The 57,671-nt window shown below is 37.1% G+C and carries 58 protein-coding genes (1 of these 58 only partly in view); 3 read left to right on the forward strand and 55 right to left on the reverse strand.

Annotated elements, in window-relative coordinates:
* The 32 genes from RT761_RS03060 to RT761_RS03215 form a co-directional block, all read right to left on the reverse strand.
* Positions 1-137, reverse strand: the 5' portion of a protein-coding gene (locus RT761_RS03060; protein ID WP_218112616.1) for a galactitol-1-phosphate 5-dehydrogenase. 925 nt of this gene lie to the left of the window's left edge; 137 of the gene's 1,062 nt are visible here — the first part of the coding sequence; its start codon is at positions 135-137; its stop codon lies off the left edge, out of view.
* A gap of 24 nt (positions 138-161) precedes the next feature.
* Positions 162-836, reverse strand: a complete 675-nt coding sequence (locus RT761_RS03065; RefSeq protein ID WP_218112617.1) for a phosphate propanoyltransferase — start codon at positions 834-836, stop codon at positions 162-164.
* A gap of 15 nt (positions 837-851) precedes the next feature.
* Complete coding sequence (gene deoC, locus RT761_RS03070) at positions 852-1,496, reverse strand: deoxyribose-phosphate aldolase (protein WP_218113391.1); 645 nt, start codon at positions 1,494-1,496, stop codon at positions 852-854.
* A 175-nt stretch (positions 1,497-1,671) separates the two neighbouring features.
* The gene (rpiB, locus tag RT761_RS03075) at positions 1,672-2,238 is read right to left on the reverse strand and encodes a ribose 5-phosphate isomerase B (protein WP_218112618.1); all 567 of its coding nucleotides are present in this window, start codon (positions 2,236-2,238) and stop codon (positions 1,672-1,674) included.
* A complete protein-coding gene (locus RT761_RS03080) occupies positions 2,235-2,519 on the reverse strand; it encodes a EutN/CcmL family microcompartment protein (protein ID WP_218112619.1) in 285 nt (94 codons plus the stop codon). Before RT761_RS03080 ends, rpiB (RT761_RS03075) begins: the two co-directional genes overlap by 4 nt.
* Positions 2,516-2,794: a EutN/CcmL family microcompartment protein gene (locus RT761_RS03085; protein ID WP_218112620.1), complete on the reverse strand. Its 279-nt coding sequence runs from the start codon at positions 2,792-2,794 to the stop codon at positions 2,516-2,518. Before RT761_RS03085 ends, RT761_RS03080 begins: the two co-directional genes overlap by 4 nt.
* A 21-nt stretch (positions 2,795-2,815) precedes the next feature.
* Positions 2,816-4,246, reverse strand: a complete 1,431-nt coding sequence (locus RT761_RS03090; RefSeq protein ID WP_218112621.1) for an aldehyde dehydrogenase family protein — start codon at positions 4,244-4,246, stop codon at positions 2,816-2,818.
* Between the two features lie 48 nt (positions 4,247-4,294).
* Positions 4,295-5,080, reverse strand: a complete 786-nt coding sequence (tpiA, locus tag RT761_RS03095; RefSeq protein WP_218112622.1) for a triose-phosphate isomerase — start codon at positions 5,078-5,080, stop codon at positions 4,295-4,297.
* 17 nt (positions 5,081-5,097) lie between these two features.
* Positions 5,098-5,652 (reverse strand): BMC domain-containing protein, encoded by a 555-nt coding sequence (locus RT761_RS03100; RefSeq protein WP_218112623.1) that lies wholly within the window; start codon positions 5,650-5,652, stop codon positions 5,098-5,100.
* 15 nt (positions 5,653-5,667) lie between these two features.
* Positions 5,668-6,990 (reverse strand): 4Fe-4S dicluster domain-containing protein, encoded by a 1,323-nt coding sequence (locus RT761_RS03105; RefSeq protein WP_218112624.1) that lies wholly within the window; start codon positions 6,988-6,990, stop codon positions 5,668-5,670.
* Between the two features lie 17 nt (positions 6,991-7,007).
* Positions 7,008-7,301, reverse strand: coding sequence for a EutN/CcmL family microcompartment protein (locus RT761_RS03110; RefSeq protein WP_218112625.1), 294 nt, complete (start codon positions 7,299-7,301; stop codon positions 7,008-7,010).
* 14 nt (positions 7,302-7,315) lie between these two features.
* Entirely contained in the window at positions 7,316-7,618 is a 303-nt protein-coding gene (locus RT761_RS03115; protein ID WP_218112626.1) for a EutN/CcmL family microcompartment protein, read from the reverse strand.
* An 11-nt stretch (positions 7,619-7,629) separates the two neighbouring features.
* Positions 7,630-7,947: a BMC domain-containing protein gene (locus tag RT761_RS03120; RefSeq protein WP_281388029.1), complete on the reverse strand. Its 318-nt coding sequence runs from the start codon at positions 7,945-7,947 to the stop codon at positions 7,630-7,632.
* Positions 7,948-8,001: 54 nt separating this feature from the next.
* A complete protein-coding gene (locus RT761_RS03125; RefSeq protein ID WP_281388030.1) occupies positions 8,002-8,310 on the reverse strand; it encodes a BMC domain-containing protein in 309 nt (102 codons plus the stop codon).
* A 301-nt stretch (positions 8,311-8,611) separates the two neighbouring features.
* Positions 8,612-9,790, reverse strand: coding sequence for a TIM barrel protein (locus tag RT761_RS03130; protein ID WP_218112627.1), 1,179 nt, complete (start codon positions 9,788-9,790; stop codon positions 8,612-8,614).
* A 79-nt stretch (positions 9,791-9,869) separates the two neighbouring features.
* Positions 9,870-11,363 carry a rhamnulokinase gene (locus tag RT761_RS03135; protein ID WP_218112628.1) on the reverse strand — a complete coding sequence of 498 codons (1,494 nt, stop codon included), beginning with the start codon at positions 11,361-11,363 and terminating at the stop codon, positions 9,870-9,872.
* A 127-nt stretch (positions 11,364-11,490) separates the two neighbouring features.
* On the reverse strand, positions 11,491-12,936 hold the full coding sequence (locus RT761_RS03140; protein ID WP_218112629.1) for an L-fucose/L-arabinose isomerase family protein: 1,446 nt from the start codon (positions 12,934-12,936) through the stop codon (positions 11,491-11,493).
* Between the two features lie 50 nt (positions 12,937-12,986).
* Positions 12,987-14,147: a sugar ABC transporter permease gene (locus RT761_RS03145; RefSeq protein ID WP_218112630.1), complete on the reverse strand. Its 1,161-nt coding sequence runs from the start codon at positions 14,145-14,147 to the stop codon at positions 12,987-12,989.
* Positions 14,144-15,691, reverse strand: a complete 1,548-nt coding sequence (locus RT761_RS03150; RefSeq protein WP_218112631.1) for a sugar ABC transporter ATP-binding protein — start codon at positions 15,689-15,691, stop codon at positions 14,144-14,146. Before RT761_RS03150 ends, RT761_RS03145 begins: the two co-directional genes overlap by 4 nt.
* Positions 15,692-15,846: 155 nt before the next feature.
* Positions 15,847-16,908 (reverse strand): D-xylose ABC transporter substrate-binding protein, encoded by a 1,062-nt coding sequence (gene xylF, locus RT761_RS03155; protein WP_218112632.1) that lies wholly within the window; start codon positions 16,906-16,908, stop codon positions 15,847-15,849.
* 626 nt (positions 16,909-17,534) lie between these two features.
* Complete coding sequence (locus RT761_RS03160) at positions 17,535-18,263, reverse strand: putative quinol monooxygenase (RefSeq protein WP_218112633.1); 729 nt, start codon at positions 18,261-18,263, stop codon at positions 17,535-17,537.
* 390 nt (positions 18,264-18,653) lie between these two features.
* Positions 18,654-19,394, reverse strand: coding sequence for an SDR family NAD(P)-dependent oxidoreductase (locus tag RT761_RS03165; RefSeq protein ID WP_218112634.1), 741 nt, complete (start codon positions 19,392-19,394; stop codon positions 18,654-18,656).
* Positions 19,395-19,922: 528 nt separating this feature from the next.
* Complete coding sequence (locus tag RT761_RS03170; RefSeq protein WP_218112635.1) at positions 19,923-20,756, reverse strand: branched-chain amino acid ABC transporter permease; 834 nt, start codon at positions 20,754-20,756, stop codon at positions 19,923-19,925.
* On the reverse strand, positions 20,753-21,796 hold the full coding sequence (locus RT761_RS03175; protein WP_218112636.1) for a branched-chain amino acid ABC transporter permease: 1,044 nt from the start codon (positions 21,794-21,796) through the stop codon (positions 20,753-20,755). The genes RT761_RS03170 and RT761_RS03175 overlap by 4 nt, the downstream gene beginning before the upstream one ends.
* 34 nt (positions 21,797-21,830) lie before the next feature.
* Complete coding sequence (locus RT761_RS03180; protein ID WP_218112637.1) at positions 21,831-22,520, reverse strand: ABC transporter ATP-binding protein; 690 nt, start codon at positions 22,518-22,520, stop codon at positions 21,831-21,833.
* Positions 22,521-22,536: 16 nt separating this feature from the next.
* Complete coding sequence (locus RT761_RS03185) at positions 22,537-23,343, reverse strand: ABC transporter ATP-binding protein (RefSeq protein WP_218112638.1); 807 nt, start codon at positions 23,341-23,343, stop codon at positions 22,537-22,539.
* Between the two features lie 86 nt (positions 23,344-23,429).
* Positions 23,430-24,677, reverse strand: a complete 1,248-nt coding sequence (locus tag RT761_RS03190; protein ID WP_218112639.1) for an ABC transporter substrate-binding protein — start codon at positions 24,675-24,677, stop codon at positions 23,430-23,432.
* Between the two features lie 505 nt (positions 24,678-25,182).
* Positions 25,183-26,424: a metal-dependent hydrolase family protein gene (locus tag RT761_RS03195; RefSeq protein WP_218112640.1), complete on the reverse strand. Its 1,242-nt coding sequence runs from the start codon at positions 26,422-26,424 to the stop codon at positions 25,183-25,185.
* Positions 26,425-26,486: 62 nt separating this feature from the next.
* On the reverse strand, positions 26,487-27,512 hold the full coding sequence (locus RT761_RS03200; protein WP_218112641.1) for an ABC transporter permease: 1,026 nt from the start codon (positions 27,510-27,512) through the stop codon (positions 26,487-26,489).
* 25 nt (positions 27,513-27,537) lie between these two features.
* Positions 27,538-28,557 (reverse strand): ABC transporter permease, encoded by a 1,020-nt coding sequence (locus RT761_RS03205; RefSeq protein WP_218112642.1) that lies wholly within the window; start codon positions 28,555-28,557, stop codon positions 27,538-27,540.
* 15 nt (positions 28,558-28,572) lie between these two features.
* Entirely contained in the window at positions 28,573-30,120 is a 1,548-nt protein-coding gene (locus RT761_RS03210; protein ID WP_218112643.1) for a sugar ABC transporter ATP-binding protein, read from the reverse strand.
* Positions 30,121-30,201: 81 nt separating this feature from the next.
* Positions 30,202-31,206 carry a substrate-binding domain-containing protein gene (locus tag RT761_RS03215; protein WP_218112644.1) on the reverse strand — a complete coding sequence of 335 codons (1,005 nt, stop codon included), beginning with the start codon at positions 31,204-31,206 and terminating at the stop codon, positions 30,202-30,204.
* A gap of 1,428 nt (positions 31,207-32,634) precedes the next feature.
* Here RT761_RS03215 and RT761_RS03220 point away from each other — a divergent pair.
* A complete protein-coding gene (locus RT761_RS03220) occupies positions 32,635-33,414 on the forward strand; it encodes a DeoR/GlpR family DNA-binding transcription regulator (RefSeq protein WP_218112645.1) in 780 nt (259 codons plus the stop codon).
* 34 nt (positions 33,415-33,448) lie between these two features.
* Here the strand turns inward: RT761_RS03220 and hxlB are convergent, their stop codons facing one another.
* The 18 genes from hxlB to RT761_RS03305 all read right to left on the reverse strand — a co-directional run bounded on the left by hxlB (position 33,449) and on the right by RT761_RS03305 (position 51,822).
* The gene (gene hxlB / locus RT761_RS03225; RefSeq protein ID WP_218112646.1) at positions 33,449-34,018 is read right to left on the reverse strand and encodes a 6-phospho-3-hexuloisomerase; all 570 of its coding nucleotides are present in this window, start codon (positions 34,016-34,018) and stop codon (positions 33,449-33,451) included.
* Positions 33,999-34,670, reverse strand: a complete 672-nt coding sequence (locus tag RT761_RS03230; protein WP_218112647.1) for an orotidine 5'-phosphate decarboxylase / HUMPS family protein — start codon at positions 34,668-34,670, stop codon at positions 33,999-34,001. The genes hxlB and RT761_RS03230 overlap by 20 nt, the downstream gene beginning before the upstream one ends.
* Positions 34,671-34,681: 11 nt before the next feature.
* A complete protein-coding gene (locus RT761_RS03235) occupies positions 34,682-35,974 on the reverse strand; it encodes a DUF1015 domain-containing protein (RefSeq protein WP_218112648.1) in 1,293 nt (430 codons plus the stop codon).
* A 113-nt stretch (positions 35,975-36,087) separates the two neighbouring features.
* A complete protein-coding gene (locus RT761_RS03240; RefSeq protein ID WP_218112649.1) occupies positions 36,088-37,878 on the reverse strand; it encodes an ASKHA domain-containing protein in 1,791 nt (596 codons plus the stop codon).
* Positions 37,879-37,987: 109 nt separating this feature from the next.
* A complete protein-coding gene (locus RT761_RS14165) occupies positions 37,988-38,119 on the reverse strand; it encodes a hypothetical protein (protein ID WP_281388031.1) in 132 nt (43 codons plus the stop codon).
* Positions 38,120-38,641: 522 nt separating this feature from the next.
* Complete coding sequence (rpiB, locus tag RT761_RS03245; RefSeq protein WP_218112650.1) at positions 38,642-39,094, reverse strand: ribose 5-phosphate isomerase B; 453 nt, start codon at positions 39,092-39,094, stop codon at positions 38,642-38,644.
* An 814-nt stretch (positions 39,095-39,908) separates the two neighbouring features.
* Entirely contained in the window at positions 39,909-40,556 is a 648-nt protein-coding gene (gene dhaL / locus RT761_RS03250) for a dihydroxyacetone kinase subunit DhaL (protein WP_218112651.1), read from the reverse strand.
* Between the two features lie 15 nt (positions 40,557-40,571).
* Positions 40,572-41,570 carry a dihydroxyacetone kinase subunit DhaK gene (locus tag RT761_RS03255; RefSeq protein ID WP_218112652.1) on the reverse strand — a complete coding sequence of 333 codons (999 nt, stop codon included), beginning with the start codon at positions 41,568-41,570 and terminating at the stop codon, positions 40,572-40,574.
* Positions 41,571-41,654: 84 nt separating this feature from the next.
* Positions 41,655-43,163 (reverse strand): xylulokinase, encoded by a 1,509-nt coding sequence (gene xylB, locus RT761_RS03260; RefSeq protein WP_218112653.1) that lies wholly within the window; start codon positions 43,161-43,163, stop codon positions 41,655-41,657.
* A 68-nt stretch (positions 43,164-43,231) separates the two neighbouring features.
* Positions 43,232-43,984: an SDR family NAD(P)-dependent oxidoreductase gene (locus RT761_RS03265; protein WP_218112654.1), complete on the reverse strand. Its 753-nt coding sequence runs from the start codon at positions 43,982-43,984 to the stop codon at positions 43,232-43,234.
* A 177-nt stretch (positions 43,985-44,161) separates the two neighbouring features.
* Positions 44,162-45,271 carry an ABC transporter ATP-binding protein gene (locus tag RT761_RS03270; protein ID WP_218112655.1) on the reverse strand — a complete coding sequence of 370 codons (1,110 nt, stop codon included), beginning with the start codon at positions 45,269-45,271 and terminating at the stop codon, positions 44,162-44,164.
* A gap of 46 nt (positions 45,272-45,317) precedes the next feature.
* Positions 45,318-46,424 carry an ABC transporter ATP-binding protein gene (locus tag RT761_RS03275; RefSeq protein ID WP_218112656.1) on the reverse strand — a complete coding sequence of 369 codons (1,107 nt, stop codon included), beginning with the start codon at positions 46,422-46,424 and terminating at the stop codon, positions 45,318-45,320.
* Complete coding sequence (locus RT761_RS03280) at positions 46,425-46,664, reverse strand: hypothetical protein (RefSeq protein WP_218112657.1); 240 nt, start codon at positions 46,662-46,664, stop codon at positions 46,425-46,427.
* Between the two features lie 46 nt (positions 46,665-46,710).
* Entirely contained in the window at positions 46,711-47,535 is an 825-nt protein-coding gene (locus RT761_RS03285; RefSeq protein ID WP_218112658.1) for a carbohydrate ABC transporter permease, read from the reverse strand.
* Positions 47,536-47,587: 52 nt separating this feature from the next.
* Positions 47,588-48,520, reverse strand: a complete 933-nt coding sequence (locus RT761_RS03290) for a carbohydrate ABC transporter permease (protein WP_218112659.1) — start codon at positions 48,518-48,520, stop codon at positions 47,588-47,590.
* 74 nt (positions 48,521-48,594) lie between these two features.
* Positions 48,595-49,887 carry an ABC transporter substrate-binding protein gene (locus tag RT761_RS03295; RefSeq protein WP_218112660.1) on the reverse strand — a complete coding sequence of 431 codons (1,293 nt, stop codon included), beginning with the start codon at positions 49,885-49,887 and terminating at the stop codon, positions 48,595-48,597.
* Between the two features lie 114 nt (positions 49,888-50,001).
* Positions 50,002-50,772, reverse strand: coding sequence for a GolD/DthD family dehydrogenase (locus RT761_RS03300; RefSeq protein ID WP_218112661.1), 771 nt, complete (start codon positions 50,770-50,772; stop codon positions 50,002-50,004).
* Between the two features lie 120 nt (positions 50,773-50,892).
* Positions 50,893-51,822, reverse strand: coding sequence for a sugar-binding transcriptional regulator (locus tag RT761_RS03305; protein WP_218112662.1), 930 nt, complete (start codon positions 51,820-51,822; stop codon positions 50,893-50,895).
* Between the two features lie 361 nt (positions 51,823-52,183).
* Between RT761_RS03305 and RT761_RS03310 the strand changes: the two genes are divergently transcribed.
* A complete protein-coding gene (locus RT761_RS03310) occupies positions 52,184-52,741 on the forward strand; it encodes a hypothetical protein (protein ID WP_218112663.1) in 558 nt (185 codons plus the stop codon).
* Between the two features lie 264 nt (positions 52,742-53,005).
* Complete coding sequence (locus RT761_RS03315; protein WP_218112664.1) at positions 53,006-53,446, forward strand: hypothetical protein; 441 nt, start codon at positions 53,006-53,008, stop codon at positions 53,444-53,446.
* 176 nt (positions 53,447-53,622) lie between these two features.
* Here RT761_RS03315 and RT761_RS03320 read toward each other — a convergent pair whose 3' ends face one another.
* The 5 genes from RT761_RS03320 to RT761_RS03340 form a co-directional block, all read right to left on the reverse strand.
* The gene (locus tag RT761_RS03320; RefSeq protein ID WP_218112665.1) at positions 53,623-54,393 is read right to left on the reverse strand and encodes a GolD/DthD family dehydrogenase; all 771 of its coding nucleotides are present in this window, start codon (positions 54,391-54,393) and stop codon (positions 53,623-53,625) included.
* 70 nt (positions 54,394-54,463) lie between these two features.
* On the reverse strand, positions 54,464-55,297 hold the full coding sequence (locus RT761_RS03325) for a sugar phosphate isomerase/epimerase family protein (RefSeq protein WP_218112666.1): 834 nt from the start codon (positions 55,295-55,297) through the stop codon (positions 54,464-54,466).
* Between the two features lie 120 nt (positions 55,298-55,417).
* Entirely contained in the window at positions 55,418-56,278 is an 861-nt protein-coding gene (locus RT761_RS03330) for a sugar phosphate isomerase/epimerase family protein (RefSeq protein WP_218112667.1), read from the reverse strand.
* Positions 56,279-56,338: 60 nt separating this feature from the next.
* Positions 56,339-57,379, reverse strand: coding sequence for an NAD(P)-dependent alcohol dehydrogenase (locus tag RT761_RS03335; protein WP_218112668.1), 1,041 nt, complete (start codon positions 57,377-57,379; stop codon positions 56,339-56,341).
* Between the two features lie 26 nt (positions 57,380-57,405).
* The gene (locus RT761_RS03340; RefSeq protein ID WP_218112669.1) at positions 57,406-57,660 is read right to left on the reverse strand and encodes a hypothetical protein; all 255 of its coding nucleotides are present in this window, start codon (positions 57,658-57,660) and stop codon (positions 57,406-57,408) included.
* Positions 57,661-57,671 lie beyond the last annotated feature (11 nt).

A 57,671-nucleotide genomic window follows, 5' to 3' on the forward strand; every position in this document is an offset into this window, starting at 1 on the left:
ATATCTGATCCACAAACTCCGCAAGCATGAACTTTTATTAAGACATCATGTGGGTTTTGAACGACAGGAATTTCAGTATTTACACACTCCAGATGACCAGGTGATACCAAAGTCACCGCTCGCATGGAAGACTTCATTATAAAACCTCCTCTTTATCTCTTTCACTTGAATAGTATTCGGCAGTAAGTTGTTCCTTGAACATTCGCTGCATTGGCTTCTTCAATGTCAATATGAAAAGCCAGCTTACATTTATTCGATACTCGAATAATTACATCTTTAAAAATTACTCCATTTTCCCCTTCGGTTTCCACTTTCACTCGTTGATTATCTTTTACTTGGTATTTTTCCGCATCTTCTGGTGTCATATGGATATGTCGTGCAGCACGTATGGCTCCCTCTGGGAGATTTATTGCTCCCTTTGGACCTATCATAGTTATAGATTGAGAGCCTACTACATCCCCTGATAAACGGGTTGGAAGACTTACTCCTAAGGTATAACCATCGGTCACCGTTAACTCAGCCTGGTTATAAGCTCTCACTGGACCGACAATTCTGACATTTTCAATCATTCTCATTTTAGAACTCACTAAGGTTACCTTTTCATCACTAGCAAACTCACCTGGTTGGGATATATCTCGAACCTTAGTTAGCTGATAATTCTGGCCAAATAAAGCATCTAAGGCTTCTCGGGTTAAGTGTACATGACGATTGGAAACCTCAACTGGGATAGTATAATCTTGATTTGATGTTAACCCAGCGTCAGCTAAATATTTATAGACTGTTTCGGTTATAATTTCGGTTAATAATTGGTTTTTATCTCGGTTTTTTTCTTCCATAAAATTTTAAATCCTTTAACCATTAACAATTTTTACACCCGAACTTGTTCCCAGTCGAGTTGCTCCAGCTGCAATCATGGCTTTGGCTTCTTCAAAATTATGAATTCCACCAGCTGCTTTGATTCCCATTTTGGGTCCTACTGTTCTTCTCATGAGAGCAACATCGTGAACTGTTGCACCTCCACCTGCAAAGCCAGTAGATGTTTTAACAAAATTATATCCAATTTTTTTGGCTAATTGACAGGCAATAACTTTTTCATCGTCAGTTAAAAGAAAGGTTTCAATAATAGCTTTAGTTATTGTTGTTTGCCGACAAGCCCTCTTGATTGCTCGGAGGTCATCTTCCACCATTTTTATGTTTCCTGATTTCATAGCACCGATATTAATTACCATATCAATCTCATGAGCTCCATCTTCAATGGCCTGTCTCGTTTCATAGGCTTTACTTTTTGGGTCATTCGCTCCTAATGGAAAACCCACAACAGTGCATACTTTAACTCCAGTACCTCGAAGCTTTTTAGCACAATAGCCAACCCAGTATGGTTGAATACAAACTGAACAAAAATGATACTGGATAGCCTCCTGACAAAGCTGATCAATCTGGCTTTGTTTGGCATCTGGCTTTAAAAGGGTATGATCAATATAAGGAGCTAAATCCATAGGAGAATTGATAATTATTCCACTCTCATATTCAGAGACGGTTCCTTTGCCCTTAATAACAGGAGCTTCTTTCGTATGAGTTATCTCATTGAACCTCTTAATGACTTCTTGAGTTATTTTCGTAATCAGTTCTTCCTGGTTCATAATGAACTCCTTAAATAGAGTTTTTTAAAGTTTATAAATATTTTTTTTCAACTTCCATCATTTTATTAATTCTTTTCCAATGCCTTCCACCAGCAAATCTGGTTTCGAGCCAAACTTTTACCATTTCATAAATTTGCTCAATAGAGTGAAGAGGACCGCCCAAAGTAAGCAAATTTGCATCATTATGTTCACGGCTATTCACAATGGTTTTTAAATCGTAACACATAGCCGCTCGAATTCCCCTCACTTTATTACATACCATACATGACCCTATTCCTGCTCCATCAATCATTATCCCTCTTTCGCAATCCCCATTTTTAACTTTTAATGCAACTTTGAGAGCAAAATCAGGATAGTCAACACTCTCGGTATTATATGTTCCAACATCAGTTACTCGATAACCTAATTCTTTTAAAAAAACTATCAACTTTTCTTTTGATTCGAATCCTCCATGATCGGACCCAATTGCTATACGTAACACTTTATCTTTGGTATTTAAAGGGAGAGTGTCTGGTTGATTGGTAACGGTAGAAGAATATAAACCATTAACTACGTTGTTCAAGATACGAATAGAGTTTTCCGAATCTTTTTTCATCATTTCTCTCCTCTTTTATCGGTTTGTATTTCATCAACAATACCCACGATAATTGAACGAATTGGGGCAGTTGTATTTTCAAGAACTGTACGCGCTGAGTTCCCTTCATCCATTACCAATACGATATCTCCCACTCCAGCTTGAACAGTATCAAGCGCTAAAAGGCTTTTTCCTTTTGGTTTCTCTTCAATATCAACCGGTTTAACTAACAACAATTTGAAACCTTTAAATATATCTAATTTCATTGTTGAAACGACTTGTCCAATTACCTTCGCTAAAATCATTTTGTATCTTCCTCAGTATATAAATTATCAATAATACCCATTACCGTTAAATCGGATGGATTAAACCAATTGGTTAAACCCAGGGCAGCTTCTCTGCCTCCTTCATAAAAAACTATATCATTTAAGCCTGCTTGAACTGCATCACATGCAACAACCGGAGTTCCTTCTTCCTTTAGAGTTTCATTCAGTGGTTGTATTAACAACAGTTTAATCCCATTTAACGAATCCACTTTTTGGTCACAAACCACTGTTCCAATAACCTTTCCTATCTTCATATTACTCCCTCTGATTTCCGATTAAACAATTCGGAAATAATCAACTAAAGTACACCGCCGTTCTCTAGTAAAAGTTCGAGGCCGGGTAAGACCTTCCCCAGTTGGGCTAGCAATAGTAAACGATGTAAAACCTGCACCTTCAAAACCTAAACCACAGTAACTTGGTCCATTTTTAATAAAAATTGAACAATCCATAAGCTTTGCCATAGCGCTGAGATTCGCAACGTTTTTTGAATGCATAATAGCAGTATGACGAAAACCATGTTCACATTGAACCGCAAATTGAATTGCCTCTTCGACGCTATTAAAACGAACGAATGGCATAACTGGCATAAGTTGCTCGGTCCACACTAATGGATGATTGGATTCAACTTCGCACAGGAGTAATCGAATATCATCAGGAAGATTCAAGCCAATTTCTTTAGCTATGAGGTTAGCATTCTTCCCAACAAATTTTTTGTTAGGTGCTCCTTCTTGACCTGGAGCACCAGGTTTATCAATAATAATTGGGGTAATTTTGTCAATCTGACTTTTATTCAGTTCATAAGCTCCATTCTTTTTTATTTCCTCTTTTAAACGATCAGCAATGCTTGAAACTGCAAGAATTTCTTTCTCACAAATACAAATAATGTTGTTATCAAATCCAGCACCCCTGACAATATCACGACCAGCCTTGAGGATATCGGCAGTTTCATCAACAACACAAGGAGGATTCCCAGGACCGGCAGCAATAACTTTTTTCCCACTATTCATGGCTACTCTTACAACTGCAGGTCCTCCGGTTACAACCAATAAACGGATTTTGGGATGCTTCATCATGGTCTGCGCTGTTTCAAGGGTAGGGTTTTGAATTGCTGTTATCACATTTTCCGGACCACCAGCATCAATAATGGCCTGATTTATGAGTGAGATTACAGTACAAGAACATTTTTTTGCGTTGGGATGAGGGTGAAAAACGACAGTATTTCCACCAGCGATCATACTTATTGCGTTATTTACGACCGAAGTTGTTGGATTTGTTGAAGGAATAATTGCTCCAATCACTCCATAAGGAGCTCTTTCCACCAAAGTCATTCCGTGGTCATCAGTATAAGCAATGGGTTCTAGATCTTCAACTCCAGGCGTTTTAAGAGCAACCAATTTGTGTTTTTCAATTTTATCTTCCACCCGACCAAATCCAGTTTCCTCAACAGCCATTTTGGATAAACTATCCTGATTGGACATTACTATCTTTCTTATCTGTCGAATCATCTCTTTACGATGGTCAAGAGTAAGTTGATGTAATTGATAGAAGGCTTTCTCTGCTGCATCTATGGCTGACTCAATAGTAGGAAACAATCCCCTGTTTCCCTGTTGGGTTAAGGGTTCTTGCTCAACGATTTCCTGGTTATTTTGTATTTGCTTAAGTATTCTCTCAACGATCACCTTAACTTCAGTTTCACTAATATCCATCGATGACCACCTATAGATTTTTTAAATTTTTTTAAAAATATGAGCAATTTATTCCTGTTTTTTCTCTTTTTGCACATTTTCAGCTATCTGAACCAGAGAACTGAAACTATCAATATTTAAACTTGCTCCCCCTATTAATCCTCCGTCAACGTCTTTTTGGCTAAGAATTTCTTGAGCATTTTTGGGATTCATGCTCCCTCCATATAAAATTCGAATGTTGAAAGCCATTTCATTCGATGAGGTAAATTCTTTTATGACCCCACGTAGGTAAGCATGAACTTCTTGAATCTGTTCTTTGGTTGCGCTTTTCCCCGTTCCAATAGCCCAAACCGGTTCATAGGCAACGATAATCGAAGATAACTTCTCATTATCAATACCCTGCAAACCGAAAAGGATTTGCTGGTTAAGAACCAAAAAGGTTCTCCCTTGCTTTCTCTCTTCCCATGTTTCCCCAACGCATAAAATTGGTATAAGATGATTTTTTAAAGCAGCAGTAACTTTTTTATTTATAATTTCATCAGTTTCATGAAAATATTGCCTTCGCTCTGAGTGACCAATAATGACATAAGTGCAACCGGCATCTAAAATCATTCCTGGAGATATTTCTCCGGTGTAAGCACCGGATTCTTCAAAAAAGACATCCTGAGCTCCCAATCGAATTTGAGTATTTTGAATCTCACCATTTACCGTTTCTAAAACCGTAAAAGGTGGAGCCACCATTATATCGACAGACGGAAAAAGCTTGGTTTGCTCAATAACTCCTCTTATGAGCTCAAGCGCTTCCTGGCGATACATATTCATTTTCCAGTTGGCTGCTATGAGAAACTTGCGCAAAATAAACCACCTTATAATTAAAAAATAAAATAATTCCGAATACCTGGATCAGGATTGGGAATAATAACTTCTTTACAAAGAAGACCCTTTCCACTAATAACTTCAACTGCAGCATGAACAGCTGCTTCAACTTCATGAATGTCACCAATTATTTTTATGTAAGACTTACCTCCCATACCAGTAGCCAAACGAACTTCACTTACTAAAACACTGGCGGTTTTAGCTGCAACATCAGCCGCACTAATACTAGCTACTACGGAAAAAGATTCAATTACAGCTACAGCATCCCAGATTTCACATTCAACCGCTCCGGTTATTGCTGGAATTACCTGGGTATGGAGATTTGGGATAAAAAGCTCATCAACAACATATCCTCCTCCTATCTCCTTCCCTCGAGATAGAGCCGCATCAACGGCTGCAACCTCTCCACTCACAATAACAACAAATTTTCCCGGACAAATGGTTTTGGCGTCAATAATTTGGATCGGCGCAGCCTTTATCATTCCATCCAGTGCTTGCAACCCCACGGCAATGCTGTTGAGTTCCAGAACTCCTAAAACAATAATTCCCATAATATTCAGTTCCCTCTATCCTTTTATGATGACTCTCTCATTATTAACTAAGGTTACCCGACCAGAAATACTAGCATGCACCCTGGCTCCAAGACTTCCAGAAGGAATCTCACCAACAAGAGCACCTTCTTCAATCAGGTCACCTTCACGGACAACTGGAATTGAGTTATCACCTATATGTTGTTTCAATAAAATTTCAACTCGTTTAGGAATGGTTTCTATGGCTGATTTAATTTCTTTCTGGTCATAGCGACTAATATGAAGTCTCTCTTTGATTCTTGAAACAGGAATTTTTCTATTGATAAGATCATTCACTCTATTTTGCTGGTTTTTTAATGTTAATTGAGGACGATAGTTCGCTTCAGTCAAACTGGTTTTAATGGCATGATTAATCATTCGAGGCGAAAGATCCATTGGACACGCAAAAACTTCGCACAAACCACATTCACTGCACAAAAATGCATTCTCTATCACTTCCGGTGGAACATCTAAACCAAAATTGATATTTCTCATTATTTTGTGAGGATATAACTCATGGCCTAAAAGATATCTTGGACATAATTCAGTACAATAGGTGCACTGACAACAAGCAGCCTTGCTTTGCTTGACGACCCACGACATTGGCATACTTTTCCGGCGCACTAAATAATGATCTTGGGGAAGGATAATCAATCCGGTCATGGTTTTAGTTATTGGAGAATTTAAGTCTTTTTCAACATAACCCATCATTGGACCTCCTACGATCACCACAAGATCCTCAACTAAAACCCCACCACATTCGGAGATTACCTCTCCTATCGACGTCCCAATTCGTGCTATGACCACTGTGGGTTCCCTAACTTCACCAATGCAAGTTAAGGTACGCTTGATAACCGGTTTCCCTAAAGTTGCAAAATAAATATTCCTGAGTGTTTCTACATTGCTTACCAAACATCCTACAGACGTTGGAAGCTGGCCTTGAGGAACAACCCTCCCAGTTACCATATAAACTAAAATCAGTTCATCTCCAGCTGGATAAAAATCATCAAGTAAAGCAAGAGTTATGTTATCTTGGTCAGAAATGATAGACTTTATCCGTTCCACGATCTGAACTTGCTTTTTTTTCAGGGCGATGATTCCTTTTTTAGCACCAGTAGCTTGTAAAACAAGCTTTAAACCCTGGATAACATCATCCCCATGTTTGTTTAATATATATTTATCATTAAATAAAAGAGGCTCGCATTCGGTGCCATTAGCTATCACTATTTCTACTTGATTTTCAAGTTTGACATGAGTAGGGAAACCTGCCCCTCCTGCTCCAACAACACCCATCTGCTTAATGGTTTCAATCAAATCCATTATCATATCATCCAATTTTATTTATTTTTCCGATACAAAAATTGATTATTACCTTCGACCAAATCAACAATCCCTATAATCACGCAATCAACCGCTTTTTGATAGGTATCTCGGGTTTGACGTGCCGAGCTTCCTTGGGAAATTAGCACCATTTCACCATACCCAGAACCAACCAAATCAATAGCCACATGGAACTCATTAAGCAAATCGCCATTCGGCTGACATGACTGGACCAAAAGGTACCTTTTCCCCTGCATTCCGTCATTTTTTTGAGTACTTACTACAGTTCCGAGAACTTTTCCAAAATTCATTTTTGCCTCTTTTTTTATCCGGTTTGATCTTTTTGATAGGCGTATGACCCTTTTATTTCGATGGCATCTACTATTGCGACAATAGTTGCATCACTTGGTTTCCCTTCAGTTACTGCTGTCATTCGGGAACTGCTCCCAGCGACATAGAAAACAACTTCACCAATTCCAGCCCCAACACTATCCATAGCTACTAGGTAATCTCCACTACCTTGTAATGTCGTTGGATTAATCTTTTCCAAAAGCAGGAACTTTATACCTTCAATTTTGGGTTCTTTTCTTGTGGATACAACATTTCCAATTACTTTCGCTAATATCATTTTTCAGCCTTTCATAAAACAACTTTCGAAGAGCTCTTTGCTTGACCTCTTCCCAAAGGAAGAACTTCATCAACATTAACATGCGGACGAGGAATAATATGAACAGAGATCACTTCACCAACTTTCTCAGAAGCCGACTGACCGGCATCAAGTGCAGCACGCACTGCAGCTACATCACCACGAATGACTGCTGTGACGTATCCACCACCAGTTTTTTCATAACCAACTAGCTCGACCCGAGCAGCTTTTACCATAGCATCAGATGCTTCAACCATTGCAGCAAAACCACGAGTTTCAATCATGCCTAAGGCATCGGTGTAAATATCCATTCTTCTCACTTCTCCTCATCAGTAAATATTTCTCTTTACTTATCAACTATTTATTTACTTCTTTGAGCTCTTTGCTTGACCTCTTCCCAAAGGAAGAACTTCATCAACATTAACATGCGGACGAGGAATAATATGAACAGAGATCACTTCACCAACTTTCTCAGAAGCCGACTGACCGGCATCAAGTGCAGCACGCACTGCAGCTACATCACCACGAATGACTGCTGTGACGTATCCACCACCAGTTTTTTCATAACCAACTAGCTCGACCCGAGCAGCTTTTACCATAGCATCAGATGCTTCAACCATTGCAGCAAAACCACGAGTTTCAATCATGCCTAAGGCATCGGTGTAAATATCCATTCTTCTCACTTCTCCTCATAATATTGTTTTCTTAATATTAATTAAATGCTTTAAATAATAACATTTTTTAAACTATTTAAGGACTAAACTATATACAATTTCATTTTTTACTCTTTTCAAAAAAAAATATAGCATTTATCTTTATAAAACCACCCATTTTTTCCGTTTTTTAAAAAAAGTTTTTTTTCATTTCTAAAGCGATTCATATTTTACTAATGTTATAATAATAACATCTATTGTAATTAATTTAACAGAAATAAAAAACAAAGTCAATAGCAATAAAAGGAAATTTTTATTGCTTTTATTTCAACAAAACATCCAAAGATAAACCATCTTGAGGAATATATTCTCTCCAAAACTCAACGGATTCTCTTAATCGATCAACAATTTGTTGTGGATAGTCAATAGAACTATTAAATATTTCAAACGTTAAATAAATCGCTTTACAACGTGGGGGCAAAAGCGGGTTCTCAGGTTCTTCATAAGAACGGGCAATTGCTTGAAGAACTTTTTTCGGATGAACAATACCGTTCAAATTATTCTCCCGAGTAAAGGGCTGATGCGAGGATGTTTTCCCATTCGTTTGTTGCAAATGAATAATTGGAGAATAACATCCCAATAATTTTAGCCAAGAATAAAGGTCACCATCAATTGGTTCAGCAAATAGATAAGAATATCGATCCATTTCGGCTTCAATGAGGTCCAAGAGAGTTGGTTTAAAAAGAAATGATGATTTTCTGCTTTCAATTACCAGTTTTCTAATTGAATTAGAACCAAGCCAATAGTTCGTCAACGACTCATTACCGTGAAAACCGGAGAATATCTCTTCTAACTGTTCTTGGTTTGGTCGTAAAAAACGACCTTGACCAACCATGTGCCCGGTATCAAGGGCAATATAAGAAGGTAATTTTGATCTTTTAAAAACCTCTTTTAAATATTCAAAAGTACCACTTATAGTCCAAGGATATTGATGAGGACTGTACATCTGTTCAAGCATGAGAATGACCGGTGATTGACTCGAAGCAAACTTAACTAAATGAGAAATTGTGTCAAAAAGAAGATTTTTTGTTTCTCGGTAGATTTCGGGATCTTGAAGGGTAGGTTCAGAAAAAGCATGAACAAAAAAACCTAATCCAGCATTTAAAGAAGAGGCTACCTGAATGATTTCTTTGAACCATTGGTTAACCAAACGTTCACGAATTCTTCGATCAGGATGAAGTAAACCTAAGGTGCGGTAGGTAGAATATCCGGTAAAAAAATTGGCAATCTTCGATTGGTGCTTTTTTTGGCTTTCTTCTACTTTTTGAACCCAATCTTTTAAATAATCTTTTCCCCCATAAAAAGGATCACACTCGTTATCAGCACTTGCCTCAATATAAGAAATCCCAATCTCTTTTGAAATCCTCATCCAATCTTCGGGTTCAGTCCATCTTTTTATACCAAAACAATTATCTAATGTTAAATAAATTTTAGGATACATTTCGGATTTCTCCAATCAATAATCGAGATGACTCAACAATATTTATTGTTAACAGTCCTTCCAAATGGAAAATACCACGCTATTTTTCTTGAGATGATAAGAGACGGATATATTTTTCGTAAGCACTATCCCAGTATTTTTTATCTCCAGGTTCATATTGATCAATTTTTGAAGAACGAAGTGAAATTTCTCTCCCTTCCTTTAGGCTTTCCACCTCCCTATCGGCCTTTAACTGCATGATTAAATTTCCCATTGATGTTGTTTCGGTCGGTCCAGCTATGACTGGGATTCCCTTTGCATCGGCAATCCACTGACAAAGCATTTTGTTCTGAACTCCTCCACCAACAATATGGAGAAGTTTAAGAGGATGCCCACTCATTTCTTCAAGTAATTCTAAATTGTATCGAAACTTTAAGGTCAAACTTTCATAGAAGCAACGAGCTATATCACCCATAGAATTTGGTATTTTCTGACCTCTTTGTCGGCAGTCTTCCTGAATAACTTTAGGCATATCTGCCTGAGGTAAACCAAAAATTGGATTATCAACATCAATAAAGGTTTTAGATGGTCCAACTTGAACTGAAGCTTGAACAATTTCGTCCCAACTTAAATTATTTCCAAATTCACTTCTCCAACGATTCCGACATTGCTGAATGATCCACAAAGAGGTTATATATTTCACTAGCATATTTTTTCCTTCTGGGATTGCGTTGTTTCCAAAATCCGATAAAAAAACTTGATCGGATATAATTGGTTGGTCGGTTTGCATCCCCATAATTCCCCAAGTTCCAAGGCTTATAAAAGCCCAATGCTTACCCTCATCAATGACTGGTATTCCTGCTACTGCCGATGCGGTATCATGGGTTGCTGGAACAATAACTGGAACAGGATGAATCCCAAATTGGTCGCAAATACTGGTTTGTATTTCACCAATTCGATCACCAGGCATAACTATTTCATTTAGTATTGATGGAGAAATGCCAATTCGATTAAGAATCTTTTCCTCCCAGTTTCGTTTATACTGATTGCATAAAAGTGTCATAGTCGCATTCGTGTATTCGTTACAAGCTCTTCCAGTTAAAAAATAATTTAATAAATCGGGTATCATGAGCATTTTCCGCCCGCTTCTTAATTCTAAAGCATTTTCATATTTAAAGGAAAAAAGTTGAAATATGCCCATTATTTCATTGGTTGAACCTGCTGAAAGCTCAAATAATTCTCTCTGAGGAAGAATATCATATAAAAGCTTGGAGCGGTCATGACGATTTTTATCTCGATAAGTTACCGGATTAGATACTAATTTTCCCCTCTCGTCAATAAAACCAAAATCACATCCCCAGGTAGAAATTGCTAAAGATTGAACATCAGGGTATTTTGACAAAGAAGCTTTTAGTCCATTTATCAGTTCAGAAAACAGGTGGAGAATATCCCAATATATCGTATCAGTTACATATATTGGACCATGTTCAAATCGATGGGTGACATCCATCGTCACTCTTTTCCCATCAAAATGTGCAACCATCGCTCTTCCGTTGCTCGCACCAAAATCAAATATTAGATAATTTTTTTCCATTGCAACCTTTCCTCCAGCCTTACTGTCATAGATACCTTAAAGCTCTTTCTCTCATTAATCTTATAAAAACAAAAGAATTCCCCTCCTTAATCTTTTATAATTTCTAATTATGATAGAAACTAATTATCTATTGAACAACAACCCACTCAATTCCAGCAGCATTACAAAATACTTTTAATTCTTCTATCCAATTCCCATAGGTCCCATGAATATGGTTACAGTTGATTGCTTGAATAAAGGATTCCATATCACAATCCATACGACAAAAAGCATGTGGCCAATTATCCTGTTCAATCGCTGCAATTCTTTCGTTTTCCTCGGCTCCAAAAGAAACAAATTCTCCATGAACTATGACCATTTTATAATGATTTGGAGACCCGCTTCTTGTGAGACGGGCAAGTGTTACTTCGCCAGGTTGAGCAATATGATAAACTGATGGACCACCGGCTGGATAATAGAAACCTTGAGGACGAAATTCAACATTTTTTAAGTTTTCAACTGGATCTTTACTTTTACCCGCAAAATATGTAGCATGAGTCCCAGAATTACAGAAATCCCAGATATTTATCTCGGGGTAATAACTTCGAATATCAGCAAAAAGAACTGGAAGATTTGATATAAGATGGAAAACTTTCATAGTTAAGGCTGCATCCATATCAGCTTCAGTTGAACATATAATTGGTTCATGTGGTTCGCCTGCCGGACCATAACAGTCATTTAAAAACGCTTCAGCAATATCGGATGTTGAATAATGTTCAGTAAGTTCCCTCTGTCCTTTGATTCCACAAAAATCATAATCAAATTCTTCGCACAAACTTTTCATCCCATAATACATTGCAATCGACCGTTTAAAAAGTTCTTCGGTTAATTTTCCCTTGGAAGAGTTATCTGTCCAGTGAATCTTTTTTATATGTTTTTGAAGGTATTGAGAAGCTTTTTGAACCTTATCTCGGTTTTTTAATTCGATTTCTGTTCTTCTTACTAACTCCATTTGGTCAACATGGTCAACATCAATCCCAAATTTCTCCATCCACAATGCAGGATCAGATACTGCAGTATCGATTGAAAGAGATCGCCCGCCTACATTTACATAAGTAAGACCTTTTAAACGGTTATAAGTAGAAACACCTAATATGCATTCTCGAAGTCGTTGGTAAATTTTTGGATCATTTAAATCCCCAAAAATCTTATGAAAAGGAATCCCAACCTGGTCCAAGGAACCAGCATTAGCCAACATTCCTACCATTGCTGGAAAACCTGGATTGAGATTTGCGTACAAAATTATTGGTTTAGGGCAAAACTGAGCTGCAACCCGGGCAAAACCTGGCCACGCCCAAACACAATAATTGAAAATTACACAATCAACATCTTCATGGGCCATCATTCTCCCATATTTTACAGCTAAAGAATTTTTCCAGATGACTTCCTCTCCCACAACAACATCAAATCCATCTTTCACCAGAGTTTCTTTTACTTTTGCCTGGAACTGAGCATTTACAGCTTCTAAGTCTTTTTTTAAAAATTCTCGTCCATCTCCAAATGTCAGAACACCAACTTTTATTTTTTTTGCCATTTGTTTGCCTTCCTTATTCATTATTTTTTTTCTAAATCACTTAAGAAGTTCTATCTTTTTTCTGAAGCCTTCCGAGACATATCAAACCATACAGCCAAAATAAGGACTAATCCTTTGACGATAGTTTGCATAAAGTAAGGAGCATTGAGTAAGCTCATTCCATTATCAATACTCGCCATAACAACTGCGCCAATAATTGCACCAGTGACAGTACCAATTCCACCCATCAAGCTTGCTCCTCCAATTACACAAGCTGCTATGGCATCAAGTTCACCATTGGTGCCAGCGTTAACTGAAGCTGAATCTAAGCGAGCAGTTAAGTAAATACCGGCTATTGCAGCCATTAAACCATTGATCATAAACACTGCTAAGGTTATTTTCCTGATATTAATGCCCGATAATCTACTTGCCATAGTGTTTCCACCAATAGCATAGATTCTTCTCCCAAATACCGTCCTGTTTGTCACATAATTAAATACCAATAATAACAAAATGAGCAAAATTACCGGATTCGGTATACCATGATAAGCATTTAACATCATCACAAATAAAATAACTAAACAACTAAAAACAATTATAATAATTAACGTATTTCTAAAAGGCGAAACAGGAAGATTGTGCATAATCTTTCCACGCCTTTGTTGAAGCTGAATAACAATAAACCCTACGATAGCGATGATACCAATAACCACTCCGGCAATTGGAGGAATAAATTGTTTTCCAATTACACCAAAAAAAGGACTTAATGGACCTATGGTTATCCCATCGGTTATTCCAACCAAAACTCCCCGAAAAATGAGCAACCCTGCCATAGTAACTATAAAAGCAGGAACATTGCGGTAGGCAAACCACCACCCATTCCATAAGCCCAAAAGGATACCAACACCCAGAGTAATGATTATCGCCAACCCTGAAGGAATGCCATGCCAGACATTTAGAATAGCCAATATGCCACCACAAAGACCAGCAAGAGATCCAACCGACAAATCCACTTGACCCAGTAAAATTACATTTACCATCCCTATGGCCATAATACCGGTAAAAACTGATTGCCGGAATAAATTAGTCATATTTCTTGGTAATAAAAAGGTCCCATTAGAAGCAATAGTGAATACTATCCAAATACCGATCAATGCAAAGATCATCATGTATTGACGCACATCTAATTGAGAAAATAAGTTAGAACGTTTTGTTGTATCATTTATAATCATGAATACACCATCCTGCATTCAGTTCCAGTCGCATAAATCATTATATCTTCCTGACTGACATTTCTCTCAGAATTATCAAATTCACCAGTAACCCGACCTTGGCACATAACCAAAATCCGGTCACACATCCCAAGAATTTCTGGTAACTCTGATGAAACCATTATAATTCCCAGGTCTTCCTGAACCAGGGAATTCATAATTGTATAGATTTCTCTTTTCGCACCTACATCAATCCCTCGGGTTGGTTCATCAAGAATTAAAACCGATATTGATTTTAACAAACCTCTGGCTAAAAGGACCTTCTGTTGGTTTCCACCGCTAAGGTTAATAATTGGAGTAGAAAATGATGGAGTTTTAATCTGAAACTTTCGAACACTTTCGTTCACAGAAACAATTTCTTGGTCTTCATCAATGCTTCCCATTTTTTTCTTAAACTGTTTAATAAAAGCAATTGAAATATTTTCTCTTACATCCATAGTTGGTATATTTCCAAAAGCTTTGCGATCTTCAGTAATATAAACGATCCCTTTTTCCAGAGCAGCTTGTGGAGATTGAATTTGTAATTTCTCTCCTTTCAATAATACCTCACCGGTATACCTCCCTTGAGGATTCCCAAAAAGGGCATTAACCAATTCGGTACGACCTGCTCCGACCAAGCCAAACAATCCTAGAATTTCACCACTATATAATTCTAAATTGACATTTTGCACCAAGATTTTTGATTTTATAGGGTCAATTAAGTTAATATTTTCTGCTTTTAGAAGAGGTGTTTTATTATTTTTTTGAGGACGAGTTGGATAATATTCGGTGATCTCCCTCCCAACCATCAATTTAACCAGGTCTCTTTTGGTTAAATTTCTGATTTCACCACCACCTACTGTTTTCCCATCTCTCAGAACGGTCACATAATCAGCTATCTCTAAAACTTCATCTAAGCGGTGTGAAATATATATGCATGCAACTCCTTGAGTTTTAATGTCTCTTAGAATAGACATTAATAATTCGACTTCATGTCGGGTTAGAGACGCCGTTGGTTCATCTAAGATTAAAACTTTGGTTCCCTTAATTCGAAGAGCTCGAGCAATTTGGATCAGTTGTTGCTTGCCAATGCCTAAATCTTTCATTCTGGTTGTTGGAAGAACATCATCAATTTTTAAAGTCTTTAACCACTCAACAGTTTGTGAGTACATTTCATCGGCATCGAGAATCCCTTTTCGATGAATTTCATGGCCTACAAATATATTTTCAGTTACATTCAGTTCTCGAAAAAGGCTTAATTCTTGGTGAATAACCACAATTCCAGCAGCTTCTGCTTCATGAATTGTATCAAAGGTTCGTTCTATCCCATCAACCAGAATTTGGCCTTCATAGGTTTGAGTAGGATAATACCCACTAAGAACATTAATAAGGGTTGATTTCCCGGCACCATTTTCACCACATAAGGCATGAATCTGATTACGATAAACCTGGATTGATACTCCATCTAAAGCTCGAACTCCGGGGAAATTTTTAATTATATTTTTTGCTTCAAGAACAATTGTCATTTTCATGCCCTCACTCTAATTCAAATACTAAATGGTTACCAACCGGTAATAATAAGTTTCTCTGTAGGATTTTAACTATGTTATTGAGGAATTTATAAATTAGTTTTCTATATTGGTGGGAATCATCAGAAGTATGATTCCCACCATTTAGCGAATTATTCTTTAGGCCATTCTGGACGCTGATCTTCTGGCACATTCTTATAAACATCTTCGAAAGAATGAAAACCATCTGCTATGACTGTTTCTAAAATGTTTGACTGATCAACTGCGATGATTTCAAGATTGATGGATGGTACGTCTTTTTGCCCATTATTGTAAGTTGCATTGGTTTCTATAGTTTTCCCCTGAACAATGTTGAAAGCTAAATCAATTGCCGCTGCAGCCAATTTTGGTAATGGTTTATATACTGACATAGTTTGAGTACCCGCGACAATCCGCTGGCAAGCTGCTAAATCGGCATCTTGGCCTGTTATTAATACCTTACCAGCTAAATCCTGTTCCAAAAGTGCCTGGATCGCACCATTGGCTGTGCTATCATTGGAGGCTAAAATAGCATCAATCTGGTTATTGTTGGCGGTTAAAACATCTTCACTAAGCTGCATGGCATTCTCAGATAACCAACCTTCTGCCCATTGATCTCCAACTACCACTACATCTCCCTTATCAATGTATGATTGTAACACCATCATTTGACCTTCCCGGAAAAGTAAAGCATTATTGTCGGTTTTTGGACCAGCCAAGAGGAAATATCTCCCTTTGGGCATTCGATCTAAGAGGTATTGAGCTTGAAGCTTGCCCACTCCTAACATGTCGAAGGTAATATAATAATCCAGATCTGCATTTTCAATAATTCTGTCATAAGCTATAACCTTTATATTATCGGCATGGGCTGCTTCGACAGCCGGTGCTAAGGTTTTACTATTGGTTGGAAGAGCAATTAGTACGTCTATGCCCTTTGTTAACATATTTTCAACATCTGCTATTTGCTTTTGCTCGTCACCATCAGCTGAAACAGCATAAACAGTGGCACCCAATTCTTTAGCTCGGGCAACCATATAATCCATATCCCTTTTCCAACGTTCCAGCCGAAGATCTCCAACCGAAACTCCAATTGTTATAGTTTTTCCTTCTTCAGCTAAGGCAAATTGAATTGACGAAAATAGTACTAATGTTAAAATCACTAAACCAATGATTTTTGTCCATATATTTTTTTTCATTCTAAATCCTCCTTTTTTCAATAAATAAGCATGATAGATTTTTAAATTTTATTGACTGGAGTTTCTTGATGAATAAATTGCAGCATAGAACAACAATTATTTTATTATTTTCCCAACTCCTTTCTTTTTGATAAAATAATTGCAATACAATTTAAGAAAAATTCACTCTATTCTCATTTTCCTAACAAATTGTGTTGAAAAATTAACATATTGAATAAAGCCTGTCAATAGTAAAAAAAAAGATATTTTATTGTAATAAAAATAGTAATATTGCTTTTCTTGTATTTATAATTTTGTCGTTAAACTAGGAAACATTACAATTATACCGTGCATCCTCCGTGCTTTTTAATAGAGCAAAATATATCTTTAGAAAAGAAAGCATTAAGAAAATATTCATAGGATGGAGAAAAAATAAGGGCTAATTTGCTAGTATATATATAGATAAAACGCTTAAATGCCAATTTTTAATTAAATTTCTTTATTTTTTTGGTTTTGACCGAGTTTTACCTTTATTTATAACCACTAAAGCCATTAAAAAATCTATAGCTTCAGAAAAAAAGAATAAAAAAAGAGAGGGATATATTTATCCCTCTCTTGTGCTTAACATTCTAGATTGTTACTATTGATTACTTTTCTTTTCCAGATGCGGTCAATTCGTGATCTATAACCTTCCATCCAGTCAGGTCTATTTTATGAGTTACCTTTGGAGACATATCAAACCACCGCACTAAGTAATCAGCCTTCATGTGTTCATGTTTCCAAACCTTATAGTCATACCAGTTTTCGTAGTACATGATCTTTCTTGGATTCGCAGTCATGTTATCCATATCCAGGTTAACATGCATCTCATAGCTGATGCAACCAGGTTCAGTATGTGTATAAGGAACTAAAGCCAGCATTTCTTTCCAGGCACGATCTTCACAATCTTCTTTAACATCAACCATAGCTAGAAGGGTATATTTATCTTTCGGATTTATGAGATCTCCTCCTCTAAAGATTGGACAGGTTGGCAACTTTACTCTCTCCCAAATGTATAGTTCCCAGCTCTCACAAACATCACCAGCTATATTTTTCCAACCTTGGAGGTAGGGCATATCCATATGTTTGTCCCAATCGGCTCTGCTTCTCCAGATTTCGTAGAACATATAAAATCTGGGATTCTCTACCATATAATTATTATCCTCAGTTCCCACATTCACATGCATTTGATAAAAAAGACAACTTGGTTCTCGGTTGGTAAGAGGAACAAGATCTACCAATGCTTTTCTTGCTCTTTCCTCAGAACCTTCCTTAATATGGTTCAATGATAGAACAACCAATTCCTTGTCATCGCCAATATGATTAGTTTTCGGCATTTCTTTTTTATCCTCCCTTATAAATTTCTCATTTTTTGACAGTTAATAAATCTAAAATACTTCAAAAAATTATTTAATTTTCCAATCGGTTGAATTGTATTTCAATATCAATTCCGAACCAATTTTCCCAGAAAATACTTATCAAGAAGATTTACATTGACTTTTTTTAGCAGTGATTGTGATAAACGACTAATCTTCATAATATTTGTGGAATGATACGGAGAAAATCTCTCGTATGGTCAATCAATATTTTTTTTCCTTTTCTATTGCATTAAATAATTCTTACATTACTTAGATTTACTTATTCCAACTATAATTCTCTTATCTTTATAAAGGAATAGGTATAAAAGAAAATTCATCCCCACCTCTAAGATGGGGATTTACAGTTAATTAAATCATTGATAATCCACCATCAACTATTATCGTTTGGCCAGTCATCCAATCAGATTCATCTGAAGCAAGATAAACAATAGAACCAATATGATCCTCAGGCTCGCCCAGTCTACCCAATGGAATACCACTTTCCAAGGCTTTTCTCAATTCTGGATCTGAAATGGCGGATTTCCCAAGAGGGGTTAATGTAGTGCCAGGGCAAATCCCATTTACTCTAATGCCATACTGTCCCAACTCTGATGCCATTGCTCTAATGAGCGACAATACAGCTCCTTTTGAAGAAGAATAGGCAGCATGGAGAGGTTCACCAACAACAGCTGCTTTAGAAGAAACATTGATAATTTTCCCCTTACCCTGTTTAATCATAATTGGTACCACTGCTTGGCAACAGTATACGACTCCCATTACGTTAACTTCAAACATTTTTTGCCAGGTCTCTGGCGTTTCTTCCCAGAACTTACCTCCAGCATGAATGCCAGCATTACAAATCAATGCATCAATCTTACCAAATCTCTTCATCACCTCATCTACCATTGCCTTAACCTGCGATTGTGACGAAACGTCGGTACGAATAAATGCTGCTTTCCCTCCGATTTCATGCTCAATTGACTTGCCTGTTTCCTCATTAATTTCAACTATGACAACATTCGCACCTTCTTTTGCACAACCTTTACAGAAAGCCTCCCCAAGCCCCTGACCAGCACCAGTTACTATAACAACTTTGTCCTTTAATCTCATACTTTTCCTCCTATATTGGTATATAATTACCATTTTTTGATAGAAAACAAACTTTATAAAAAAATTATACGAAATTTTAATGTTTCTGTCAATATAAAAAAACTATTAAAAATGGAATTAACCTTTTAAATAAACATTTAACAAAAAATAATTCAGTATTTATAAAATATAGATAGAAATTTAACATGTTATGTATATTTTTTTACATTAGTATTCGTTCTGAAATTTTTCGGATTAGGGACTTTTTACTCACAATGCCATAGCTGTTCATATTTAGAGGATTAATTCTTAATTCCTATCTTTATTGGAGCTTTAATTTTATTAACTATTTATTTCAATATTTTTAAGCTTAAATAAATGCTTACCAAGTTATTTTTTCTAAGTTATAATTTGTCTCATCAGTAAAGAATTGATATTTTAGTAATAGAAATCATTTCAAGCAGAAATATGCAGAGAACGCTTTTAATTTTTTTGATTTTTCACTATTAAAATGTTAAGGAATTAAATTGATATAACCATTAAATATCATTAAATATCTATTGGTCTAAAGAAAAGTACAACAGCCATAGCAATAAAAACCACAATTTCAGATCCAGCGGGCCAAAAACGACCTGTAATAGAAATTAACATGCCCAATATAAAGGAGGCAAAAAAAGTCCCTCGTAAATTTCCCATTCCTCCGGTTAAAACTACGGCAAAACAAAGAAGTAAGATATTTAAACCCATATAAGGATGAACCGCTGTAATAGGTGCATACAAAACTCCACCAACAGCAGCTAAAGCACTTCCCAAAACAAAGGCAATAGAAAAATACCTTTCAACCTGTATCCCAAGACAACGCACTCCTTCTTTGTTGTCCAATGCTGCTCTAATAATCTTACCAACCATGGACTTTTTTATAAATAATTCAAGTCCAAAAAATACCAATATTGCCAGAATTATTACAAATATTCGATATACAGGAAAAACAAATCCCATAAAATCGATAGATTTTCCTATCGGATCACTAAGTGGTTTCGGATATACACCCCATATCCACTTGACTATATCAACTCCGATTAGAAAAACTGCAAAGGTCGCAATAAAAGTATAATCCAGAGATTCCCCATATAAACGTCGAATGATAAAACGTTCTATACAGTATCCCGCCGTAGCAGCGATCAAAACTGCTAAAATACCTCCCCATAAAAAGGGTATACCAAAGTCATTTACCGATGCCGCCAAAATATAAGCCCCAATTGTATAGGTAATCGTATGTGCAAAATTTATTACTCTCATGGTGCCAAAGGTAAGAGATAGACCAATAGATATAAGATAGAGGACTGCTCCAATGGTTAATCCGTACATAATTGCATAGATCATTTGGATACCCCTTTCTCCAAAGATGGGTTGGAGTCTTCACGGGCAGTAACTCTCTTAAATAAGGTTTCTAAACCACCCCAGATGCCCTTTCTAAACCTGAAAACTATGAGTAATAATGATACCCCAAGAAGGAGTTCCCAACGCTGGAAATAAATTGGAAGAAGATTTGTGATCAACATATATATAATTCCACCAACAATCGATCCATAAAGGCTTCCGGGACCTCCTATTAAACAAGCAAATATAACACCCGAATTTGCATTTACATCGAGCACATTGGGATTTATATACCCATAATTCAATGCTGTTAAAGCACCGGCAAAACCCGCAATAGATGCAGAAATTATAAAATTAATCCATTTATAATAATAGGTATTATAGCCTAAGAACCTCACCCGTTTTTCATCCTCCTTTATTGAACGTAATAAAACTCCGAATGAAGAGGAGGTGATTACTCGGAGGATAAAGAAAACAAAAATCAAGGAAATCATGACAAACCAGAAACGAAAATTTGGATTCCTAAAATTGAAAATACTAAAGCTAAGATTTCTTACACTTAAGCCATTTTCTCCTCCGGTGATCGCTTTTAAGGGTGACATTACCAAAAACCAACCAACACGGTTAAAAGCAAGATTAATCAAAGCGAAACATGCCCCGGTTGCTCGTATAGCAATCGAACCCGCTGCCATTCCTACTACACATGCAGCCAAAACCCCAAATACAATTGCTAATAAAGGATTTGAAGTAAGATATCGAAGGGAAAGACCTGTAGCGTAAGCCCCAACTCCAAGGTAAAGAAGATGCCCCATGGATAATTTTCCCATATAACCATATAAAAAATCAAAAGACAATACCATAATACAAAAAATTGCAAAATCGGTTACTCGATGGGTTCCTAAAAAGGGTATAAAAATAATAAAGACGATAATCAGAAAGATTAGCTCAAAGATCCGCCGACCAAAACTGGTTTTAGTTAAATGACTCCACCAAAGAGTAAAAGTCTGAATTACCCCTCTATGCTTACTAAGGCCATTCTTCATAAGACTTCATCCCCTTCTTCTATCTTAACCGAATCTAAAGAGATTTCTCTAAAAGAGCTATGTTTCGGATTTCTGAAACATCATTTAATATTCGGGAAACTTTTCCTTCTTTAAGTACAATAACTTGGTCTGCTAAACGACTCACAAGTGGAAGGTTTTGCTCAACAATGATTGTCGTTAATTTTCCTCTTAAACGACTTAATATCTTAGCAATGTCATTAATGACAACAGCTGCCAAGCCTTGTGTGGGTTCATCAATTAGCATCAATCTTGGATCACCAACTAAGGCCTGCCCAATAAGGAGAACTTGCCTTTGCCCACCACTCAGTTGACCAGCTTTTAATTGGAGAAATTCTTTCATCTTGGGATATATTTCTAAAACCTTATTAAGAGCTCGCGAAAGAGGTTCGCCGCTTGAGAATGCAGCAAGTTCAATGTTTTCCTGAACAGTTAGACTACCAAAAACCTTCTTATCCTGATTAACATAACGAATTCCTCGATGATAGAGCTTATTTGGTAATAAACCTGTTATATTTTCATTATCATAGTAAATCGAACCCTTTATGGGTCGAATAAGTCCTACTATACTTTTAAGAAGTGTCGTTTTCCCTGCTCCATTTCGACCCACAATAAAAACAGTTTTTCCTGCTTCTAATTCAAGAAATATATTATATAGTACTTTGGCGTGACCATAGGCAACGTCAATATCGGCAACTTTTAGCATACTTTATATCTCCCCTCTAAAAAGACGAATTCTGAGCTCGATCAAAAGATGTTTCACTCTGTCTTTCTACTTCAAACGTCTCCTCCTTACCCCAGTAACACTCGTTAACTAAAGAGTCTCTAAGAACCTCAGATGGACCGCCCTCGCAGATGATGTGCCCTTCATTCATTACACTGAGTCGGTCTATAAAATCAACAATTGCTGATATTTTATGCTCAATTATAGCAATTGTTACTTTCCCTTTGAGGGTTTTCAATAATGATAGAACTTTGGTTATTTCAACATCGCTTAAACCACTGAATGGTTCATCGAGTAGTAATAGCTTAGGTTTCAAAGAAAGAGAAAGGGCAATCTCTAGTAGTCTCCTATCACCATAGGATAGTTCTGCAGTTACCACTTGAGCATAGCCTTCAAGCTCGACAAGCTCCAATATTTCTTTAGCGCTATCCCAAGTATTATAAGCAGAAGAGGTTAAAAACTTCCAAAATGATTGATTAAGCTTATTACTCCACGTGATACAAGGAACCAGATTTTCCCATACCTTGAGGGAATTAAATACTGATACAAGCTGGAAGGTACGCACCATTCCCATGCTTACTCTTCTTTCCGGTGATAGACGGGTAATATCTCGCCCTTGGAAGGTGACTTTACCTGATGATGGAAGAAAAAAGCCGGTCAATAGATTAAAGAGAGTGGTTTTCCCTGAACCATTTGGTCCAATAATCCCTAAAGTTTCATTTTCCTCAATAGAAAGGTTTACATCATTGACTGCAGTTAATCCCCCGAAGTGCTTAACCAATCCATTCGTTGTAAGTAAGCTCATCTGCATTGGCCTCCTTAAACCAATTTCTCTTTAAGCGAAAGAGAAGCAAGGCTCCCTTAAAAAAAGAGAGCCTTGCTGGCCTACAATTACTCATATCCCATTTCTGATAATGGTAAGCATAGAACTTCGGTTTCAAAGAAATCAGTAATTTTGGCAAAATCCCATTGATCAATGCGTCCCTCAGTTCCTTTTCCTTCGCCAACAAAGTAAGCGTACTTGTAAAAAGGTCTCCCATCAGGACGCCAAGCACCTGGTCCTTTAAAACTTTGGAAATCTGGACTCTCCAATAATGCCTGATACATCTTTGCTGGATCAGTTGATTGAGCTGCTTCCATGGCTCGGAGGGTTTCCTTCATTCCTATGTAGGCATATGCAGCCATTACGTCGGGTTGTTCACCATATTCTTTCATAAAGGCTGCCCGAATCTTCTCGGCATTTTCATAGGTCTCTATATCTTTTTCTTTAATTTGGCTTAAATCATGGTACAGCCACATTCCCATTGTTACTCCATTAAGAGCTTCGGGTGGGATACCTGCAGCAATACTTATTACAATAGCATTGTAAAAAATCTTGGTATGTTTGCTTAAACCTAACTCGTAAGCTTGTTTCAGTATTTCAATGCCATCAGTACCCCATTGCCCCATCTGTACCACATCAGGCTTTGATTCAATGATCTTGAGTATATAAGAAGTATAATCAGGGGTTCCTACCGGAGTCCAAATAAATTCTAATTTAATGTCGGGATATTTCTCGTAAACTTGCTTCATCCCAACACCAACTCCATGACCATATGCATAGTCAGGAAGGCAAGCAATAACATATTTTGGTTTATAAGTCTGAATCACATATTCCGAGGTCATACGACCTATCGCATCAACTGCGCCTTGTGAAGTAAAATAGTATGGTGCTTTATTTTCCTTACGGAATACGGCTTCTTCAATTGAATTCGTAACCATGACAAACGCACTGCCATCTAACGCTTGTTCATTAATAGCGGTACTGACGTGAGCGAAAGTTCCACCCACTAAGCTCGTGATCCCTTCTTCAATATATTCTCGATACCTTCGAACTGCAACATCTGGCTTAGTCTCATCATCTCGCACGACTGCTTCAACTTGATACTTTTTGTCCCCTATTGTTAACCCTCCTGCCTCATTAACTTCTTTAACAGCAAGAAGAGCTCCTTCTGATTGAGCCTTCCCGGTAGGTGCTCCCGTACCTGTAAGACTGTACATTATTCCAACTTTAATCACATTTTCTTCAGCAATCGCCAAACCACAACTCATTAGAAATAAAACAACAATCACTAAAATACTTGCCCATTGTCTTTTCACTCTTAAGTTCCTCCTCTCCTTTTTCTTTGAAGATTAACCACTCCACACAATTCTTTTCCAAACTTCTTGAGCATCACCTACCTTTTTGAAAGAGTTATACCAAATTATGGTACTTTATTAACAATGCCTTTTCATATTGTAACACCCAAAAAAAATTTTTACAATAAATTGCATTAAATCATATTGATTATTCTTTTTGAAATTTCTTTTAATGCCATCACAATAAAAGTAGCTCTGGGGATTAAAATCACAAATCATTTATAAATTCATATAATAAGGTACTTACTACATAATCATCAAAAAAAATTCTTTATTGAACCTTAAAAACTTTCTCTTGTTCGATTTTTTAACAAAAAAGACCATGTACTAGCCTATTATCCATTAACCGCTTTTAAGCTGATCAGGATTAGCTGATACATGGTCTTAACATCACTACATGAACTTAAACACTATTTTAATTAAATCCCAAATGAATTAGAATTCAAGCTAAGCTTTTTTAAAGTTTTTATCTTGTTATTACTACATTACCATCCTTCATTACCATTTTTATTTTTTCTACTTCAGAAAGGATTGATATATCATCCAGAGGGTTACCATCAACCATTATTATATCCGCAAATTTACCTTCTTCTATAGTCCCAACTTTATCGCCATAACCAATTGCTTCTGCAGCTGTTTTAGTTGCAGCAACAATAGCAGCCATAGGAGACATTCCCAGTTCAACAAACATCACCAGCTCTAAAGCGTTGTCTCCTTGTTTTAAAAATGGTACACCGCAATCAGAACCAAATGAAATCTTTATGCCTTTATCAAGATACATTTTGAAGTTTTTCTTCTTATCTTCCCATGTTTCTATTGCTTTTTCTACCATCCAGTCGGGTAATTCACCTTTTCCCATATTCATTACACGTTTAACATAAAGGTTTGTTGATTCGAGAAATACATTATTTTCTACCATCATATCGGCAGACTTCTCATCCAAAAAGAAACCATGAACGATCGAATTCGCTCCCGCTTTAATTGCCTTTTGAATAGCATCGGGTCCTTGCGCATGAGCAATAGCACCTTTCCCCATTTTATGTGCTTCTTCAATCGCAGCTGTTAGTTCTTCTAGCGTAGGTTGAGAGGCAGTAGCTATTCCTGGGCTTATTATATCTCTGCTTGCTACAACTTTCACATTGTCTGTTCCATTGTAGATATTCAGTCTTGCTGCTTTTCTCCATTCATCAGGTCCATCACAATGCATACCACATTGTTCTTTATGAGATGCCAGCCAAGGTGGAAGAAAGTGTCCATGACCACCAGTAACAGTTAGATGATAACCACTAGTAACAAATCTTGGCCCAACTATGTCACCTCTATTTATTGCATCCCTCAGGGCAACCTCAAGCCATCCCCATCCCGAGCCTCCATCCCGGAGTGAGGTAATTCCCATTTCGAGAATTTTTTTCAATCTTGGTATAGACCTCATTGCCAGTGCAAGTTCGTTGTAGTTTATCGGCAGACTTGTAAAACCACTTGTTTCACCGTCAGTATATATATGTACATGACTATCGATCATCCCCGGCATTATGGTCTTGCCTTTTGCTTCAATAATATCTACATTTTTTTCCTGAGCTAACTTTACCTCGCCCTTTTTCCCTATTTTGGTAATTTTATTACCTTCAATTACCACTACTGCATCTTTTACTGGAGGATTGCCCGTTCCATCCAACAATACTCCACCCTGAATTACTTTTTTCTGCATTTTTACTCTCCTCTCATATAAATTCATTATAATTTACAAATAAAACCAAAAAAAATCTAAATTTACCTTCGAGTAAGAGACTTAATTCTTCTCCCCGATTTTTCTAAATAGTAATTTGCAATCATTACTCCTATAAGAGTTATACCCCAAATAAAATTCCTAAAATAAGGCTCCAGACCAAGCAAAGAAAAACCACTTTGTAACATTTGTAAAACTAAAATTCCAAGAAAAACACCAAAAATTTTACCTTTTCCTCCTAACGTGCTTATTCCTCCAAGTACACATACCAAGAGAGCCTGGAGGACATATCCTTCACCATACCCTACTCTGGTCGAATTTACACGAGACATCATTATAAGACCACCAATACCACTTAGTAAGCCTGATAGTGTATAGGTCTTTATTATTGTAGAATTAATTTTCATGCCTGAAAATAATGCAGCTGTTTTATTTGTACCGTAAAGATAGATATTTCTACCAAAAACCGTCTTTCCCAAAACAAAGGTAAGAATTATAGTAATTATAATAAGCACAATAAAGGGAAAGGGGATGCCCCAGACTGCAAATATTCCTATTTCTGTAAATTCCTCTGGAAAACCAAGAATTGTTCTGCCTTGAGTAATGCCCATAGTTAAACCACCATAAAAAATCATTGTGGAAAGAGTCGCAAGAATTGGCATGATATGTGCTCTTACAATCAATATTCCATTAAATAAGCCACACAAAGAGGACACAACCAGAGCAACCAAAAAAGCCAGTATAATTGATAACCAAGTATTTCCTCCACCATTAGTCATGCCAAGAATGATGTAACCAGCTAATACGCTTGAAAAATTTGCTATGGAAACAATAGATAAATCTATACCACCCGAGAGCATACATAGAGCCATCCCAAAAGCCATGAAGGCAAACTCGGGGAGCTGAAAAGACATTGACCGAATATTTCTCGCTGTAAAAAATCTATCGACTGCAATGGAAAGCACCAAAAAAATTATAATTGTTGCTCCAATAAGTATTGTTGTGTTCAGATCGGCAGACCAACTTATCTTAATTTTTTCTTTGTTTGATGCATCTTTCATATTTATCATATCGATATCCCAATCCTCCACCATTTTAATATAATAGCATCCGGCGTCTGGTACGATAATTCTGTATCGATGTCACTGCCAAAACGAGAAGAAGAACTAACCCTACAAAAAAGTTAAACCATGATGCATTTATACCTATAAATACAAGAGTGGTTTCAAACAATCTTACTAGCAATATCCCAATTATCGCTCCAAAGATTGTTCCTTTCCCACCGCCTAAACTGGTTCCTCCAATGATCACAGCAGCAACTATGGTTAGCTCCATGCCAATTATGGTACTAGATAAAGGTGCAATCCAAGCTACTTCTGATATAGCAATAACTCCTGCAATCGCGGCTAAAATTCCTGCATACATATACACAAACATACGAATTTTAAACAGGTTGAAACCAGCAAGCCTTGCCGCTTCTTCAGAGTTCCCCAAAGCAACTATACCTCTACCAATTAACGTACGATATAGTATAAACCAGGTTATTATAACCAATATAACTAATGGAATGATAAAAACAGAAAACCCATATCGCGCACCTGTCTCAGATTGGATTGTAAAAACATGTCTTAAACCAAATGTTTTAAAGAATTCCGGCATGTCTGCGGTGTTTATTGCCTCAACACCTACCATTACTGCCATGAGACCAATAAATATAGTTTTAGTTCCCAGAGTAGCTATCAGTGTTGGTAACTTAAAAAAGTGGATAACAAGACCATTAATTGCGCCAAACAAAGCACCAACAATCATCGCAATAAAAAAAACAAACACTAGATTTTCTATTCCAGTATTTCTAACCATAATAACCGATATATACCCGCTAGCAATTGCTATACTGGTAAAAGAAACATCAAATCCGCCTGAAAGCAAAACCATAAATGCACCAAGTCCGAGTATCCATATCCATGAAGAAGAACGTAGCAACTCAAAGATGTTTGCTACTCCTAAAAAATTGGGATTCACTACTGATACAAATATACAATAGGCGATTAATATTAAAAGTACAAAAGTTTCCGTCTTATTAAAAGAAAGCAATGATCTGATGGCTTTTCCCATATTATTCCTTCTTTCTTAGCCGGCAAAGTTACCTTGTTCTTCATACATTAACCCGTAAATCCTTTTATGAATATCATCTGCTTCTAAGGAATTACTATCGAGATATGCAACGATTTTACCTCCTCGCATAACCAAAACCTTATTACAATTAGTAAGGATCTCCGGTATCTCATCTGAAATAAAAATTATACCAACACCTCGTTCAGCAATATGTTGGATACGATCGTATATTTCCTGCCTTGCTCCAACATCAACACCAACAGTAGGTGAATCTAATATAAGAACCTTTGGTAAGGTTGCAATCCACTTTCCTAAAACAACCTTTTGTTGGTTACCGCCAGATAAGTTTTGAACTTCAGTTAATACACTCCCAGTGACTACTCTAAGTTCTTTTATAACATCCTTGGTCTTATTTATCATCGATTCAGCATCTAATAAACCCAGCACATTATTGCCAAAATTTTTTAAAATGGTTGAGCAAACGTTATCCGTTAGATCTTTACGCAAAAATAAACCCTGGGTTTGTCGGTTTTCGGGCACTAAAGAAATTCCTCTTTTGATAGGCTGTTCAGGAGATGTAAACCAGCATTCTGAATCTTCCATAATAACTTTTCCTGAATTCTGTGGATTCAGACCGAAAATCGTCATTGCCAATTCTGTTCTTCCTGCACCCATAGGTCCAATAATTCCAAGAATTTCTCCTTTATACAATTTAAAGCTTATATCGCTATAATGCCCAATCCTTGTTAATTCCTTTACTTCTAATATCGGCTTATCTTCAACTTCTAATATTGGCTTATCTTCTTTAGTTTTTTGAATATATTTTGTTTGCTCAACTTTTCGACCTGTCATATAATAAATCAGCATCTGCTCATTCACTTGAGTAGCGGGAAAGTCACCAACTTTTTCACCATCTCTAAAAATAGCTACCTGATCTGCTACTTCCATTACTTCATTTAATTTATGGCTAATAAAAACAATCGATATACCTTTTTTCTTGAGATCAAGCACAACAGTAATAAGTCTATCTATTTCACGCTTGGTTAACGCTGTTGTAGGTTCATCCATAAAAAGGAGTTTGGCATTCATACTTAACGCACGACATATTGCTACGATTTGTCTATTTGCTATGGATAAATTCTCGATAGTTTCTTTTAAATCTATCTTTGTAGCTACCTTATTTAATTGTTCTTGAGCAACATCTTCTATCTCTTGCCAATCAACTAATTTTTTATTCTGAACAACTAACTTATCAATCGCAATATTCTCTGCAACACTCATATGATTAAAAAGCAATAAATCCTGATATATTACTTGGACTCCTTCACGGATAGAATCAGCAACAGTACATCTATCATATTTATGACCGTTTAATATTATTTCTCCTTGATTCGGCGCATGAACGCCAGCAACAACTTTTACAAATGTTGACTTCCCAGAACCATTTTCTCCTACAAGACAATGTATTTGGCCCGGTGCTACCTCAAAATTCACTTTTTTTAGTGCTTGTATACCACCAAAAGATTTAGATATGTTTTTTGCAATTAATACGTTAGAATTCATATTTTTCCCATACCCATCTCAAGTATTATAATTTTTGGAACGAGTCGAACAAAAAATCTGTTCGACTCGTTCAAATTAAAACTAGAATTTAAATTGGTCAACATTTTCTGGAGTGAATTCTAGCTCAGCATGTCCTTGAACCAAGCCGTTTTCACTCACTTCACAATTCTCTAAACCAGGTTTTTCAAGATTAACTGTTTCGCCGATTTCTTCACCTTTAAGGATTTTATAAGCTAACAATACTGTAGCGTAGCCAGCATCATCAGGTGAATTACCAAAAGCGCCATGAGTCCAGCCTTCTTTAATGTAATCTCTTAAAGCGGATGGCACAGCTAAACCTGTCACTTTAACATTTTTGTTGTTGGTTTCTTTTAAAAGACGGCACATAGAGGAACGGGATTCAACTGTAAAACCAATGAATCCATTAATATCTGGCCAAGTTCTGAGGATCTGTCTGCAGATATCATAGCCAATTTTTGCATCGTCATGGTCTTCATAGGGCATTTCATTTAGTAATTCCATTTCTGGGAAGTTTTCTTTAATGTAGTCTACTGCACCCTGCCACCATTCCATATGGGTTTGCATGGTATGGCCTCCAACCGTACAAGCCCATTTGCCCTTACCACCTAATTCTTCTCCTAGTGCTTTACCCATAAGAGATCCCAGGTAGTAATTATTAATAACCTCCAAATCATAATCAGCGATACCACAAAGATCGGCACCTTCATGGATAACAACTACAATTCCTTCTTCCTTGGCTTTTTTAACAACAGGAATCAATGCCTTTGGATCATTTGGAATAATACAAATTGCATCAACACCTTTAGCTATATAATCTTCTATCAACGCTGCCTGCTTAACTGGATCAGCTCCGTCCGGTGAGTGTTGATAAGCCTTTACATCGGGATGTGTTGCGTCAAATTCTTCAACACCTCTTTTGGTGCCATCGAACCAGGCAAGTCCCTCGGTTTTTGCTACCATTACAATTTCAAACTGTTCTGCTTCTTCTGCTGCTCCTAATACGCTAACCATAAATATTGCTAATACAAGAGTGACAATGCCTATTAACAATGAAACTTTTCTCATTTTTAAACCTCCTTTTTTCAATAACCATTCTGGAGCTATAAGCTCCAAATTTTATTAATTTTTAATATTAACTTTTCCAAATACCTTGTATTCTTCAATTAAGAATCTTTACACGACTTAGTTAAATCCTTCCTCCTTTCATTGCTTATTTTCTCTTGTCCTTAAAAATTTACCTGACTGATATAACAAAATACCTCATTATTTAAGAGCAAAATAATTTATTGGAAAATCTTTTAAGGACAACAAAAAACCAAACACCCCCTTTTTTCAGCAATAATTCTATAGTTTTTTTCACAAATTGTGTTATTAATTTAACATATTTAAATAGCAATATCAATAGGATGCGGGATTAAATTTGTAACTATTTCATTGGTTATATTTTTAAAAAAAAGATGGTTTTTTTAATTTTTATTAATCTTTTTTAATCTTATAACTCTAATAATTAAAGGAAAAACGTAATCTTTAATTTACCTTAAAAACTCTGCTGAGTGACCTGAGTGTGCGAATCCTGTCAATAAAGTATCCCAATTATGATAGATTTGGTTTTTCTTTTTGCAATGGCAGGATAACAATTTCCCACCGGTGCACTTGATTCTAATATATCAGTAGCTCTGTAGAGGGGAAAATCTTCAAATTCTATCAGAGTTAATATTGCTATAAATAGATTATTTACCCATCCATACTTAATCTTTTATTGAATCTTATCATTAGAAAAAAAAACAACACAGTCACTTTTTGTATGGGAAAATTGTGGTCATATTCAATAATTAAAATATAATAAACAAATGAATACACTTAAAAGATGAAGTAATATCATATTTGGTGCACTTTTATAATGAAGGAATGTCTATCATGTTAGTAGTCTAAATTTCATTTTCATACGATATAATTCTTTTTGAAGCAATGATCTATCTTGAATCCTTCATATTTTTTAAATTTTTCTTTGGTTGGTGGGCATTGAAGAGATTTGATTATTTCTAACAGAAAGTTCTGTTAGTACTTTAAGAAGTTTCCTCTAAGATTATCTTATTTGCTGAAGTTAAGCATTAATCATCCGTTTTATTGGTTATTATGATTTAAAAATGAAATTAAATTACCATAAGGTTTTAGAGCTAATAGAGAGTTATAAGCATTCTTTATGAGATATGGTGAGAACTCTTGTATTTTAAAGAGCAGAGAAATAATATGATCAAAACTATTATTATCAGTTTAAATTTTATTACAATTGGTTAGTATTATTGTTGCTTCATTGAAAAATCTTTTCTAAAGACAAAAACAATAAATTATTCAATTTTTTTTAAAAAATTAAACGTTCCTCTTTTGACATAATTTAGAATATGTTATTCTATATATAATGATAAAAAATAAGATTTGTAATATAATAAACAAATAATGTAAAATTTATTTCATAAGGTGGTTTTAATTTTCATGACTAACAGAAAAAATCGTATCGACTATATTACCAAAACTCTGTCTTTACGAGGTTTAATTAATATTAAAGAATTGTCGGATAAGTTAAATGTTTCAGAAATGACGATTCGGAGAGATTTGGAAATTCTTGCTAAAGAAAACATCGCTCAAATAATTCATGGTGGAGCTGTTCTTAAGAAGAATATATCGACTGAAAGCGAACAAGATTCCTATTTAATCAGTAAAGCTGAATCTCAAATGATACGAGAAAAAATGAAAATATGCCAAATGGCGGCTTCATTAATCGAGCCGAATGATATTATAATCATTGACAATGGAACCACGGCTGAACATCTTCCGAAATATATGCCAACGAACATTCCACTCACGATTATTTGTTTTGCTCTTAACATTTTTTATGGTCTTTATAAAAATAACAATTATAAGATCATAATGACCGGTGGATACTTTCACCATAATACTTTAATGTTTGAAAGTGCCGAGGGTGTCGAATTTATTAAAAAGGTTAGGGCTAATAAAGCTTTTATAACCGCTGCAGGGGTTGATGATAAATTAGGTGTAACCTGTGCCACCACCTATGAGGTCAACACAAAAAAAGCTGCTATAGAATATTCTGACACAAAAATTTTATTAACTGACTCAACGAAATTTGGAAAAATTCGCATTTCTCACTTTGCTGACTTAAGTAATTTTGACATTATTATTACAGATACTGGTATTTCTGAAGAGTATCAAAAATATATTAAAAACATGGGGATAAAATTGTATTTGGTTTAAAATCATGAGGTAAAGTAAATTCCTTCTTAAATGATCATTCTAAATTAGCGTGTCGTTTCATCATTTCTTGATAAACAAGACCACGCTTGTCATAAATTAAGTTGAGAATACAACTATCAAAAAATAACATTAAGGAATGTTCAAAGCGTGTACCGCCTCCATTTGCATTGAGTTGCTGCGACTCAGGGATCATTTCAGGATGAAACTCAACCACCAAATTACATAAAGTATGAAGTGGTGTTTCCGGTTTTCCTATAATTGCTGCAACCGAAGCGCCTATTTTTTTAGCCTTTTCGGCAAATAAAAGGATTGATCCAGTAGAACCCGAACCAGAGGCAACCACCAATACATCGTCTTTTTCGATAGAAGGGCAATCAACCTCTCCAACAATGTGAATCTGGTAACCCATATGCATTAATCTCATCGCAAAGCCACGGAGGATTAAAAAACTTCTCCCTCGAGCCCAAAAAAAGATTCGGCGTTTAGTCCATATCGAACTTAGAGCATATAACCACTCAGACACTTCCTCTAGATTCAAGGTATCAAGTAAGGAATGAGCTTCATTTATCACCTGCTGTACTGATTCAGTAAAGGATTGTTTCATCTATAATCCTCCTCATATTCTGGGCTTCGAGCTCAGGATCAGAGGCTTTTGTTATCGAAGAACCTGCTACTACAACAGCTGGTTGAATATTTTTTAAAATATCCAGTAAGTTCTGGGGATGAATGCCTCCTGCTACCATCAGAGGTAACCGTCGAGAAGAAACAAAAGAAAGCTGACGGGAAAACTCTAACAAAGAACCACCTTTTTTTACAACATCAGTTGCTAAATGGATACATAAATAATCCGGATTTAAAGTATTAATAAATTTTATCTTACTCTCATCAGATAAGGAGAGATCGATGATGTCAACCACCATTTTAGCTTGGTTTAACTGAGTGGCGTCTCGAACTTCTTCCAGTGTATTAAAAGATGCTCCAGCTAAAACTGAAACCATGTTAGCGCCTGAAGATATCGCCTCACACGTTTCCCAATGACCCGCATCAGCAATCTTTGTATCAGCAAAAAGGATCTTATCACCCTTTATCCAGTCTTTAATTTGCTCAACTATTGATAGGCCGTATCGGATTATAAGTGGTGTACCTATTTCGACAATGTCAACAGTATTGAGCATTTTAGGTGTTAGCAATTCTTTTGCTTCCTGTTTAGTGAGAATATCCAGAGCGATTTGAAACAATGTTTTCCTTTGATTCATAACTTTTCTAATTAATCCTCCAACAATCGAATAATTAAGCCACTCCATACTTTTGGATAAAAATAGGTCGATTTCTGTGGCATTCTTTGAGAATGAAGAACCGATTTTTCAACATCATCCATGGGAGTTGGTTTCATGATGAATACAACTTGATACTTATTCTCCTCTTTCGCAACCTGCACAACGTCTTTGGTTCCACGCAAATAATCAACGTAATCTTTATTCTTCTGCATTTCTTCATCAATTCCTAATAATTCTTTCATAATGAGTTCATGAAGAATACAGGTATCGATATACCGATTAACATTTTCAGTTCCCATTACTTGATCCATGATTTCTGGGTTTTTCAGCGTGACTGTCCCCCAAATTTCTTCAACTTTTGAATATACTCCAATAGTCATTAAAGGAGCATTTTGGAAATATTCGTAAAACTCCTTTTCGTTAGCAAAAAGATTAACCTCAAAGTATTTTTTAGCTTTGTTAAAAAATCCTTTAACCTGGTTTTCGGGAACTCCATGAATGAGCCGATGTGTCGGTAAGGCTAAGAGGCCAGGGTTTTTTATATTGATCAAAGTCATCATTACATAATCGGCAGGAATTGGTTCCATCGGGTCACCCAGTTTTTCTCTCATTTCTTGACGGTACATTAAACTCGTTTCATATCGATGATGGCCATCAGCAATTATTATAGTTCGAGGGTTCATTAAAAGGCGTATTTGGTTTATAGCATTCTGATCAGATAGCTTCCAAATGGTGTGGACAGTTCCCTGCCAATCCTCAAATTGAAAAAGAAAGTTATCCGATGTTTTGTTCACTTCTAATATTGCATCAATACGACCGGTAGAATCGTTATAAATCCCAAAAATTTGTTCTAAGTTGGAATTGGTTGCTCTTAATAATTCCAAACGGTCAAGAGAATATTTTGGCATTGTTTTCTCATGTGGCATAATAATCTTTTTTCCAAATTCTTCCAGCCGAACCAAACCGACAAAACCGGTGCGTTTTTTTCTTTCCTTTTGTGAATTAATAGTGTATTCTTGCTCATAAATATATAAACTTGGTGATGGGTCTCTTTGAATTTTACCTTGTTTAATCCAGTTTTTCAGGACTTGAGCTGCTTCATTGTAACCTTTTTCATTCTTACCTAAGGTTATATGAACGATATTATCTGGATCTTCAATTAATCTCTTTTTGTCTCTTTCACTGATAATGTCATAAGGGGGTGCTACCAACTGTCCAAACGACTTATTTTTTAAAAGTTCGAGCGAATAATGAAATCCATTAAATGACTTTACTACGGCCATTATTAAAATCCTCCTATCATTAAACAGAAAAATTTATATTCAGCAACCGATAATACTTATATATTTTATTTCCAATTTAAAAGCAAAAAAAAAGATTGGAAATAAAATCTCACTTAATTTCTCTCAAAAATTAAAGCTTCATAAAAATATTCTTGAAAATCACTACGAGCTGATAATTCAACATATTGTGCTTTTTTGGCTAAATTTTCAACTTTTTCTCGAAATACTTTTGAAAGAAGAGCTTTTTTGGCTCCAAATAATGACGCATTCCCAACTGATAATACTGTTTTTACCCTTGGAATAATACCTACTGTCATTGCACTTTCCGGATTAATAAAACTACCAAAAGCTCCTGCTAATATGACCTGGTCAATATCTGATTCTGATCGATTCGCTTGGTGGAGCAAAACTTTCCTTCCCGCTTGGAGGGCTGCTTTGGCTAATTGTAGCTGAGAAATATCTTCCTGAGTTACAATAACATGCGGATCATGACTTAAAACAAAAAAATGGCTTTTCCCTTCTTCTTGTATTCGAGAAGATAACAAATGATTGTCTTTTTGTAATCTTCCATTTGGTGCAACAGAATCTCCCTTAATTAAACAAGCTAAGGCATCAATGAGCCCAGTTCCACAAACACCTCTCGGTGCTACATCTCCAATGGTGTATATTTTTAAATCAGAATTTTCAATTTCTACTTGGTGAATCGCTCCCAGGGTAGCACGAGTACCGTGCTTGATTTGAGCCCCTTCAAAAGCTGGGCCTGCGGCCGTTCCACAGCAGTAAATCTTCCCTTGGTCAGAAAGGACAATTTCTCCATTGGTTCCTATATCAACATAGAGAAGGGTTGAATTATTATTCTCAAGGTCATGAGCTCCAATACCAGCAATAATATCACCTCCAACATATCCAGCAACCGAAGGAAAAATGTATACCTGAGCCTCTGGATGGACAACTAAATGAACTCTCCGAGCGCTGGTATAGTAGGACCGACAAAAAACCGGAGCAAAAGGAGCCGTTCCTATCGAGATTGGAGATACTCCTAAAAAAATATGTTCCATAATTGTATTTCCCGCTACTGCAACTGATAATATTCGGTTGGGGTCATTCCCAGTCTTTTGACAGGCTTCCTGTATCAAGTCATTCATCGATGATAGCAATAATTCTTGAAGGTTAGACAGAGCTCCTTGGTTATCTTGAATAGCTCTCAATCGAGATAATACATCGGCTCCAAAGCTTGCTTGACGATTTAAGGCACCTGCTCGATAAAGGGTTGATCCTGTCTCAAGGTCAAGAAGTTCGCAAGCTAAAGTCGTCGTTCCAATGTCAAAGGCAATTCCTAAAAAAGAAGCCTTTTCAGCGTCTAAGTTTGCCCAATAAATTTGGCCTTCATCAAAACCTATTTCAAAATTCATCTTATCTTGATTCTCAATGCGAGACAATTCCCGAAGAGCTTGAACAGACCATTTTCTAACAATAGGTGAGGTCGGTAATTGATTCTCAACAATCTCATCAAGGGACAAAGATTGATTTAATGAGGGTTTTTTAAGCTGAATATTTGTTTTTTTAACTGGTAGTTCTTCTAAAAGAGCTTCTCCTGATTCCGCTAAAACCTCTACCTTATGAGTTATTGAATCATGAATATCAATTTCAATATCCTCGATGATTTGGGCTTGACAAGCTAAACGGTATCCTTGAGATATCTTTTCCTTTAAATGTTTTATTTCTTGTGCGGTTGGTTGAGCAACGCTCCCTTTTATAATTTTTATCAGGCACTTTCCACAATACCCAAACCCCCCACAATAGGCATTTATATCAATGCCTTCTCTTTGAAGTACTTCTAAAATATTCTCTCCAGATTTAGCTTCGAATTCTTTATCAAATTGATTAATTTTTATTTTTGGCATGATATTATCCTTTAATTTATCAATTATTTTAAGAAAACAAAAAGATTTCTATATTTAACTCCTATTCTGTTAATACAAGATGGGTTATGATAAGCGATATTCAAACTCTTTACCCATCGACCATCACCGTAGTTATAGGATAGACCGTCATGCTGATAACCAGCACCAGATGAGGACGAAAACAAAGATTCGACATGCCATGGCATGTCGCTACATTAATTAAAGAATGGGCACAATACATTGTGCCCCTACAATTTTAAATTCTTTGGTAGGGGCTTGATTTATCATGCCCGTAAGTTTTCATGATAGACCCTCATGCTGCCTAGTAGCACCAGATGAGGATGAAAATACCTATCTAAATCCGTCATTGCGAGAAGGTCAACCGTTTTTTGGTTGAACGACATGGCAATCTCTGCCACCCAGTTTGTCATTTTAAGGAGTCCAGTGTCTTCTACCGGACGACGTGAGAATCTCATCCTTTTAAATCTTTTTAAGAATAAAAAACCTAAAAAAGACGAGATCCTCACGGCTTCGAAAAACGAAGCCTCAGGATGACACCGGCTGAATCAGATGAGATCCTCACGCGGAAAAGCACCGCTCAGGATGACGGATTTTTTAAACATTTTTATATTTTCAGGATAGAACAACTCTGATAGTTTATCATTTTTGTCAATAAAAAAGTAAGTTCTCTTTTATCAATAAAAAAAAATAAAAAACCTCTCCTTTTTCCAGGAGAGGTTGGAATACAATTTTAGGTAATTAATTATTTCATATATTTCTTTTCAATTTCTCGGATTTTTTGTACTTTGGGGAGAGACCTCCCCCCACCGAATTCGCTTCCCAACCAGGCATCAACCAACATCTTAGCCAGCTCTGGACCCACAATATGTCTTCCTAAAGTCATGACGTTGGAATCATTGCTTTTTTTTGCTCTTTCAGCTGAATAAATATCATGAGCAGGAGCGGCATAAATCCCGGGTATTTTATTAGCAGCCATGGCCATACCAAGGCCGGTTCCACAGACGAGTATTCCATATTGGTGCTTTCCTTCTCTTATGGTCAAGCAAGCTTTGAGGGCTATATCTGGATAATCCACAACTTCATCTTCTGAGTTCACCCCTAAATCTTCAAATTCAACTTCCTTTTCACGTAAATGGTCGGCAATAACTTTTTTTAAAGGATATCCAAAATGATCGGATGCCAGAAATAAGGACATGATTCTTCACTCCTTTTCAATTATCAAAACTCTAATAAAATTCCATTTGCGGGCTTGATAAATAAAGACCCCTACAAAAATATGTTTTCTATAGCTGCGCAATTTATAGCGCCCAATTCATGTAGCGACATGCCATGGCATGTCGAATTTTAGATTTTTTATCCTCATCTGGTGCCACAATGTGACATGAGGGTCTAACCTGAAAATGCCATCAAGTGAATTCTTTAATCGGTCATCCTGAGCCATCGCTTTTTGAGGGCGTGAGGATCTCATCTTTTCATTATTAAAAAAAATACTAAATGAGATTGCCACGTCGCATAGGACTCTCCTCGCAATGACGGATTTAGATAGGTATTTTCATCCTCATCTGGTGCTGCAAAGCAGCATGACGGTCTATCCTGTAAATACGGAATGTTTTTTAATGTTACTTTTTTATAACAATCAACCATAATCTTATTCTGGGCTTTCACCCTCATCCTCACCTTCTCCCATCAAGGGAGAAGGAACTTTGAGTCGTCATTGCGAGACCTGGTTTTTTGAGGTCGCGGCAATCTCTTGAGTCATTTTTTATTATTTATAGGATTGAGAAATTATGGAATTGTGGAATCGAAATCAATGAGATTCTTATAATGTCTGGTAAAAAACACCGGATTCCTCAGAATTAAAGAATTACTAAATGAGATTGCCACGTCGCTTCGCTCCTCGCAATGACGGATTTAGATAGGTATTTTCATCCTCATCTGGTGCTGCTATATAGCATGAAGGTCTATCTTAAAATTATCATCAAATGAATTCGAGTTAAAATTTTGTTAACTTATCCTTCAACTAAACTCTTTAGAAAAGCTTCCATGATAAAGTAGCTCGATGCTGCACCTGGATCAATATGACCTATTGAACGTTCTCCCAAACGGCTTGAACGACCTCTTAAGGAAAGCATGTCTTTGGTGGATTCCATGCCTTGTTTTGCTGCAGCAATACCGGCATTGATCATATCTGAAAGAGGTTTCCCCTCATCAAAGGCTTTTTGAAGAGCTTCGGCGGTTGGATAAATGGTATCAAACATGGTTTTTTCTCCAATTTTCACCTTTCCTCTTCTTTCGATGCCACGAGCAAAAGCCACCATTAGGGCAACTAAGTCTTCCCGAGTAAGCACACTTTTTCCGCAAATGGCAGTTCCTGCATCCATGAAAGCGGTTCCGTACAGTGGGCCCATGGCTGCTCCGCCAGAGAAAATGATCGCCTTTCCAATCGATTGGAGGAGGCTTCCAATATCATTCTGATCAGCAGGGTAAGCGTCCACAGCTTCTTTCACTTTTTTAAAGGCAGCAGTGACACTTTCTCCATGATCGGAATCTCCAATAGGAGAATCAAGGTCATTCAAATATTGGCGATTTTCCTCAAGTCGATTTAGAATTGAAGCAAATGATTCTTTAACCCTATTAAAAGAAATGGTATCAGCCATTGTTATTCGTCTCCTTTAATGCTGAATAAGATGCACTCCATCGCAAGGAGCATCAATTAACCGTTTTAAGTCTTCATCAAGTTTGGTGAGCGTTATGGAAAAACCACCCATCTCCATTGAAGTGAAAAACTCTCCAATATAGTTCCGATGAATAGTGATCTGATGATCGGTAAGAATTTGATGGAGTTTTCGATAACAAATATACATTTCTAAAAGAGAGGTTGACCCAAGACCACTCATCAGAACTGAAACTTCATCCCCTGCTCCAAAAGGGAGATCCTCAAGGATTTTCTGAGTTATGAGTGTGGTGACTTCATCAGCAGACATCAATTTCGTACGTTGTATTCCTGGTTCTCCATGATGGCCTACCCCAATCTCCATCTCGTCATCACCAATTTGGAAACTTGGTTTTCCAGAAGAAGGCATAATGCAGGGTGTATGAGCCACGCCAAGACTACGGGTGTTAAAGATGGTTCGGTTCCCAACTTCTTTGAGGGTGGCGAGGTCAGCTCCTTCTTGGGCTAAGGCTCCCATCATTTTCCAGAGAACCACTTCACCAGCCACTCCTCGTCGATTATCCATCCGATCCTTTGGAGATGACGCAACGTCATCATTGACTACTAAGATTTCTACCGGAATTCCTTCATCTTGAGCCAATTCCGCTGCCATTCCAAAGTTCATGGTATCGCCAGAATAATTCCCGATACAAACCAAAACTCCTTTCCCGCCATCAGCTGCTTTAATAGCTTCATAACAACGCTGAACGGGAGGAGCGGCAAAGATATCTCCAACTGCTACTGTATCTAATAGACCTTTCCCAATATATCCAATAAAAGCTGGCTTATGTCCTGAGCCCCCACCGGTTATTACACCTACTTTTCCTTGAATGGGAGCGTTCGAATAGGCTAAAACTCTTTCAGTAGGGAGACGTTTTACTTTATCTGAATTTGCCAGTACATATCCTTCAACCATCTCTTCGATAAGATTTTCGTATTTATTAATAAACTTCTTCACGTAGTTGACCCCCTTGAAAAATATTTACCCAATTTGAGCTTCTTTCAATTTATTGATAAATAGACAGTAATTTTTTTGAAATTCTCAGGTTAATTGATAATCTTGATAATAATTTTTCAATACTTGATAGAGTTTTTGGTATTTTTCAAATAATGTCTTATAAATTTGATTATTTTTTGAAGATGGCTCTAATACATCTCCATGTCGAATAAACCTTCCACATCCGCTTTGAAATGAATCAAAAATACCAGTACCAACCCCAGCAATAAAAGCCGCCCCAACCGAAGCTGGATCATCTATATTGGTGGTGACGACTTCTATACCAGTAACGTCAGCCATAATTTGACACCATAATTGACTTCTCGCCGCTCCACCTGAAACGATTAAACGGTCAGCTTCAAGCCCAAAATCTTTCAGTATTTCCACCGATTCCTTTTGGCTGAAAGCTACTCCTTCAATAGTTGCCCGAATTATATGCCGAATGTCGTGTTGGTAATTCAAACCAAAATAAACACCACGAGCATTAGGATCAGAATGAGGGGTTCGTTCTCCTATAAGATAAGGCAGGAAAACCAGCCGATCACTCCCTGGTCCAATCTCACCAGCTAACAAATTGAGATGATCGTAACTCAAGTCCTTTTGGAGATAAAGTAAAGAATGACGTAGCCAACGGTACGAACCACCCGCAGCTAAGGTGCACCCCATTAAAAACCATTTTCCTGGAATAGAATAACAAAAGGAATGTAAGCCTCGGTTTTTTCGGTCCTTTTTAGCTTCTTCAGTCTGAGCCATAACAACTCCAGAAGTTCCCAATACACATGACATTATACCTTTATCAATAACTCCAAGACCAATACCTCCGGAAGACTGGTCGCCACCACCTCCAACAACTGGGATTCCTTCTGGAAGGCCTGTTTCTTGAGACGCCTTTAAAGAAACATGACCAGTTATTTCGGTTGATTCAACTACTTGAGGAAAGCAAGAAAAATCAAAATTAAAATCTTTGATAAGCTTTCTTGACCAGGTGCGTTGCGCAACATCAAAGAGTAAGGTACCAGAGGCATCTGATACTTCAGTGATATATTCATCGGTTAACCGATAACGGAGATAATCTTTGGGTAGGAGATAATGTCTGGATTTTTGTAAAATATCTTTTTGGTGTTTACGGAGCCATAAAAGTTTGGGGAGCCAATATCCTGTGAGCGGTGTGTTTGCAGTATTTTGTAATAACTTTTCTTCGCCAATCATTTCTCTTATTTCATTTAATTCAATAAAGCTTCTCTGATCGCACCAAATCAATGCTGGTCTGAGGGGTTGACCTTTTTCATCAAGATTTATTAAACCAAGCATTTGTCCAGATAAACCAATAGCTTTTATAGAATCTAAGCCTCCAATAAGTTGTTTTATTTTTTGGATTAAAGTTCGAAAAGCTTCCCACCAATCATAAGGATTCTGCTCAGCTGAAAAAGAATCTGGATATGATACAGTCAGTTCAACTGATACTGATTCTATCTTGGTGTTATATAAGTCGAGAAGCGATGCTTTTAGGGATGATGTACCCAAATCAATACCCAAAATGTATTCCGCAGGCAATAGCGACAGCTCCCTTCGTTTTTTAGATTAATCCTTCCAAAAAATAAAAAAATACACAAACCCAATAATTAATAATATAAAATTCCTCCATCAACGTTGATTGCCTGACCCACAATGAAATCGGCATCATCGCTGGCAAGAAAAGCAGTAATACCGGCTAGATCTTCTGGAATGCTGATTCTTCCTTTGGGAGTCATTTTGATAAATTTTTCTTTCTTGACCGGATCATTTAAATTTACCTGACCTAATGGAGTATCCACAATACCTGGACAAATAGAATTAACGTTGATCCCTAGGGGTGCGAATTCTCTCGATAGTGCTCGGGTAAAATTCATCACAGCTGCTTTGGTTGCTGCGTAGGCTGCTTGGGCAACGTCTCCATTTTTTGCACCTATAGAAGAAACGTTGATAATTTTCCCCGATCGCTGCTCGACCATAACTCGACCGATTTCTTGACACATTAAAAACACGCTTTTTGCATTTACGGCAAAAATTTTATCCCAATCTTCTTCTTTATAATCGATCACCAATCCGGATATCATAATCCCAGCATTATTGACCAAGATGTCAATTCGATGAAATTTGTTAAGAGCTTCTTCTTTAATTTTCACCGCAGTACTTCGTAAACTGACATCCCCAATAACCACCAAACTAGGACGATGGTATTCTTGTTCTATGGTTCGAGCCACTTCCTGGCAATTTTTCTCATTTAAATCATTAACTACCACCGAAGCTCCTTCTTTGGCTAAACCAATCGCTATAGCTTTTCCTATTCCCTGTCCAGCACCGGTTACTATGGCAATTTTATTCTCGAGTCTCAAAGAAAATCCTCCTTTCAGAAAATCTAAATTATTTTTTCGTAAATCAAATTTTGTAATTAAACCACATTATGAAAATTGAGACTTTTTCTGACACTTTCTATTAATCGTTGGCAAAAATAAAAAAAGAAGATAACTATCTTTCCACTATATATTAAGATTTAAAATTTATCTTCGTTATTATAATACCATTTGCTCGGTTTCTTTATCAAAAAGCAATAGGTAATCACTGTCAATTTTCAAAAAAATCTTTTCGTCTTCTGATCCAATAAAATCAGGAGTGGTCTCGATTAAAAGTGATTTATCACCGTAAAGAACGTGAACAATTTTCGAATCCCCTAACGGTTCAACCGCATAAATAATTCCTGGAATCAAACTGGAACTATTATTGGATTCATCCTTAAATATTTGTAGATTTGTTGGGCGAATTCCGAAAATCCATTTTTTTGATAAGACGTTCTCCAATTCTCTTAATTTAGCCACTTTTTGCTCATCGTGAATTTCAACTGAGTGGCCAGAAAACAACAGAATAAAACTTTTTTCTTTCAGTTCAATAGAACAATCAACAAAATTCATTGGAGGCTCTCCCACAAAGTCAGCAACAAACAAATTTTGTGGTTTAAAATATATTTCTTGTGGTGTACCAACCTGTTGAATCACTCCAAAATTCATCACTACAACCTTGTCGGCCATTGCTAAAGCTTCAACCTGATCATGTGTAACATATATCATGGTTTTCCCCAATTCTCCATGTATTCTTTTCAATTCTGCTCTCATACGGTTTCTCATTTTGGTATCTAAGTGGGAAATTGGTTCGTCTAACAAATATACATCAGCATCTCGAACTAGAGCTCGAGCAAGGGAAACTCTTTGTTGATGACCTCCGCTTAAACCTTTTGGATATTTGGCCATAATATCAGTTAATTCTAAAATTTCTGCTAATCTTTGAACTCGACTTTTAATTTCATTTTCAGGATATTTCATAGCACGTAATGGAAAGGCAATGTTATCAAAAACTGTCATCGGAGGGTACAACGCATAAGATTCAAAAGCCATAGCTATGTTGCGAGTTCCTGGATCCAATTCGTTCACCAATCGATCACCGATATAAATTTCTCCTCCAGTGATTTTTTCTAAACCAGCGATCATTCTCATAGTTGAGGTCTTCCCACATCCAGAAGGCCCTAAAAATGCAACAAATTCACGATCCTGAATGGAAAGGTCAATCCCCTTTACCGCTTCAACTTTTCCATATTTCTTCCAAAGTTTTTTTAATTCTACTTTAGCCAATGTTATTCACATCCGTTCATCTCAATCTTAATGTGAAAAGAAAAAATTACTCTTCTTTCAACAATACATTCAGACCAGTAATTGGATGAAAGTAGTGCAATTTATCTGGCTGAAAACCAAAATAGACCTTTTGCCCCATCTCGAAACTTAATGAACCTGAGTACTTCACTTGAAATTTCATTTTCTGTTGAGCTAATGTAAGAATTTGTGTCATACCCAAAGGTTCAACGACATATACTTCTGCCGGAAAGAAGTTTTCTTTTGGGGTCATATTCACCGTTATATCGGAAGGGCGTAATCCAATCTTTAAATGATCAATATTGAGGCTATTGATTGTTTCAGTCGTTTTTTGGTCCAAACCTATCTCGAAAGCTTCATTCCGAAGAATAGTTCCTGAAGTGGTTGAAGATAAATAACTCTCGAAAAAATTCATTGGAGGATCTCCAACTAATCCACCAACAAAATCATTCTTAGGAAAATTAAAAATTTTTTCCGGTTCGGCAATTTGTAAAATGATTCCTTGATTTAAAACAATTACCCGATCTCCCATCCCCAAAGCTTCTCGGTAATCATGGGTGGTATAAAGAGTAGTTATTCCGAACTTCCTTTGAATATTTTTTAATTCGCCTCGAAGCCTATGGCGTAACTTAGCATCAAGATGAGCAATGGGTTCATCCATTAAAAAAATTTTGGGATTCCTCACCAACATTCGACCTAAGGCAACTCTTTGTCTTTGCCCACCGCTTAGTTGAGAGACATTTCTATCCAATAACCAGTCAATTTGTAGAAGCTGAGCTATTTCTTTTACCTTTTGGTCGATTTCATTTTTTGGTAGTTTTCTAAAAGGTGAATGCAAGGGGAAAGCCATATTTTGATAAACTGATTTATTCGGATAAAGAGCATACGTCTCGAATACCATAGCCACATCTCGTTCCGGTGGAGGAAGTTGATCAACTCTTTGTTTATCGATATATATTTGACCGGCAATGATTTCTTCAACTCCTGCAATAGATTGAAGGAGTGAAGTTTTCCCAGCTCCCGATGGACCTAAAATAGTTAATAACTCCCCATCCTTAACTTCGCAATGTACTCCTTTTAACGCAATAACCTTCCCGTATTTCTTCCATACATTCTTCAAGGTTAAGCTTGCCATTTACGATTCCGTCCTTTTCACAAAGCCATTTCTCATCTGTAATAATTCTTCTTTTTCCTGGATTCTTTCTTGATTAAATTTTCGATACCAGGGAATAATTAATATAAGAGCAAAAACCAAACCTAATAGAGGAACGATCCAGATTGGAAGGTATTTTTCCAGCCAACCCATCCACAAAAAACTAAGACCAAAGGTAGTCATAACTGATACAAAAACTCGATCCCCAAAGCCAAAATCCACTGGACTTCACATCCTTTCCAGTAAATTGAATTCCTTTATAAGATGATCATCCCTTCACAGCACCTAAGGTTAAACCACGAATGATGTATTTTTGAACTGCGAACGTAAATGCTAAAACGGGAATAACTTGTAATGTTGCAACCGCAGCTATTTCACCCCATTCAATCGCCCGTGAAGTAACCAATCCTCTGATTCCTACTGGAACAGTCTTTGCCATAGCTGCAGTCAAAACGTTAGCAAACAGAAATTCGTTCCACGAAAAGATAAAACAGAGAATAGCGGTGGTAACCAATCCCGGAGCACTGAGAGGTAAAATGACCTTCCAAAAAGCATCCCACCTGGAATATCCATCTACCGTAGCCGCTTTTTCAAGGTCACTTGGAATGTCTTCAAAAAAGCTTCTCATGATCCAAACTACAAATGGTAAATTAAAAGTGGTATAAACAATCACCAAAAGTGATCGAGTATCGTGAAGCCCCCAACGAGTTGCCATGATAAAAAAAGGAATAACCAATACGATTGGAGGAAACATACGAGTACTTAAGATCCAAAAGGAAATGTGCTTATCACCAAAAAGCTTAAAACGAGCGAGGGAGTAAGCCCCAAGGGTCCCAACTGCTAAAGACAGTAAGGTCGTGCTCGCTGATATGATAAGGCTGTTGTAAAACATCGGTAAAAAATGACGCTTGGTAAAAGCCGATATAAAATTTTTTGCGGTAGGATGAAAAAAGAATTTTGGAGGAATAGCAAAAATATCGAGTCGGGTTTTTAACGAGGTTAATATGAGCCATAAAAAAGGCATCACATTCACCACCAAAATAATCCCAATAATAATTATAGCGATTATGGTTTTCGTTTTGTTTTTTTCCAAGAGTAACCACCCCAAAATCAGTATTGTCTATCCCATTCAGTTTCTCATGGGGTCAAACCGTTTGCTTCGCCCGGCTTAAGAGATTTACTAAAATAACCGAAACAATCATTATGATATACAGCAAGATAAACGAAATCGCCGAAGCTTTACCAATCCCCCAAAGGTAAAAAGCATTCCTATAAATGAACATGCTTAAAACATCGGTCGCCTCTGCAGGTCCACCTTCTGTTAATGCATATACAATATCGAAAACCCTGATAGCATCCATAATTCTTAAAACCAAAACGATGAGAATAACCGGTTGAAGCAAAGGAAGAGTGATTTTCCGAAACACTAGAAAAGGTGATGCTTTATCAATACGGGCAGCTTCATAGGGAGCAGTAGGCAGTGCCTCTAAACCGGCTAATAAAACCATAATGAGAAAAGGTGTCCATTGCCAGATATCAACAACCATCAATGCCGGAAGTGCGCTCGTTACATCGGCCAGTGGAGCGGTAGCATAACTCATTAGGTGAAGCTTACGTAGGATAAAGGTAACTAAGCCGAATTCCGACTGATAGAGATAAGTCCAGGTCAAACCAACGACAATCGGTGCCATAATCATTGGGAGTAAAATGAAAGTTCTAACAATTCTTGAACCGGTAACTGTTCCTTGTAAGATAAGAGCAATGCCCAATCCTAAGAAAAACTCAATTACAACGACAACTACTGTAAAGGTAATAGTTGTGCGAAGAGAACTCCAAAAAGTCGGATCTTTTAATATATTTCGGAAATTATCCAAACCAATATAACCTTTCAGGGTATCAGCTGCTCGTGCTAAGTTATAATCAGATAATGAAAGGTTAAATGCATAAATAGTTGGATAAACGGTTATTATTGCCAATAAAATGATGGTGGGGAGCAATAAAGCCCATTTAAACTTGGTTTCAGTGCCCGAAATCCAAAAACCAAAACGTTGAAAAACCGAAAGTTTTTTAAGTGACAATCGACTTTCCCCCTTTTGCTGCACAGAGAGAGATATCATTCTCTGTGCAGCAAAATTTTCTGTAGAATTACACTTTATTTATAACCACCTGTTTTCAAGAGTTCTTCAACTCTTGCTGCAGAAGTATCTAAAGCTGACTTTACGTCTTTTGCTCCAGCAATAACTGAGTTAATTTCCAGGGCAAGGGTTTCAACCATGTCATCCCATTCCGGTATTCTTGGTCGCCACCCAGTACTGGCAGCAGCTTCGTCTGTTGCGGCAAAACTTGGGAATTTATCACGGAGTTCCTGAACTCCATAAACTGACATTCTAGTTGGTGAAGACCCGTGGCCTACTCCACGGAGTTGGATATCTTGACTAGTCGCCCATTGAATAAAGAGGAATGCCGCTTCTTTGTTCTTGGAAGAAGTCGGAATACCCAAGCTGGAACCACCATAATGAGAAACTGGGTCCCCATATGATGGTACCGGGGCATATCTCATCTGCCCAACTACTCTCGACTCTTCTGGATTTTCCATACTTCCATAGTTTTCATCCCACTGAACCGATTGTGCCACTGTGCCCTGTTGAAGAGCGGTACTAACATCATCCCAAGTCCAAGTGGTTACTCCAGGAGGTGCGAATTCTGCCATCTTTTTATAAAATTCAGTGGCTTTCACACCATTCTCATCATTAAATTTTACATTGTAGTTATCATCATAGAATTCACCTTGAAATGCCCATAAAATACAGAGCCATTCACAAACCACTGAAAGATGACGTTTAGCCATCATACCAGTCCCATAGAGTTCGGGAGGATGATTGAGCTTTTGCATGGTATCCATCCATTCATCCGGTTTCTTTGGAGGTCCAGCCACACCGTATTTATCGTAAACGGCTTTATTCCAAAATAAATATTGGATGACGCTATCGAAAGGATAACCATACGCCTTGCCATCCCACATAGTCCCTTCCCACATCCTTGGATAGAAATCATCGAGGGCATTATCCGGATCGACTAAAGCGGGATTGTCCATATACTGCTCGAAGGGTTCAATATAGCCAGCCTTAACATATTTTCCTGTCCAGGAATAGTCAAAGTTGAAGACATCATATATTCCGGTTTTTGAAGCAAAATCCATTAACGCTTTTTCTTCAAGGTGTGGATGGGCTTGACGCTCAACAATAATTTTAATACCGGTTGCCTTCTCAAATTCAGGTACAACTTCTTCGACCCAATAGCTAGGGGGAGTGGTTTCGGTTATAAACCGTAAGGTTACCCCCGCATAGGGTTTGGCTGCTTCTTCTAGACTCCAGCCAAAGGCAATAGATGCCATTCCCAGGACTAATATCATTACACCTAATAAAATAAGAGATTTCAGTTTCAATTCAATCCCTCCTTCTTAAGGTACTTCGCTAAATAAAAAACATGTTCTAAAATAGAAAATACACCAACAAATTTTTGTCAAATCTCACCTCCCTCATTCCTATAATTTAACCGATTATTGAATGCAATATCCACCATCAATAACCAGGGTTTCACCAGTTACCAAATTGGAAGCCTCACTAGCCAGGTAAAGAGCCGCAGCTGCAACTTCTTCTGGATAACCAAAACGACGAAGAGGAATCTTCTTTTTCATGGCTTCTCCCACTTCCCCTGACCAGGCTTTTATACCCAATTCAGTGAGAATAACAGTTGGAGCAATAGCGTTGACATTAATACCATATTCAGCCCATTCCAAAGCTAATACTTTCGTCATACCAATAATCCCAGCTTTACTGGAACAATAAGCTATATGCTTATCAAGGGCGATTAATCCCGCCTGAGAAGCAATGTTGATAATTTTTCCTTTTTTCTGTTTGATCATCTCTCGACCAACTATTTGAGAGAGCATAAAAGGAGCTTTCAAATTTACTGCCATCGTTTTATCCCAGATTTCCTCGGAAAGATTTTCAGCATCATCCAACATTCCTACTCCGGCGTTGTTTACTAAAATATCAATTCGAGGAAATACTTTAAAGCTCTCTTGATGAATTCTCTTCAGGTCAGTATTTTTAGTAATATCAGCAACAATAGGAAGATTTTGGCTTGTCTCTCCTGATAGGGATTTGGCTACATTGATCACGTCCTGATCTAAATCAACCAATATAATGTTTGCCTTGTGTTCTGAAAATACCTGGGCAATAGCTTTACCAATTCCTTTTGCAGCTCCAGTAATTAGAGCGGTTTTCCCTTCCAAACTAAAACTTAGAGAATATGGTTTTTCTCCCAAAATGATCACTCCTTCTTGTGGGTAGGTATTTTCCTTTTACTAATATACCATTAATAGCTTCCAATTATTGTTCTTAATAATATATTTCTAAACAATATGGACAATAACTCCATCTTTATTTTAACTCTCTATCTTTTTTAGAATGGCATCTGAAGTGAGGTCGTCGATAACTAAAATGTTTACAAAACCACCACGCAGAGCTCCAACAATTGCATCAACCTTATTTAATCCCCCGGCAACACCAACAATATCAGGCGCTTTTTTAAGTTCAGTTAAAGGGAAAGCAATCCTCCTTTTATTCCCTTCAAATTCAACAATTTTACCTTGTATATCAAAAAAAGTGCCATTGATAACACCAACTGCCTCTTTCTCTAATAGTTCTCTATATTCTTTTTTGTTTATAGTTTCGGTATCAACTAACATGGTTTGGGGTGTAACATTTCCAATTCCAACTAAAGCTAAATCTATTTTCTCCGAAAGAGCTGCCTTAATAATACTATCTTTTAACATTGCGTCCCGGGTTTTTTGATCTTTGGTGAATGCTGGAGCTGGTAGAAAGTACGCTTTGGCATGAAATTTTTTTGCAATGCCTCGAGAAATTTCTGTAGCGACAACATTTGCAGAAATTCGACTTAATCCACCAATCAATTCAAATATTTTAATATTATAATCTCTTTCTTCTAAAGTTTTTATGTATTGAACAAGCTCATAGAGAGTTCTCCCCGAAGCCACACCAATACTTAAGTTTGGTTGAATAAGCTGATTTAAAAGATGAGCACCCTCCTCGGCAACACTTTGTATGATATGGTCAGAACTATTACTAAATACTTCTGTCACAACAACCTTTTTGAGATGGAAAATTTTTTGTAGTCTTTTCTCCAAGTTTCGAAGATAGCTATAGTCAGAGCGATGTATCTTGATCTGGACAATTCCTACCTCGCGGGCTTTTTTTAATAGTCGGGAACATCTTTGCCTGGATATCCCCAGCAATTTAGAAATATCGAGGATGGAAAGATCGTCCTCGTAATAGAGTTGGGCTGCTTTTGTCATTAATTTTTTTTCTGATTGTTCGTTAATCGTCATTGTCAAAGAATAACATTTGTTATATTACATATGTTATCATATAGAATAAAAAAAAGCCTACAGTTTGTCAACCAAAATAATTAATTTGTCATTTAAGTTTTAAAAGTGCACTAAATTAAAATTTAAAAGTGCACTAAATTGTAATGGGTAGATCATTATTACCATATAAATATTTCGTCGTCGGCTGGTGGAAACTGTGGGCAACTCGTTTTAAGAGTTGTCCAAGCGATGGGGATAATGATCCTTTCTATTATCCCCATCAGCGTCAGTATCCACCAGAGCCTCCTATGGTATAGACTTCTTTTTAAGAAGAAGGAGGTCGAAATCCATGGGACAACAACTTCATAAGCGATTTTCCACTGAAATGGTTCAATCCTATTTGGAACGATATCTTGATAAGACCCTTGAGCTTTCTTATCTTTTAGATATCCTCGGTATTAAAAGAAGACGGTTTTTCCAGCTCCTCAACCGGTATCAGACTGATCCGAAACATTTTTCTCTGGTGTTTCCCAGGGAAAAACCACCTCGAACCCTTGCTCCCGAGATTGAAATCAACATCTTTAACGAACTGGCTCTGGAAAAAGTCCTGATCGTGAATCCCGACCTTCCCATTCGAACCTACAACTATAGTTACATACAAGATGAACTCTTTCGGAAATACCAGCAAAAAGTATCTCTTCCCACCATCATTAACCGGGCGAAAAAACATGGCTTTTTTCAAGAAAAACCACCCAAAAAAACTCATGACCGGGAAGTCCTCACCCACTATATCGGAGAACTCATCCAACATGATTCCTCCCATCACCGCTTTTCACCCAGTGCCGAAGACAAGTGGTATCTTATCACCAGCTTAGATGATTATAGTCGGATGATTGTCTTTGCCTAGTTCGTCTTCAGGGAGACCAGCTGGAACCATATCCAAGCTTTAGAAACCGTCTGGCTGCGCTACGGCTTTCCTTATTCTTATTATGTCGACAATCACTCGATCTTTCGTTTTGTTCAAACCCGGGATAGTTTCTGGAGAAAACATCAACGTCTCACTGATGAAATCAATCCCCAGTGGAAACAGGTCTTAGATGAATGCCGGGTCAAGATCGCCTATGCTCTTTCACCCCAAGCCAAAGGCAAAATTGAAAGACCTTTTCAGTGGTTGCAGGATCGCATTGTTCGGACCTGTTATCGGGAAAACGCCACTACCATTGAAGAGGGACAACAGATCCTCAATAATGAAATGAATCGCTATAATTATCATCAGGTTCATAGTACTACCGGAGAAATACCAGCGCTCCGGATGGCAAAAGCTTTCGAGCAAGGAAAATCACTTTTTCGAGAATTTACTCTTCCGGTTCCTTTCCAATCTACCAAAGATATCTTCTGCTTACGAGCGGAACGGGTGGTGAATCCCTACCGGAAGATCTCCTTTCAAAATGTTGAATTCAAGGTTCCCGGGGTTCCGATCCGGGAAAAGGTTCAGCTCCGTATTGTCCCAGATGACGAAATGAACCTTGCTGAAATTCGTTTTTGGTATAAATCCCAGTTGGTGGGAATAGAAAAGATAAAATGTTCGGAATTAAAATTAGTGCAATTTTAAAACTTAAAAGGTGCAATTTTAAATTTTAGCTAACACCAAAATAATTAATTAATAAGAAGTTAAACCGAAATACTTTTTTTATTTAAATCTTTTTTGCCTATCAATAAATAATTATTATAAAATATTTTAAAATTTATAAATGACATGACTATTTTTTTCAATTTATTTTTCATTTATTATTGAATCGTATAGCCACCATCAATAACTAAGGTTTCACCGGTTATTAAATTTGAAGCATCACAAGCCAAAAATAATGCAGCTGCAGCTACCTCTTCTGGATAACCAAATCTTCCTACAGGTATTTTACTTTTCATAGCTTCACCAACATCTCCAGCCCATGCCTTTCCGCCCATTTCAGTGAGTATTACAGTTGGAGCAATAGCATTGACATTTATATTATATTTAGCCCATTCCATAGCTAATATTTTTGTAACACCAATTAATCCTGCTTTACTAGCCATATAGGCAGCATGTTTTGGCAAAGCCACTAAACCAGCTTTAGAGGCAATATTTATAATCTTTCCATATCTTTGTTGAATCATTTGTCGACCAATAGCTTGAGCCAATCTAAATTGAGCAGTTAAATTAACTGCAATGACATCATCCCAATCTTTTTCAGATAAATTTTCAGCATCATCTAACCTTGAGATTCCAGCATTATTTATTAAAATTTCTATCTTCCCATACTCTTTAAGACCGACATTTAAGATTTTTTGCAATGTTTCTGGTTTTGTAATATCACCCTGAACAAAAACAGCTCGACGTTCCAATTTTTCAATCTGTTTTAATATATGATCAACTTCTTTGTCAAAATCTACTAGTACTAAATCGGCACCTTTCTGAGCAAATACTAAAGCAATAGCTTTCCCAATACCTTTTGCAGCCCCAGTAATAACAGCAACTTTTCTCTCTAAACTAAAATTTCCATTAAATGGAACATAATCCATAATGTGCCTCCGTAAAATAAAGCTAGAAAAACTTATTTATAAAATGTAATAATAATTTATAAACCATCTACTAACAGCATGATATGATTTTTTTGGTATTTTCTAATGCTTCACGGGCATATTTTTCTGGTTGGCTCCCCCAGAGTTCAACAGTTAAATAGCCATCATAACCGATTTCTTTTAAAGTCTGATAAAAGGAGATCAAATTTACATCACCTTTGCCGGGAACCGCTCGAGTTTCTGGCGCTCCAATTAAACAATCCTCAAAATGAACATGGACCAAATCTTTCCCAAATGATTGCACGACATCAACAATATTTTCCCCACCATAAAAAGCGTGAGATGAGTCTAAAACTAACTTTACCTGATCAGATTGACACTCATTCATAAAATCAACTGCTTGCCAGGATGTTGTTACTAAGTTTGACCAAAGGGTATTAACAAACTCAATCCCGATAAAGACCCCTAATTCTTCAGCCCGCTTAATGCCTGGTCTCATTTGATCAAGAGACCGGTTCCAAGCTTCCTTCCAGGATGTTCCATGCACCACTACCCCGGGGACTACAACCAATACTTTAGACTCTAAATCAGCACATAATTCAACACATTTAACCAGATAATCAGTAGCTGCTTCTCGCTCAGATTGAAGAGGACTCGAAAAGTTCATCCCAAAATAATATCCACTAATTGCTGGAATCTCCAAATTACATTCTTTCACTAATTTTTTTATTGCAGTTCGATGTTCTTTGTTAATATCATACGGCCAAACATGAGGACGTGCAGCGTCAAGCTCTATTCCATCATATCCCAGCTTCGCTGTCCGTTTTATGGCTTCTTCAACCAAGTAGGTTGGCACCCACCCACCATGAGGCCCAAAAGCATAGGCATGTAAGCTAATTTTCACTTTAACAAGCCCCTTCCTTTATTAAATTTCTTTAAAATTCAATATAGATAAATGCCTCATTATTCTTGATTAAAATCGCTAAATAATACATAGCAAAGAGGGCTCTTTCTTTGCTATGGTTTACTCTCCAATCTCCTTGGCGACTGCTCTGAGATGCTTCAACCCTTGAACCGCTAATTCTTCTCCAGAATCAGCCAATTTTCTCCAGATGGCACATTGACGGTTGAGCTCTTCAAAACTGGGATCAAAGGATTCGATGACTAACGGGCCAGTGTAGTTGATATCCTTGAGAGCAAGAAAGAATTCTTTCCAGGGGACTAGACCGGTTCCGGGAATTCCTCGGTTGTTTTCACAGACATGGACATAGCCCAAATATTTCTTCCCACAGGTTTTCACTGCCTCCCGAAAGCTGGTTTCTTCTCGAATCATGTGGAAGGAGTCGAGATGGACTTTGATATTCTCATAGCCAACTTCCTGACAATAGCGAACTGCATCATCGGCAATGTTTAAGAAATGGGTTTCAAAGCGATTCACCGGTTCAACACAGACTGAGATTTGGCTCTTCTCCTGAGCATACTGAGCAATCTCTTTCATGCTGGCAATCGACCAGTCCCATTCTTGTTGGGTTCGGGGTTTCCCACTCAGGTATCCCCAGGCAGCATAGCTTACGCCACCGATGATTCGAGACCCCAGCTCAACATTGATATCAACCATCTTCTTCATGAATTCAATGCCGTTTTTTCGAATGGCCGGATCAGATGAGATCAGGTTGGTTTCTTTACCCAGAGTGGTGGTGGTAACCACTTCGAGACCGGTTTCTTGAATCTTTTCTTTGACCAGTTGGGTGGGGAAACTATCTGGTTTACTGATGGAAATATCTAATACTTCAAAACCAAGTTCTTTCGCTTTCGGAATGACCCACAGATCTTTTTCTGAGAAAGCTTCACTCCAAATAAAGGTATCAACTCCAAATTTGAACATTGATAGGCAACCTCCTTTGTTTATCTATCCGTTTCATATTTTCCTATTTCATGATTAATTTTATCGATTCATTACTGCTTTTATAACATTGTCACTCCGAGTAGCTACCACTTCAAGACCTTTTTGAATCTCTTCTAAACTGAATCGATGAGTGACGATTGATTTGAGATCAACCAATTCTTTTTCAACTAATCGAATCGATATTGGATAATCATTCGCATACCGATAAACCGCGTTCAGAGTTACCGTTCGATCAAAAAGATCGGAAGCTCGGTAGGGATATTCCTTAAAAGGAGGAATGCCTACTAAGGTCACCCTCCCGCCTCGCCGGGTGATCATAGGCGCAAGGTTGAAAGTTTCAAAGGTTCCAGCGGTCTCAAAGGTTTTATCAACCCCGCGATTCTTGGTGAGCTTCATAATTTCTTCTCGGACATTGGTTTTTCCTGCATCAATAGTCGTGATCCGATTCTTCGAATATCTTTTAACAAATTCCAATTTCATCGGATTGACATCACTCACAAAAATCTCAGTCGCTCCTCCAACTAATGCCGCTTGGGTACACAATAACCCAATCGTCCCGGCTCCCAAGATGGCAATCGAATCACCGAGCTGGAGGTTTCCAAGCTTCATTGCTTCCACCGCGACTGAAAGCGGTTCCATCAATGCTCCTTCTTCATACGAAACCGTCTGTGGAAGTGGAAACACAAAATCCTCTTCACTCATCACATAATCAGCAAAGGCTCCATGAACTCCTGGAACAGCATAAAAAACCATATCCGGACAGAGATGATACTCCCCTCGCTTGCACCATTCACACTGCCGGCAGGGAATACCTGGTTCAACAGTTACCCGATCCCCAACTTTAAACTTTTTTACTCCTTTTCCAACTTCCACCACATCGCCAGCACTCTCATGGCCTAATATCAGAGGCTCTTCAACAACCCATCCAGCTAATCGACCATCCCAATAAAAATGGGCATCAGATCCACAAATTCCAACACTTCTCACTTTGACTTTGACCTGATTGTCTTTGGTTATTTTTGGATCAGGAGTTTCTCGAATCTCAATGTTTTTTGGACTGGTTAAAAATGCAGCTTTCATAGTTTATGCTCCTCGCTTTTATTATTTTATGGGAAAATTTTATCTCCATTTTTTGGATCAAAAAGCAAAATCCGATCGGGAGGGAATTTAACCCATACCTTGGATCCTTTATTAATTTCCTTAATTTTTTCTATTTTAGCTTTCATTTTAATTTTCATAGACACAAGATGAATAATAATTCGATTTCCGATTGGCTCAATAAAGTCACTTTGAGCTTCAAAAAAATCTTCTTTAGGTTGAGTACTTATTAATATATTTTCAGGACTATTTCCTAAAATCACCTTTCTATGTC

The sequence above is a fragment of the Atribacter laminatus genome, assembly GCF_015775515.1.
GTDB classification, from domain to species: domain Bacteria; phylum Atribacterota; class Atribacteria; order Atribacterales; family Atribacteraceae; genus Atribacter; species Atribacter laminatus.

Bases quoted from the DNA above. Each gene is read 5' to 3' on its own strand.
- RT761_RS03320 (WP_218112665.1), bottom strand. From the start codon at position 54,393: ATGGATTATGTTCCATTTAATGGAAATTTTAGTTTAGAGAGAAAAGTT.
- RT761_RS03205 (WP_218112642.1), bottom strand. From the start codon at position 28,557: ATGGGAAAAGCCATCAGATCATTGCTTTCTTTTAATAAGACGGAAACT.
- RT761_RS03210 (WP_218112643.1), bottom strand. From the start codon at position 30,120: ATGAATTCTAACGTATTAATTGCAAAAAACATATCTAAATCTTTTGGT.
- RT761_RS03235 (WP_218112648.1), bottom strand. From the start codon at position 35,974: ATGGCCGTAGTAAAGTCATTTAATGGATTTCATTATTCGCTCGAACTT.
- RT761_RS03195 (WP_218112640.1), bottom strand. From the start codon at position 26,424: ATGCAGAAAAAAGTAATTCAGGGTGGAGTATTGTTGGATGGAACGGGC.
- RT761_RS03275 (WP_218112656.1), bottom strand. From the start codon at position 46,424: ATGGCAAGCTTAACCTTGAAGAATGTATGGAAGAAATACGGGAAGGTT.
- RT761_RS03335 (WP_218112668.1), bottom strand. From the start codon at position 57,379: ATGAAAGCTGCATTTTTAACCAGTCCAAAAAACATTGAGATTCGAGAA.
- RT761_RS03090 (WP_218112621.1), bottom strand. From the start codon at position 4,246: ATGGATATTAGTGAAACTGAAGTTAAGGTGATCGTTGAGAGAATACTT.
- dhaL (WP_218112651.1), bottom strand. From the start codon at position 40,556: ATGGCTGATACCATTTCTTTTAATAGGGTTAAAGAATCATTTGCTTCA.
- RT761_RS03175 (WP_218112636.1), bottom strand. From the start codon at position 21,796: ATGAAGAATGGCCTTAGTAAGCATAGAGGGGTAATTCAGACTTTTACT.
- rpiB (WP_218112650.1), bottom strand. From the start codon at position 39,094: ATGTCCTTATTTCTGGCATCCGATCATTTTGGATATCCTTTAAAAAAA.
- RT761_RS03170 (WP_218112635.1), bottom strand. From the start codon at position 20,756: ATGATCTATGCAATTATGTACGGATTAACCATTGGAGCAGTCCTCTAT.
- RT761_RS03145 (WP_218112630.1), bottom strand. From the start codon at position 14,147: ATGATTATAAATGATACAACAAAACGTTCTAACTTATTTTCTCAATTA.
- RT761_RS03305 (WP_218112662.1), bottom strand. From the start codon at position 51,822: ATGACAAAAGCAGCCCAACTCTATTACGAGGACGATCTTTCCATCCTC.
- RT761_RS03135 (WP_218112628.1), bottom strand. From the start codon at position 11,363: ATGGAAAAAAATTATCTAATATTTGATTTTGGTGCGAGCAACGGAAGA.
- RT761_RS03110 (WP_218112625.1), bottom strand. From the start codon at position 7,301: ATGAATTTTGGAAAAGTTCTCGGAACTGTAGTAAGTACTCAAAAAAAT.
- RT761_RS03130 (WP_218112627.1), bottom strand. From the start codon at position 9,790: ATGTATCCTAAAATTTATTTAACATTAGATAATTGTTTTGGTATAAAA.
- RT761_RS03065 (WP_218112617.1), bottom strand. From the start codon at position 836: ATGGAAGAAAAAAACCGAGATAAAAACCAATTATTAACCGAAATTATA.
- RT761_RS03240 (WP_218112649.1), bottom strand. From the start codon at position 37,878: ATGCCAAAAATAAAAATTAATCAATTTGATAAAGAATTCGAAGCTAAA.
- RT761_RS03105 (WP_218112624.1), bottom strand. From the start codon at position 6,990: ATGGATTTGATTGAAACCATTAAGCAGATGGGTGTTGTTGGAGCAGGA.
- xylF (WP_218112632.1), bottom strand. From the start codon at position 16,908: ATGAAAAAAAATATATGGACAAAAATCATTGGTTTAGTGATTTTAACA.
- hxlB (WP_218112646.1), bottom strand. From the start codon at position 34,018: ATGAAACAATCCTTTACTGAATCAGTACAGCAGGTGATAAATGAAGCT.
- RT761_RS03160 (WP_218112633.1), bottom strand. From the start codon at position 18,263: ATGCCGAAAACTAATCATATTGGCGATGACAAGGAATTGGTTGTTCTA.
- RT761_RS03125 (WP_281388030.1), bottom strand. From the start codon at position 8,310: ATGGATATTTACACCGATGCCTTAGGCATGATTGAAACTCGTGGTTTT.
- RT761_RS03120 (WP_281388029.1), bottom strand. From the start codon at position 7,947: ATGGATATTTACACCGATGCCTTAGGCATGATTGAAACTCGTGGTTTT.
- RT761_RS03165 (WP_218112634.1), bottom strand. From the start codon at position 19,394: ATGAGATTAAAGGACAAAGTTGTTATAGTAACTGGTGCTGGTCAGGGG.
- RT761_RS03180 (WP_218112637.1), bottom strand. From the start codon at position 22,520: ATGCTAAAAGTTGCCGATATTGACGTTGCCTATGGTCACGCCAAAGTA.
- RT761_RS03310 (WP_218112663.1), top strand. From the start codon at position 52,184: ATGGGACAACAACTTCATAAGCGATTTTCCACTGAAATGGTTCAATCC.
- RT761_RS03200 (WP_218112641.1), bottom strand. From the start codon at position 27,512: ATGATAAATATGAAAGATGCATCAAACAAAGAAAAAATTAAGATAAGT.
- RT761_RS03230 (WP_218112647.1), bottom strand. From the start codon at position 34,670: ATGAATCAAAGGAAAACATTGTTTCAAATCGCTCTGGATATTCTCACT.
- RT761_RS03220 (WP_218112645.1), top strand. From the start codon at position 32,635: ATGACTAACAGAAAAAATCGTATCGACTATATTACCAAAACTCTGTCT.
- RT761_RS14165 (WP_281388031.1), bottom strand. From the start codon at position 38,119: ATGTATTGTGCCCATTCTTTAATTAATGTAGCGACATGCCATGGCATG.
- RT761_RS03100 (WP_218112623.1), bottom strand. From the start codon at position 5,652: ATGGGAATTATTGTTTTAGGAGTTCTGGAACTCAACAGCATTGCCGTG.
- RT761_RS03080 (WP_218112619.1), bottom strand. From the start codon at position 2,519: ATGATTTTAGCGAAGGTAATTGGACAAGTCGTTTCAACAATGAAATTA.
- rpiB (WP_218112618.1), bottom strand. From the start codon at position 2,238: ATGATGAAAAAAGATTCGGAAAACTCTATTCGTATCTTGAACAACGTA.
- RT761_RS03215 (WP_218112644.1), bottom strand. From the start codon at position 31,206: ATGAGAAAAGTTTCATTGTTAATAGGCATTGTCACTCTTGTATTAGCA.
- RT761_RS03140 (WP_218112629.1), bottom strand. From the start codon at position 12,936: ATGGCAAAAAAAATAAAAGTTGGTGTTCTGACATTTGGAGATGGACGA.
- RT761_RS03115 (WP_218112626.1), bottom strand. From the start codon at position 7,618: ATGATATTAGCGAAAGTAATTGGAAATGTTGTATCCACAAGAAAAGAA.
- deoC (WP_218113391.1), bottom strand. From the start codon at position 1,496: ATGGATTTAGCTCCTTATATTGATCATACCCTTTTAAAGCCAGATGCC.
- RT761_RS03150 (WP_218112631.1), bottom strand. From the start codon at position 15,691: ATGACAATTGTTCTTGAAGCAAAAAATATAATTAAAAATTTCCCCGGA.
- RT761_RS03330 (WP_218112667.1), bottom strand. From the start codon at position 56,278: ATGTTCAAATTTGGAGTTGATACCTTTATTTGGAGTGAAGCTTTCTCA.
- RT761_RS03185 (WP_218112638.1), bottom strand. From the start codon at position 23,343: ATGAGCTTACTTACAACGAATGGATTGGTTAAGCACTTCGGGGGATTA.
- RT761_RS03085 (WP_218112620.1), bottom strand. From the start codon at position 2,794: ATGAAGATAGGAAAGGTTATTGGAACAGTGGTTTGTGACCAAAAAGTG.